The 44,964-nt window shown below is 44.2% G+C and carries 43 protein-coding genes, 1 tRNA gene and 1 pseudogene (1 of these 45 cut by a window edge); 30 read left to right on the top strand and 15 right to left on the bottom strand.

The annotated features are described in order from the left end of the window. Positions 1 to 155: 155 nt before the first annotated feature. From PV763_RS04515 to PV763_RS04500, 4 genes are all read right to left on the bottom strand, one after another. Positions 156 to 686 carry a gamma carbonic anhydrase family protein gene (locus PV763_RS04515; protein ID WP_004730083.1) on the bottom strand — a complete coding sequence of 177 codons (531 nt, stop codon included), beginning with the start codon at positions 684 to 686 and terminating at the stop codon, positions 156 to 158. Between the two features lie 111 nt (positions 687 to 797). Beyond that, a complete protein-coding gene (gene dacC / locus PV763_RS04510) occupies positions 798 to 1,946 on the bottom strand; it encodes a D-alanyl-D-alanine carboxypeptidase PBP5/6 (RefSeq protein ID WP_004279731.1) in 1,149 nt (382 codons plus the stop codon). 128 nt (positions 1,947 to 2,074) lie between these two features. Beyond that, entirely contained in the window at positions 2,075 to 2,455 is a 381-nt protein-coding gene (locus tag PV763_RS04505) for an MCR_0457 family protein (protein WP_005104587.1), read from the bottom strand. A gap of 161 nt (positions 2,456 to 2,616) precedes the next feature. Further along, positions 2,617 to 2,988, bottom strand: a complete 372-nt coding sequence (locus PV763_RS04500; RefSeq protein WP_004279733.1) for an MCR_0457 family protein — start codon at positions 2,986 to 2,988, stop codon at positions 2,617 to 2,619. A 111-nt stretch (positions 2,989 to 3,099) separates the two neighbouring features. Here PV763_RS04500 and surE point away from each other — a divergent pair, with 111 nt between their 5' ends. The 3 genes from surE to PV763_RS04485 all read left to right on the top strand — a co-directional run bounded on the left by surE (position 3,100) and on the right by PV763_RS04485 (position 5,834). Further along, positions 3,100 to 3,888, top strand: a complete 789-nt coding sequence (gene surE, locus PV763_RS04495) for a 5'/3'-nucleotidase SurE (protein ID WP_420937431.1) — start codon at positions 3,100 to 3,102, stop codon at positions 3,886 to 3,888. A 94-nt stretch (positions 3,889 to 3,982) separates the two neighbouring features. After that, positions 3,983 to 4,813: a peptidoglycan DD-metalloendopeptidase family protein gene (locus PV763_RS04490; protein WP_005104583.1), complete on the top strand. Its 831-nt coding sequence runs from the start codon at positions 3,983 to 3,985 to the stop codon at positions 4,811 to 4,813. 91 nt (positions 4,814 to 4,904) lie between these two features. Next, on the top strand, positions 4,905 to 5,834 hold the full coding sequence (locus tag PV763_RS04485; RefSeq protein WP_004279736.1) for a LysR family transcriptional regulator: 930 nt from the start codon (positions 4,905 to 4,907) through the stop codon (positions 5,832 to 5,834). Positions 5,835 to 5,893: 59 nt separating this feature from the next. Here PV763_RS04485 and PV763_RS04480 read toward each other — a convergent pair whose 3' ends face one another. Beyond that, positions 5,894 to 7,105, bottom strand: a complete 1,212-nt coding sequence (locus PV763_RS04480) for an aspartate aminotransferase family protein (RefSeq protein WP_420937430.1) — start codon at positions 7,103 to 7,105, stop codon at positions 5,894 to 5,896. 160 nt (positions 7,106 to 7,265) lie between these two features. On the opposite strand from PV763_RS04480, the gene grxD reads away from it, so the two are divergent. Then, positions 7,266 to 7,607 carry a Grx4 family monothiol glutaredoxin gene (grxD, locus tag PV763_RS04475; protein ID WP_004279738.1) on the top strand — a complete coding sequence of 114 codons (342 nt, stop codon included), beginning with the start codon at positions 7,266 to 7,268 and terminating at the stop codon, positions 7,605 to 7,607. 88 nt (positions 7,608 to 7,695) lie between these two features. On the opposite strand, the gene PV763_RS04470 is transcribed toward grxD, so the two are convergent. Then, a complete protein-coding gene (locus PV763_RS04470; RefSeq protein WP_420937429.1) occupies positions 7,696 to 10,317 on the bottom strand; it encodes a Lon protease family protein in 2,622 nt (873 codons plus the stop codon). A gap of 198 nt (positions 10,318 to 10,515) precedes the next feature. Here PV763_RS04470 and PV763_RS04465 point away from each other — a divergent pair, with 198 nt between their 5' ends. The 4 genes from PV763_RS04465 (at position 10,516) to rpmE (ending at position 14,632) form a co-directional block, all read left to right on the top strand. After that, positions 10,516 to 12,684 (top strand): AmpG family muropeptide MFS transporter, encoded by a 2,169-nt coding sequence (locus tag PV763_RS04465; RefSeq protein ID WP_420937428.1) that lies wholly within the window; start codon positions 10,516 to 10,518, stop codon positions 12,682 to 12,684. A gap of 1 nt (position 12,685) precedes the next feature. Beyond that, the gene (gloA, locus tag PV763_RS04460) at positions 12,686 to 13,087 is read left to right on the top strand and encodes a lactoylglutathione lyase (protein WP_004279741.1); all 402 of its coding nucleotides are present in this window, start codon (positions 12,686 to 12,688) and stop codon (positions 13,085 to 13,087) included. 144 nt (positions 13,088 to 13,231) lie between these two features. Further along, positions 13,232 to 14,212: a bile acid:sodium symporter family protein gene (locus tag PV763_RS04455; RefSeq protein WP_420937427.1), complete on the top strand. Its 981-nt coding sequence runs from the start codon at positions 13,232 to 13,234 to the stop codon at positions 14,210 to 14,212. Between the two features lie 195 nt (positions 14,213 to 14,407). Then, positions 14,408 to 14,632: a 50S ribosomal protein L31 gene (rpmE, locus tag PV763_RS04450; protein ID WP_004279743.1), complete on the top strand. Its 225-nt coding sequence runs from the start codon at positions 14,408 to 14,410 to the stop codon at positions 14,630 to 14,632. A gap of 99 nt (positions 14,633 to 14,731) precedes the next feature. Here rpmE and PV763_RS04445 read toward each other — a convergent pair whose 3' ends face one another. The 3 genes from PV763_RS04445 to epmB are packed head-to-tail and all read right to left on the bottom strand — an operon-like array spanning position 14,732 to position 19,656. After that, positions 14,732 to 16,897, bottom strand: coding sequence for an EAL domain-containing protein (locus PV763_RS04445; RefSeq protein ID WP_420937426.1), 2,166 nt, complete (start codon positions 16,895 to 16,897; stop codon positions 14,732 to 14,734). Beyond that, positions 16,879 to 18,624 (bottom strand): GTPase, encoded by a 1,746-nt coding sequence (locus PV763_RS04440; RefSeq protein ID WP_420937425.1) that lies wholly within the window; start codon positions 18,622 to 18,624, stop codon positions 16,879 to 16,881. Before PV763_RS04440 ends, PV763_RS04445 begins: the two co-directional genes overlap by 19 nt. A gap of 9 nt (positions 18,625 to 18,633) precedes the next feature. Continuing rightward, entirely contained in the window at positions 18,634 to 19,656 is a 1,023-nt protein-coding gene (gene epmB, locus PV763_RS04435; protein ID WP_222112004.1) for an EF-P beta-lysylation protein EpmB, read from the bottom strand. A 382-nt stretch (positions 19,657 to 20,038) separates the two neighbouring features. Between epmB and efp the strand changes: the two genes are divergently transcribed. From efp to PV763_RS04400, 7 genes are all read left to right on the top strand, one after another. Continuing rightward, on the top strand, positions 20,039 to 20,608 hold the full coding sequence (gene efp, locus PV763_RS04430) for an elongation factor P (protein ID WP_004279747.1): 570 nt from the start codon (positions 20,039 to 20,041) through the stop codon (positions 20,606 to 20,608). Positions 20,609 to 20,779: 171 nt separating this feature from the next. Beyond that, a complete protein-coding gene (locus PV763_RS04425; RefSeq protein WP_004730055.1) occupies positions 20,780 to 22,879 on the top strand; it encodes a carbon starvation CstA family protein in 2,100 nt (699 codons plus the stop codon). 7 nt (positions 22,880 to 22,886) lie between these two features. Further along, a complete protein-coding gene (locus PV763_RS04420; protein WP_171054308.1) occupies positions 22,887 to 23,192 on the top strand; it encodes a YbdD/YjiX family protein in 306 nt (101 codons plus the stop codon). 435 nt (positions 23,193 to 23,627) lie between these two features. Then, positions 23,628 to 24,590 carry an AAA family ATPase gene (locus PV763_RS04415; protein WP_420937424.1) on the top strand — a complete coding sequence of 321 codons (963 nt, stop codon included), beginning with the start codon at positions 23,628 to 23,630 and terminating at the stop codon, positions 24,588 to 24,590. A gap of 12 nt (positions 24,591 to 24,602) precedes the next feature. Then, complete coding sequence (locus PV763_RS04410) at positions 24,603 to 25,508, top strand: DUF58 domain-containing protein (RefSeq protein ID WP_420937423.1); 906 nt, start codon at positions 24,603 to 24,605, stop codon at positions 25,506 to 25,508. Positions 25,509 to 25,521: 13 nt separating this feature from the next. Continuing rightward, entirely contained in the window at positions 25,522 to 27,516 is a 1,995-nt protein-coding gene (locus PV763_RS04405; RefSeq protein WP_420937422.1) for a transglutaminaseTgpA domain-containing protein, read from the top strand. 47 nt (positions 27,517 to 27,563) lie between these two features. After that, positions 27,564 to 27,640 (top strand) — tRNA-Val (locus PV763_RS04400). A gap of 793 nt (positions 27,641 to 28,433) precedes the next feature. Here the strand turns inward: PV763_RS04400 and PV763_RS04395 are convergent. Further along, positions 28,434 to 28,676: a hypothetical protein gene (locus PV763_RS04395; RefSeq protein ID WP_420937421.1), complete on the bottom strand. Its 243-nt coding sequence runs from the start codon at positions 28,674 to 28,676 to the stop codon at positions 28,434 to 28,436. 465 nt (positions 28,677 to 29,141) lie between these two features. Here PV763_RS04395 and arsC point away from each other — a divergent pair, with 465 nt between their 5' ends. The 8 genes from arsC (at position 29,142) to PV763_RS04355 (ending at position 35,093) form a co-directional block, all read left to right on the top strand. Further along, entirely contained in the window at positions 29,142 to 29,576 is a 435-nt protein-coding gene (arsC, locus tag PV763_RS04390) for an arsenate reductase (glutaredoxin) (RefSeq protein ID WP_420937420.1), read from the top strand. A gap of 286 nt (positions 29,577 to 29,862) precedes the next feature. Next, positions 29,863 to 30,882 carry a permease gene (locus PV763_RS04385; RefSeq protein ID WP_420937419.1) on the top strand — a complete coding sequence of 340 codons (1,020 nt, stop codon included), beginning with the start codon at positions 29,863 to 29,865 and terminating at the stop codon, positions 30,880 to 30,882. Positions 30,883 to 30,901: 19 nt separating this feature from the next. Continuing rightward, positions 30,902 to 31,141 carry a thioredoxin family protein gene (locus PV763_RS04380; protein ID WP_420937418.1) on the top strand — a complete coding sequence of 80 codons (240 nt, stop codon included), beginning with the start codon at positions 30,902 to 30,904 and terminating at the stop codon, positions 31,139 to 31,141. Positions 31,142 to 31,333: 192 nt separating this feature from the next. After that, a complete protein-coding gene (locus tag PV763_RS04375) occupies positions 31,334 to 31,654 on the top strand; it encodes a metalloregulator ArsR/SmtB family transcription factor (protein WP_005093699.1) in 321 nt (106 codons plus the stop codon). A 6-nt stretch (positions 31,655 to 31,660) separates the two neighbouring features. Further along, positions 31,661 to 32,134: an arsenate reductase ArsC gene (locus tag PV763_RS04370; RefSeq protein WP_074382687.1), complete on the top strand. Its 474-nt coding sequence runs from the start codon at positions 31,661 to 31,663 to the stop codon at positions 32,132 to 32,134. 5 nt (positions 32,135 to 32,139) lie between these two features. Then, complete coding sequence (arsB, locus tag PV763_RS04365; RefSeq protein ID WP_004730035.1) at positions 32,140 to 33,180, top strand: ACR3 family arsenite efflux transporter; 1,041 nt, start codon at positions 32,140 to 32,142, stop codon at positions 33,178 to 33,180. Between the two features lie 4 nt (positions 33,181 to 33,184). Next, a complete protein-coding gene (arsH, locus tag PV763_RS04360) occupies positions 33,185 to 33,889 on the top strand; it encodes an arsenical resistance protein ArsH (protein ID WP_004280163.1) in 705 nt (234 codons plus the stop codon). Between the two features lie 142 nt (positions 33,890 to 34,031). Next, positions 34,032 to 35,093 carry an ArsO family NAD(P)H-dependent flavin-containing monooxygenase gene (locus PV763_RS04355; RefSeq protein WP_420937417.1) on the top strand — a complete coding sequence of 354 codons (1,062 nt, stop codon included), beginning with the start codon at positions 34,032 to 34,034 and terminating at the stop codon, positions 35,091 to 35,093. A gap of 114 nt (positions 35,094 to 35,207) precedes the next feature. Here the strand turns inward: PV763_RS04355 and PV763_RS04350 are convergent, their stop codons facing one another. The 4 genes and pseudogenes from PV763_RS04350 to PV763_RS04335 form a co-directional block, all read right to left on the bottom strand. Then, a complete protein-coding gene (locus PV763_RS04350; RefSeq protein WP_420937416.1) occupies positions 35,208 to 36,191 on the bottom strand; it encodes a potassium channel family protein in 984 nt (327 codons plus the stop codon). A 174-nt stretch (positions 36,192 to 36,365) separates the two neighbouring features. Beyond that, positions 36,366 to 36,512: pseudogene (locus tag PV763_RS04345) on the bottom strand (IS5/IS1182 family transposase); the annotation flags it as partial. 324 nt (positions 36,513 to 36,836) lie between these two features. Next, positions 36,837 to 38,222, bottom strand: a complete 1,386-nt coding sequence (locus PV763_RS04340; protein WP_420937415.1) for an ATP-binding protein — start codon at positions 38,220 to 38,222, stop codon at positions 36,837 to 36,839. Next, positions 38,215 to 38,889, bottom strand: a complete 675-nt coding sequence (locus PV763_RS04335; protein ID WP_420937414.1) for a response regulator — start codon at positions 38,887 to 38,889, stop codon at positions 38,215 to 38,217. Before PV763_RS04335 ends, PV763_RS04340 begins: the two co-directional genes overlap by 8 nt. Before the next feature lie 108 nt (positions 38,890 to 38,997). Between PV763_RS04335 and dsbD the strand changes: the two genes are divergently transcribed. The 4 genes from dsbD to PV763_RS04315 all read left to right on the top strand — a co-directional run bounded on the left by dsbD (position 38,998) and on the right by PV763_RS04315 (position 43,008). Beyond that, positions 38,998 to 40,935, top strand: coding sequence for a protein-disulfide reductase DsbD (dsbD, locus tag PV763_RS04330; protein ID WP_420937413.1), 1,938 nt, complete (start codon positions 38,998 to 39,000; stop codon positions 40,933 to 40,935). Then, positions 40,932 to 41,780 carry a prolipoprotein diacylglyceryl transferase family protein gene (locus PV763_RS04325; RefSeq protein WP_420937412.1) on the top strand — a complete coding sequence of 283 codons (849 nt, stop codon included), beginning with the start codon at positions 40,932 to 40,934 and terminating at the stop codon, positions 41,778 to 41,780. Before dsbD ends, PV763_RS04325 begins: the two co-directional genes overlap by 4 nt. 17 nt (positions 41,781 to 41,797) lie before the next feature. Next, a complete protein-coding gene (dsbG, locus tag PV763_RS04320) occupies positions 41,798 to 42,538 on the top strand; it encodes a thiol:disulfide interchange protein DsbG (RefSeq protein WP_348939813.1) in 741 nt (246 codons plus the stop codon). A gap of 107 nt (positions 42,539 to 42,645) precedes the next feature. Next, positions 42,646 to 43,008 carry a YidH family protein gene (locus PV763_RS04315; RefSeq protein ID WP_004646570.1) on the top strand — a complete coding sequence of 121 codons (363 nt, stop codon included), beginning with the start codon at positions 42,646 to 42,648 and terminating at the stop codon, positions 43,006 to 43,008. On the opposite strand, the gene PV763_RS04310 is transcribed toward PV763_RS04315, so the two are convergent. After that, on the bottom strand, positions 43,005 to 43,325 hold the full coding sequence (locus tag PV763_RS04310; protein WP_004810630.1) for an ArsR/SmtB family transcription factor: 321 nt from the start codon (positions 43,323 to 43,325) through the stop codon (positions 43,005 to 43,007). The genes PV763_RS04315 and PV763_RS04310 overlap by 4 nt on opposite strands. Before the next feature lie 120 nt (positions 43,326 to 43,445). On the opposite strand from PV763_RS04310, the gene PV763_RS04305 reads away from it, so the two are divergent. The 3 genes in view from PV763_RS04305 to PV763_RS04295 are tightly spaced (at most 2 nt apart) and all read left to right on the top strand, a layout consistent with a single transcriptional unit that may run on beyond the window. Continuing rightward, positions 43,446 to 43,862: a YeeE/YedE family protein gene (locus PV763_RS04305; protein WP_016659403.1), complete on the top strand. Its 417-nt coding sequence runs from the start codon at positions 43,446 to 43,448 to the stop codon at positions 43,860 to 43,862. 1 nt (position 43,863) lies between these two features. Then, the gene (locus PV763_RS04300) at positions 43,864 to 44,280 is read left to right on the top strand and encodes a DUF6691 family protein (RefSeq protein ID WP_005404969.1); all 417 of its coding nucleotides are present in this window, start codon (positions 43,864 to 43,866) and stop codon (positions 44,278 to 44,280) included. A 2-nt stretch (positions 44,281 to 44,282) separates the two neighbouring features. Beyond that, positions 44,283 to 44,964 carry the 5' portion of an MBL fold metallo-hydrolase gene (locus tag PV763_RS04295; RefSeq protein ID WP_420937411.1) on the top strand. 191 nt of this gene lie beyond the right edge of the window, so the window shows 682 of its 873 coding nt (coding positions 1-682); the start codon lies at positions 44,283 to 44,285; its stop codon lies off the right edge, out of view.

Raw genomic sequence — 44,964 nt, 5'->3', positions numbered from 1 at the left:
CACTTACCCAAGTTACGCCTTAAATTTGGCTCAATTAGGGGCGCTTTGCATTTCAAATCTTTGTGCAACAAAGCCGACTGAGATTATGATTCACGCACCGCATCGACACGTTCTGAAATTCATTTAACATGAAATCTCTTATGCGAAACTGAGCATTATTTATAGTTATTTGAAACTTTCACATAATTTTGTGCAGAATATGGCAAGAATGCCATTTCTTTTTCAGTGAGCGGACGCGCTTTTTTGGCAGGGCTGCCCACATAGAGCCAACCACTTTCCAAAACTTTGCCCGGTGGAACTAGTGTACCTGCACCAATCATCACATCATCCGGAATGATGACATCATCCAGAATAATGCTGTTAATCCCGATTAATACGCGATTACCAATCGTACAACCATGCAATGTCACATGATGGCCAATCGTGACATCTTCACCAATGATCAAAGGCGAACCATTCGGTTTATCGGCTTTTTTATGACTGACATGCAACATGGCATGATCCTGAACATTCGAGTTTTTACCAATCCGGATCGAATTAACATCACCACGAATCACGGCAAAAGGCCAGACAGAGACATTTTCAGCCAAGACCACATCGCCGACCACGATTCCCATCGGATCGATATAACACGATTCATCAATTTGTGGAGTTGTGTCTAAATAAGAACGAATGTTTTGGCTCATGGTGATCTGCTCATTAAAAGTTTAAGGATCATGTGCATAGTATAAAATAAAAAGCACCCATCTGAATGAGTGCTTTGGTCTTAGTGCTAGACTAAAACAGTCTATTTAAACTTAGAACAAGTTTGAGAAGAATTGTTTAATGTGGTCGAGCATACGTGCGAAGAAACCAGCTTCTTCAACCGCGTTTAAAGCCACCAACGGTTTTTCTGAAATTACTTTACCATCCAGAGTCGCTACGTATTTACCTACGACCTGACCAGGCTGTAAAGGTGCAGTCAGTTTAGGCTGAACCACCAGCTGGGTTTTAATCGCGTTGGCCTGACCTTTCGGCATAGTCACATTAAAGTTTTCAGCAAGACCGATCTGAACTTCATCTTCCTTACCAAACCAGACTTTGGCTTTAGCAAGTACCTGTTTAGCCGGTTGAACATTTTTGGTTTCGAAGTTTGCATAACCCCAAGCCAACAATTCACGTGTTTGTGTCGCACGTTCCTGCATGGTTGGTGCACCAAAAATCACTGAAATCAAACGCGTAGGACCGCGTTTTGATGAGGTAGTCAAACAATAACCAGCTTCATCAGTGTGGCCAGTTTTTAAACCATCTACACTCGGGTCAGTATATAGCAGGGCATTACGGTTACCTTGCTTGATGCCATTAAAGGTAAATTCTTTTTCCGCATAAATCGGATAATATTTAGAACTGTCTTTAATGATGTGTTGTGCCAGCGTTGCCATATCTTTGGCAGTTGAATAATGACCTTCAGCCGGCATACCGGTTGAGTTCACAAAGCTGGTATTGGTCATGCCAATACGTTTAGCTTCCTGGTTCATCATATGTGCAAAGGTACCCTCGTTCCCTGCAATATGTTCAGCCATGGCTTTCGACGCATCATTCCCTGATTGAATAATAATCCCGCGAAGCATTTCAAGTGCAGTTGCCGTACCATTTAAAGGTACATACATACATGATTCCGCGCTACTGCCGCGACACCATGCTGACTCGTTCATGCGCACTTGTTCATCTTCAGTGAGTTCACCGCTCAATAGTTTTTGTTCGATGATGTAACTGGTCATCATCTTGGTCATTGAAGCAGGGGCTAATTTTTCATTTTCATTTTTTGAAGCGAGAAGTTGCCCTGTCTCGTAGTCCATTAGCACGTAGGATTTATTATTCAATTCTGGTGGTGCAGATAGGACAGTTGCTGCAAAGCTAAAACTAGGAACTAATAATAATGCAGCAAGGGCAGTTTTTTGGGTCATTTCTAGTGGGTTCCTATATCTTGATGTAAGCACGAAGAGCCTAGCATTTTAGGACAAAGCTAGGCTGACTTCTATGGGAAACCCGGTCTTATTTCAAAAGTATTGTAAGTTATCGGCAGAAAAGCAGCTTAATTGTTATAGGTGGTTAATTCATTACAAATCACCTGATTTTTTTTCTTGCCGGCTTTCTTGGCATCCGATTGTGCTTCGGCCAGAATATTGCGGAAATCGTTCTGTTTAGCCATCTGGTTTAAGCTTTCAACCGGATTACGCTGGCCCGGCATATACTCAGTCACCAGCTTGGTATAACCCTGATTAAACTGTGACTTGTCTTTGACCATGCTTGGACAGATTTCTGAAAGAACATAAATGGCTGCCAGTTCCTGTTTGGTCACTTGCTGAGTTGGGGTAACATTAATGTTTTCATCGGCTGCAAATGCAGAAGTTCCCAAAAGAGTGGCGGCAGAAATTGCGCAGAATGTTAAAGCTTGGAATATTGGATTTTTCATTGAAAACTCAAAAAATGGATTTAGAACAATAATTTGCCTAGCTTAAACTTATTTTTGAAATTGAAAAGTGGGAAAATGTAGCGAAGCTGTAGAATTATGAATAAATCTGTAAGAGAAAATAAGACGATGTTTACACCGTCTTATTTGAAAATTTAGCTGGCTTAGCCTTGGTAGTTCAGCATTTCTTCACAGACAGTTTTCTGCTCGTCTGAGCTGGTTTGCTTTGCACCCTGACGTGCTTCTTCAAGTAAAGATTTATATTCACTGTCTGCCTGTAGCTTTTGATAGCTCATGCCTTTATCTGAGTAGTCTGCAAGATAAGACTGGATCAATTGTTCAACGGTGCTGTTAAATTTTGGATTTTGACCAATGATTGCCGGGCAAACTTCAGCCATAACCTGTGCTGATGCAATATCTTCTTTTACAATGGTATTGTTTTCTTCAACAGTCAGATCGTTTGCCATGACTGAAGGGGAAATAAATGCTGCCAAGCTTAAAGTGAGAGCGCTAAATAAAGAGAATTTTTTAATCATCTTGAGCCACATATTATAAAGATGGATGTCGAGCAATAAATATATATAATTCCTGCACTAATACAATGAAATGTCCTAGTCAGTCATTTTTTAGCGTAACGAGATTTTTTAGTGAATATTTTAGTTTCAAATGATGATGGGGTGTTTGCATCCGGTATTCAGGCTTTGGCGCAAGCACTAAAGCCTTTGGGGCGAGTGGTGATTGTGGCACCGGAAAGTGAACGCAGTGGCTTTTCTAGTGCCTTAACTTTGGACCGCCCTTTACGCCCAATCCAGATTTCTCCTGATGTCTGGGCGGTTAATGGGACGCCGGCAGATTGCGTTTACTTGGCTATGAACGGGCTATTTGATTTTGAATTTGACCTGGTGGTTAGCGGGATAAATAGCGGCGCAAATCTGGGAGATGATATCTTGTATTCCGGTACAGTCGGGGCGGGCTTTGAAGGTCGTTTAACTAAACATCCTGCGATTGCCGTATCACTGAGTGGGCCGAATGTACGTGGCTATCAGCAGCCTCAGGATTATCAGTTGGCCGCCGAATGGGTGCATGATTTTATTGCTCGTGGTTTGCCTGTTCTGCCTGAGCGACATATTTTTAATATCAATATTCCAGATGTAACTGAATTGCAGGGTGAAAAAGTGACATATCAAAGTCGCCGCCGTCAGTCTAAACCGGTGACGAGTCATATAGATCCGCGTGGTCGTCAGGTATTCTGGATTGGACTCTCAGGAGAAGCAGTCGCAGACCCTAAGCCAGGATTTAACGAAATTGATTCGGACTTCTCTGCGGTCGCCAATTGCTATGTCAGTATTACCCCGATTCAGATGGATGCTACCAATTATGAGAGTCTGCGGAATTTACAAACACAATTGGCAGAAAATGCGTCCTTAGTGTTATAACTTTGTGAAAAACTCGCGATTGCAAGTATATTGCCGTAAAACTTTGCTAATCTTAACGGAATTTTGCAACCGTATAGCATTAGAGAGGAAGATAATGTTCTTGGTGTTACCGAAATGTGTCGTAGCTTCGCCTGCAACCCTGATTAAAACCCTCGTTTTATCGACCGTTGTTATTTCTACAGGAGTAATTACCGGTTGTGCCACCAAACCCCAGGTGAATAATGCAACGCGTTATGCAACAGCTCCTGATTTCTATACGGTGCGTTCAGGAGATACATTGAGTGGGATTGCAGCACGTTATGGACTGAACTATATCAGTGTTGCCGAGATGAATGATATCAGTGCGCCTTACCGGATTTATGTCGGACAATCAATCCGCCTGAAAAGCAATACTGCGCGCCGTAGCACCAGTACTCAGGCTATGACTCAGGCAGCGCCAATCCAGCGTCAAACAATTGCAGTGCCTACACCGGCACCGGTGACACCAGCAACCACAGTACAAACCACACCACGCGTCAATACATCTGCACCGGTTACGCCAGTATCTACGGCTGCAGGTTTACGTTGGGTAAAACCATCGAATGGTGCGATTCTTCAGCAATACAATTTAGCTTCTAATATCAAGGGCACCCGCTATAGTGGCAATGTCGGCGATCCGGTATTTGCAGCAGCAGACGGGCAGGTGGTGTATGCCGCTGATGGCCTGAAAGAATATGGCAATCTGGTGTTGGTGAAGCATATCAATGGCTATATCACCGCTTATGCACATAACAGTAAATTGAATGTGAAAAGTGGCCAAAATGTAACGGCTGGTCAAAAAATTGCAGAAATGGGATCAACTGGTACAAACCGTACCATGCTTGAGTTTCAGGTGCGCTTAGACGGCAAACCTATTAATCCTACTGCAGTTTTACCAAACAATTAAATAAATAATGCAAAGTGTAAATTTCGCCGTATAATACAATAAGTTGCTTTTATCAAATGATGGAGCACCTCATAAGTTTAGAGGGAAATTTATGTTAGATCAACTTCGAGCAATGGGTGTCTTTGCTTGCGTTGTGGAAAAAAACTCGTTCAGCGGTGCTGCCCGTGAATTAGGGATTACGACCAGCGCCGTCAGTCAACAAATTCGCTCATTAGAACACGATATGGAAGTCGTACTTCTAAATCGTTCGACGAGAAAATTAAGTCTGACCGAAGCGGGACAAGCTTTTTTCCATAGCTGTCAAGAAATGTTATCTGCTGCTGAACGCGGTAAAGTCCGGATCAATGAGTTACGTGATGATCTTGTGGGTGAGCTGCGTATCGTTTCTTTGCCAGAATTATGCGCGAATCATGTGATTCCTGCACTTTCTCATTGGATAGCTGCACATCGCGGCTTGGCAGTACATTTAGAAACAAACAATCATGAGGTTGATTTGTTGGATGGGCGGGTTGATATCGCCCTAAGATTTGAACAGAAAAATGATGAGCATAATCTTCAGGTTGTGCCATTGATGCAGATTGAGCAAATTCTGGTGGCGACACCGAGTTATATTAATCAAAGCACCATTATTTCGAAACCTGATGATCTTAAAAATCATGAGGTCTTGCCTTTAACGCATCTTAAAAACCATCAGTATTATCATTTCCAACATGTGAATACTGCAGAAAAAGCCGAGTTTGAACTGAAATCCCGTTTCAGTACCAATAACGGTTTGGTTGCAAAATCGATGTGCTTGCAGGGTAATGGGATTGCCAAGGTTTTATATCTTGATGCTAAAAAGGATTTGCTTAACGGTACTTTAGTTGAAGTTCTGCCTGAATGGAGACTGCCATCGATTACACTGTATGCGGTTATTCCGAAACGTGAACAACAACCGACAAAAATTCTTCGTTGTCTTGATACCCTGAAACAATATTTTAGCCAGATCTCTGGCGGACGTATGTTACAAAACGCATCATAGAGTGCAGAATAATAAAAAAGCCGCTTTAGAGCGGCTTTTTTAATTTTTAGGCTAGGGCTTTATGCCAAATAAGCTTTGATCATTTTCACCAGACGTTCGATCAATTGGTCTGCCTGCTCCTGGGTAATATTCAGGGTAGGCAACAGACGAACAACATTGCCTGCAGTGACATTGATAATCATCTTGTATTCATCGCGTGCAATCGCAACCAGATCACCGCATTCTTTTGGTAATTCAATCCCGATCATCAGACCGAAACCACGTATGATGACATTTTGATCTGCCAGCTTGTTACGCAGTTGGTCAACGATGTAAGCACCTTTTTCAGCAGCATTCGCGACGATATTTTCTTTTTGCATAATATCAAGAATGGTATAGACCACACGCGAACCCAGTGCTGTACCGCTATAGGTAGAACCGTGATTTCCAGCAGTTAATACGCCGACACCACGGCCTTGGGTCATTACCGCACCAATCGGGAAACCGTTTCCTAAGCCTTTGGCTGTGGTCAGTACATCCGGAATAATATTGGTGTGCTGGTAAGCAAAATATTTACCGGTACGGCCATTACCAGTTTGCACTTCGTCCAGCATCATCAGCCAGTTGTGCTGGTTACAGATTTGACGGATTTCTTCTAAATAGCTGAAACCTTGAGGTGTGGTATTCACACCGCCTTCACCCTGAATAGGCTCAATCAAAATCGCCACGATATCCGGGTGATTAATCGCAGCCTCTTCAATTGCTTCGATATCACCAAAAGGTACACGAATAAAACCTTCAACCAGCGGACCAAAGCCTTCTTGCACTTTTTTATTGCCTGTAGCAGACAAGGTGGCCATGGTACGACCATGGAAAGACTGGTCAGCAACAATAATTTTTGGTGAAGCAATGCCTTGCATATGACCGAATTTACGTGCAATTTTGATTGCACCTTCATTGGATTCTGCACCACTGTTCGAGAAGAATACTTCTTCCATGCCTGCAACTTCAGCCAGTTTTTGTGCGGCAGCCGTTTGCCAAGGCACTTCAAATAGATTGCTGGTATGAATCAGGGTCGCTGCCTGTTCAGCAATCGCTTCGGCAATGACTGGATGTGCATGGCCCAAACCACATACGGCAATGCCGGTTAATGCATCTAAATACTCTGTACCATCTTCGGTATAAAGATATGCACCTCGTCCTCGGACAAAGCTGATCGGTTGACGGCCAAAAACAGGCATCAAATGAGACGGTTGATCAGTTTGTACCGGTGCGAGGGTAATATTATTCATGACTAACTCTTAACTGTTAGGTGGAAAGAAAAACTTATATAAGCAAAAACCCGCTCAGATTTAAAGGGTAATTGTAAATAAAATTGGAATTATTGCTTTAGACATACTGTTTTGCCTGGATTTGGGTATAATGCGAGACAGATGAGTTGAGGATTTATCAATGACTGAACAAGCACGCGATACCGAAGCGTTAATTCGTGACCAAATTGCAAAACACGCAGTACTTCTTTACATGAAAGGCACACCGCAATTTCCACAATGTGGTTTTTCTGCACGTGCAGTAGAAGCACTCAGTCAAATTGGTCGTCCGTTTGCTTATGTAAACATTCTGGAAAACCAGGACATTCGCGCGATGTTACCACAAATCGCCAACTGGCCGACATTTCCACAGCTTTGGATCAATGGTGAGTTGATCGGTGGTAGTGATATCATGCTCGACATGTTCCAAAAAGGTGAATTAAAGCCTTTAGTTGAACAGTACAGCCCGGCAGCTGATGCTTAATTTTGTATTAAATTAAGTTCAGATGTGAAAAAGCGCTTCATTGAGAAGCGCTTTTTTTATCTCTATTTTATCTGGAGCAAGGTCAGAGTTAATCCTCTGTCGCTGCATCCGGCTTTTCAACTGTCGAAGCATCAGCTTCAACTTCAGTTTGTGGCTCGACGATTTGCTTCTTGTCTTTTTTTTTCTTCTTCTTTTTCTTCGGCACTTCGACCAGTTCGGCACCATCTTCAATCGCTTGCCAATAATCCAGCTGTGCCATTACTGCGGCATAGATTGAATTTTTGCTATAGCGACCTTTTTTATCCAGCGTCCCGACAGGACGCGCCATCAGGATTTCCAGCGCCTGATCAATGGTATCAATCGCATGAATATGGAACTGACCCTCTTCCACGGCAAGGGTGACATCTTTACGCAGCATCAGATGTTGCATATTTTGACGCGGAATAATCACACCTTGTTTTCCGGTCAGACCTTGTAACTTGCAAGCATCAAAGAAACCTTCAATTTTGGCATTCACACCACCTACCGGCTGTACTTGTCCCAGCTGGTTCATGGAACCGGTAATGGCCCAGGATTGATCAATCGGTAACTGGCTGATGGCAGAAAGTAAGGCAGAAAGTTCCGCTACCGTGGCACTGTCACCATCGACCTGACCATAACTTTGTTCAAAGGCCAGCGCAGCAGAGAAGTGCAGGGTCTGTTCACGGCCGAAATGTGCTTTCAGGAAAGATGACATCAGCAACACACCCTTGGCATGTAAAGAGCCACCAAGTTCTACACTGCGCTCAATATCCAAAATATCACCGCCACCTTGATACACCGAAGCAGTCAGTCGTGAAGGCAGACCAAACTCAACATCAGCATAATGAATCACCGACAGGGCATTGATTTGGCCCAGACGATGACCACGGGTTTCGATCAATTGGGTACCACGGGTCAGATCCTGCCAGTACAGTTCACGTAAATAGCCGAGACGATATTTACGGTGATCCAGTGCGGTATTGATATGTTTTTCCGAGACCATCTTGTCACCGGCCTGGAAGGCATGATGATGTGCTTCACGAATCAGATCGCCCAGCGTCAGGGCGTGTAATGACAATGAACTTTGATCTTCGGCCTGACGGCTGGAATCTGTGAGCAAGGCGGCTAAAGCAGAACGGTCAAAAGGCAGTAATTTATCCGATTGTACATAGTCGGCAATCAGCTGCATATAGGCCTGCTCGTTATCGTCATTACGTTGTAATGTATCGGTAAAATCAGCACGGATTTTAAAGATGCTGCCCAGCTCGGGTTCAAGCTCTAAAATTTCATAATAAATTTCAGGCTCAGCCAGTAAGATGACCTTGATATTCAATGGAATCGAAGCAGGTTCAATCGAAATGCTGCCGGTCAGCGTGATCATATGCTCGAGCGAGGACAGTTTTAAATGCCCCGATTTAAGCGCGCGCTTCAAGCCTTGCCATGCATAGGGTTGTTCCAGCAATTGTTCCGCTTCCAGCATCAGGAAACCGCCATTGGCCTTATGCAATGTCCCTGGACGAATCAGGGTGAAGTCTGTAGTGATCGTGCCATTTTGGGTCAGTTGTTCTACATGTCCCAATAAATTGTAATGCGTTGGAAAATCTTCAAAGATCACCGGTGCGCCACTGTTCGGCTTGTGCGTAATAATCACATTGGCCTGATAACGTGCGGGAACGCGACTGAACAGTGCCGGAGTGAAGTCATCTTCTTCCTGTTCCAGCACAATTTCAACATTATTGATAATGTCTTCAGCATAATACTTCAGATAATGTTCCAGACCTTCCACGTGTTTGAATTTCGCCAGAATCTGTTCGACTCGCGGTAAGACCACCTGCTTGGCGATATCGCGGTTCAGGATCTGTACGCGATCGCGTGCATCATCTTCCAGATCACCCAGATGCAAACCCAGACGTTCCAGTTTCTTGTCCATATAGCGCATGTTGGACGCCAGTTCGGCACGATCTTTGTTGCTTAAGGCATTCAGATCTTCCTGAGACATTTCCTGCAATTTGTCATCAATCAGATGCACAGGGACAAAACAGTGCTCATCATGTCGAGAGATCAGCTTCAGATCCAGTTCTGCGCCTTCCTTGGTCAGTTCGATGAGCGCCTGCTGCTGCTCATCACCAGTTTCCTGGCGAATCATTTCAATGCGGTTGTGATAGGTCTCTGCAGTAAAACGGCGCTCAAGCTGTTTCAGAATGGTTTGCCAGCTTTGATTCAACATGGCTTGGAATTTTGGACCCTGACCCGGAGGCAGTTCCAGTGCAATCGGCTGACGCTGGTTCTGAAAGTTATTGACGTACACCCAGTCATTCGGGGTTTCCATAGTTTTGGCGTGCTGCTGCAGCAAACGCTTCACCATGGTGCGTTTTCCGAGTCCTGCTGTACCGACGGCAAAAATGTTATAACCGGAATAAGGTAGGGCAATCCCGGCCTCAACTGAGGCACGTGCACGATCTTGGCCCAAAAAGTTATTCAGGGGTTTGATCCGTTTGGTTGACGCAGGAATTTTTTCTAGGTTTGGAATATGCGTCAGCTGGGTGGATATTAACCGGGTATGGTCCAGAGTATTTTTAATTTCGCTTTGTTCAAATGCAGAGATAAGTAAATCTGAGCGGATTTTTTGTGGAGTTGTGCTGGTGTTGCTGGCAATAGAGGAATTAATTTGATCGAGTCTCTGGGTCACTGTTGAAAATCCAAAACGAAATATTACGTTGATAAGAGTTAAGGTATACAGATTTACTTGAAAAATTCAAGCCAACATGTCGCTTTTGCCCGAAAATAAAAAACCGGAAATGTGATAAATATATAAATCTTGTTGAAAGATACGCTATTACAGGATTGAATAGCAGCAATTGGTTTTTCTGTGGAAAATAATAAAGCAATGACAACACAAACGACGGGTTGGAAATCCGCCTTTACAGCATTTTTAGATCGACGTGCATTGATCATGCTGTTCTTGGGATTTTCGGCTGGTGTGCCGATTCTTCTGATTTTTTCCAGTCTGTCTTTATGGTTAGGTGAGGCCGGAATCAGCAAAAGTGCAGTAACTTTCTTTAGCTGGGCCGCATTGGGCTATTCGTTTAAATTCGTCTGGGCACCGCTCATTGATGAACTGCCAGTCCCATTTCTGACCAAGGCTCTGGGACGTCGTCGTGCCTGGTTGCTGATTGCGCAGATTCTGATTGTCTGTGCCATTTCCATTATGGCCTTTTCTGATCCGGCTTTGGGTGCAACACATTTACAGCAAATGGCGCTCGGTGCAGTCCTGCTTGGTTTCTCCGCAGCAACGCAGGATATTGTGATCGATGCCTACCGGATTGAGTTGGCGGAAACGCAGATGCAGACCGTATTGGCTTCCACCTATAATGCCGGTTACCGGATCGGCATGATTGTCGCTGGTGCAGGGGCATTGTTTCTTGCTGCATATCTAGGTACTGCCAAAGGCAATTATATTTACGATGCCTGGAAATGGACCTATCTGGCGATGGCTGCTGTCATGCTGGTCGGTATTATCACCACACTGTCCATTCGGGAGCCGCAGGTTGACCGTGTGCGCAAACACTATGTGCGCAATGATTATTTCCGTTTAGTCGCCGTATTTTTTGTGGCGGTAATCAGTTTTGTCTTGAGCTATATCTATTCAGGTAATCTGGTGGCCAGCATCACCGAACAATTCGCCATTCAAGATACCTTTGCCTTGTTCTGTTTTGAGGCCTTACGCTTTATTGGCTCAGGTGCTGTCGCATTTGCGATTGGTGCAAGCTTGGTAAAAATAGGTGCGGTTAACAAGCAGATGGCCTATGAAACCTGGGTCAATCCGGTTGCAGATTTCTTTAAACGTTACGGCTTGAAACTGGCGTTGGTCTTGTTATTGCTGATCGGTTTTTATCGGGTCTCCGATATTATTGCCGGCATCATTTCCAATGTGTTCTATCAGGACCTGAATTTCAGTAAAGAACAGATTGCCGAGGCGGTTAAAGTCTATGGGGTGATTTTCTCTTTAGTCGGTGGATTCCTTGGTGGTCTATTGGCCCAGAAAATGAACATCATGAAATTGATGTTTGTCGGTGCCGTGCTGGCCTGTTCCACCAACCTGATTTTTATCGGACTGGTCAAGTCTGGTGAAAAACTGGCAGCTGTCGAAGTTAAAGCCGGTAATCAGGTTTATCAGGCAGAGACCGATGAAGTTGGTTACTGGAAGCTGGATATATCGAGTGCTGTGCTGGCGCAGAGTAAACAGCTGCAAGTGTCAGCCGCTTATCTTAATACAGATAATACCAATCAAGCGCCTGTGCAGGTCAGTATGCCGTATTTGACTGCAGAACAGGGCAGCACCCAGTTACAGATCCTGCCGATTACCAGTGACAATACACTCACTGTAGCTGAACAGGACAAGACCATTGTGGTGCGTGGCCAGTATGTCGGTGAAGCACTGCAAGAGAATCAAAAGATTGTTTTGCAAATCAATGATCAGAATATTGAGGCAAAACTGGAAAGTGAAGGCGTATTTACTGCCGCGATTCCTGCACAGCAACTGATTCAGTCACCTGCACATATTATCAGTGCAGTTTTGATGCAAGATGATCAGGCACTTCAGCAAACAACGCATGTTTATCAGGTCAATGATCAGCTGAGCAATACCCAGAATCTGGATGTCGATATTCAGCCCTTGGCAGTGGTGGATGGCAACAGTTCAGATACGGTCGAAGTCAGTGGTAAGGTAATTAAACCTTATAGCGACAAGTGGCTTTATTTTGCCATTATTGTCGATAATCTGGCTGCAGGGCTGGCTGGTGCTGCGTTTATTGCATTCTTGTCAAGCTTGACCAGTGTGTCATTTACCGCTGTTCAATATGCGATTTTTAGCTCACTCATGACCCTGACCCCTAAGATTTTAGGCGGATATTCGGGTACTATAGTGACCAATATCGGTTATCCGAATTTCTTCCTGATGACCACTTTAATTGGGATTCCGATCCTGATTCTGGTGGTTTGGGTCGCAAAACTGCTCGGTGAACACCAACAACAATCTGTACAGAAGGATGATTAATATGCGCATGCTGCATACCATGTTACGTGTAGGCAATTTAGAACAATCTCTCAAGTTCTATACTGAAGTACTTGGCATGACTTTGCTTCGTAAGCGTGATTACGAAGAAGGCCGTTTTACCCTGGCTTTTGTCGGTTATGGCGATGAAGAAAATCACACCGTACTGGAATTGACGCATAACTGGGATACAGACAGCTATGAACTGGGCAATGCTTATGGTCATATCGCAATTGCAGTCGATGATGCATACAAGGCGTGTGAAGAGATTAAAGCGCGTGGCGGTAATGTGGTGCGTGAAGCCGGCCCAATGAAAGGTGGCGTGACTGTAATTGCATTTGTTGAAGATCCAGATGGCTACAAGATCGAGCTGATTCAGCAAGACAACAATGCACGTAATAACTAAGTGTGATGTGGCGAGATATATGAAATGCATTCATGTATAGATGAAAATATTACATCAATCTGAGTGCATAGCATGGGCCCGGCATCTGTTAAGATAGCCGGGCATTTTTATATCAAACAATAAAATCTGAGGGATTATAGGGATATGCTTAAGTTCTTGGCATTGGATCGGTTTACGATACTGTTGTTTGTGATGGTTTTGCTGGCCAGTGTGCTGCCAGTTTCGGGGCAGGCGGCTGAAGTCTTTGGCTGGGTAACGACAGGAGCGATTGCCATCCTGTTTTTCCTGCACGGCGCCAAACTGTCTCGTGAAGCCGTGGTGCAAGGCATTATGCACTGGAAATTGCATACTTTGGTTTTTGCGCTAACTTTTGCCCTGTTTCCAATTCTCGGACTTCTGGCCAAGCCGATTTTATTGCCAATGCTCGGACAGGAGCTGTATTGGGGTTTCCTGTTTATGTGTTTCCTGCCATCCACTGTGCAATCCTCGATCGCCTTTACTTCAGTGGCTCATGGCAATGTCGCCGGGGCGGTATGTAGTGCCTCTTTTTCCAATTTGATCGGGATGTTTATTACTCCGCTATTGGTAGCATTTTTTATTCTCGGTCAATCTGATCATGGTTTTGATCCGACTTCCTCGATTATCCAGATTACACTGCTGCTCTTGGTGCCATTTATTTTAGGGCAGATTCTGCGTCCATGGATCTATCCGCAAATGATGAAAATGCCAAAAATCGTCAAGGTCTTCGATCAAGGTTCTATTTTATTGGTGGTGTATGGAGCTTTTAGTAGCGCCGTAGTGGCCGGGTTGTGGAATGAAGTGAGCCTGAGTACCTTATTGTTGTTATTGCTGGCTTGTTCGGTGTTACTCACCATTGTGATGCTATTATCACTTTATATTCCACGCTGGCTGGGCTTTGATCGCGCTGATCAGAAAACGGTGTTCTTCTGTGGCTCCAAGAAAACCCTGGCCAGTGGCGTACCAATGGCGCAAATTTTATTTATTGGCCAGCCGCTGGGCATGATTGTCTTGCCGATCATGATTTTCCATCAGATTCAGTTAATGGTCTGCGGGATTATTGCCAATCTGTGGGCCAAAGAGAGTGGATTGGAAGCTGAAGAATAATTCGCATATTGAATTCGTTTCACGTATAATAATGCCCACTTGTTGTGCTTAGCTCTGACGGTATCCGTCTCGGTGGGCCAAAAGAATGGTCTGTTGTGGTGTTGATCTGCATGAACGATGTTCCTGCTTCCTCATTTGAGAGTGATCAATAGCGATGACAGCTAAACCTTCTTGAATCTAATGGAGTAATCGACGATGCGCGCCGATATTCACCCAAAATATGAAACTTTAGTTGCTACTTGTTCATGTGGTAACGTAATCGAAACTCGTTCAGCTCTTGGTAAAGAAACTCTTTATCTAGACGTATGTTCAGCTTGCCACCCGTTCTACACTGGTAAGCAGAAGAACGTTGACACTGGCGGTCGTATCGACAAGTTCAAACAACGTTTTGCTGGTATGTCACGTTCTGTTAAACGTTAATACCCAAAATAAAAAAAACGGGTGTTCAGCCCGTTTTTTTGTACCTGCAATTCAGAAGATGATCATGCCACTTTCTAAGTTGCAGGTTTGTAGCAGCACTTAATGCTCTTGCACATCAATCAAATGATCAAGTTTTTTCTGGAAATAATTCCCCTGAATAAAGCGGGCATCCACGTTCCAGGCATTCGCGAACAGTGTCATATCATTTAATTCACGGATCAGAATATTGAGTGGCTTGATTTCATTGTAGCTGGTAATTTTTTCCTGTAGTTGCTCAATCTCGGTATCTTTATTGAGCATATTGGTTAAGTTTGAATGTAAGCTGACACCATCCAGTTCAAGTTCGCGCAGTAAATTTTGACTGTACATGGATTGACCAAAATCACGCAGTGCAATCAGTGCGCCATGTTCATACAGCACGCGTAGATATTTTTGTGCATCTTGTTGATTCAGTAAAATATCTTCTTCTGAGAATTGCAAGATTAGCGGATGCTTCACTTTACTGCGAATAATCGTAATCAGCTTGGAAATAAATTCCGGGAAGGTGCGGTCTTTAAATAGTACGGCACGGTTCAAATTGACAATTAAGCTTGCATCAGGATACTGGGTAATAAAGTTGTGTAGCTGTTTACTGGCTTCAACCAGAATCCAGCGATCCAGTTTAATGGACAGTTCATCATCTTCATGAAGTTCTAAAAGGCTAGAAATATCCTGCCATTTATTCTCAAAAATAAAGCCACTGGTCACTTCATAGGTATATAAACGCGTATCTTCTTTATCATAGAGTTGCTGATACTTTAAATGAATCTCACCACGTTCCAGACATTCACTTAAGGCTTTCAAAATAGAAGGTGTAGCGCTAGGAATAGACGTGACTGCTGGACTGACGGCTGCCAATGTTGGGCTGGCAACTGGTGTTTCAGCAACACTGAAATCTATACTTGGCATTTCTACCGCAACCGGACTGCTCAGTGACGCAGGAATATCAAGTTTAAATTCAGGTACAGCTTCTGCTTGAGGTAAAGATGTCGAGAATGCTTGTCCAATCAGCGTATTGCAGTGCATTTCATCCTGCAAACCCTGTTCAAGCATGACATAGCCCAAGCGCAAATTTAGAGGGAATGACTTTTGTCCCACTGTAATGAGTTGCGGTTTGCTTAAGGCATTTAAACTGATCAGTTTGGATTCAAGAATTGCTTTAGAGTCTGCCTGAAACAGACCGACAACGACATCATATTCCAGTTTAAACAGGGGAATATGGGTCTGTTCCTTGAGGAATTCTTTGACTGCATCAAAGTACCCATTAAAAGTGGCCCAGTCAGATTGTAGAACTTCCGGGTCATATGCACTTAAAGAGAAAGTGACTAAGGCATTCACCGGTGCAGACTGCTTGTTCAGTTCACGTTTAAGTGACTGAAAAACACTTGGTTTTCCAGGAGTTTTCTCGGAAAAAACTGTTTGAGATTGAGTATCAATGCTAATTTGTACTGCATCTTCTTCAGCAGTTGAAGGCAAGAATTCCAGTTTTAATGGGTTAGATGCGGACACATGCGGATTCAGAGACTGAATCTCGACTCGACCTAAATCAAATTGACCCTGAGAGATCTTTTTGAAACGGGTTTTAAAATCATTCAAATCTGAAGGCTGGAGCAGATCTAGTAAAGGTAGACCAATGATCTCATCTTCATTTTGCAAGCCAAACAGTTTCAGGTAGTCCGCATTCGCCTGAATGTGAATCCCTTCCTGAATGGTTGCAACAGCACGGTTGCTGTCGTCTACCAAAGATTGTGCCTGAATTTGTGCTGTTTCCAGCTCCGTCATTAAATGTTGCTGAGACTGTGACAAACGGCTAAATGACAATGCTCGAACCAGTCCCACATAAAAGCGTTCCAGGTAGTCAAAATTGAGAATGTCATAGATCCCTTTACGGATATATTGCGCATATTGTTCAGCCTGGTAATCATCCGGTTTAAGCAAAATCATCGGCAGATTAGGCTGCTGCGAAAGGCGCACCAAACTTAAGGCCTGTTCATATTTCAGGTCGTAGGCACGCCCAAAAATAATCAGATCCCAGTTGAAATTTAATTGTTTTTCAAAAGATTGCAGATCATCCAGCAGGACAGCATCTACCTGATAATCATTACTGGTCAGCAGATCACGGATTTGGTTATATCTAATTTGATTATCATCAATAATCAGTAAACGTGTTTCAGTACGTTTTAACTTTTTAGACAATAATGGATTTCTCACTTCAATGCTTCCCATAAATCATGATTTCTGCTTTCATTCATGTGCTGATCGATAAAGTTTTCGATCATCTCTTCTTCCTGATCATTCAATAATTCATAATCAAAACGGATGAAACTCTGCGTAATCAGTTGTGCTTTGGTCAGATAGATTTTGAGTTCTTCCTGACCGAGACGTAAATGAATCGTTTGTTTTTCCCTAAACATCTGGGAGCCAGACACGATGAGACTGGTCGAAACCTGATCAAGTTGCGTCATTTTCACCAAGAGTGCGGGTTGATAATTGACATGATGACGTTCAGTACGTGCATAGGCCGCGCAAGGAAAGAGTTCTTGTGCCAGAATTTCTAGTCCGATTTCTAGGCTCTTATCCGTTGACTGCTTGATCCAGCGAATCACACCGCCACGCCACTGGCTCTGGGTTTTTTCCTGAACCAGAATAAATTCACCGGTTTTTAAATTGGCAGGCGTAACACCGGTCCATTTAATCCGGTAACCATTGACACTGATATCCAGAACTTCAGCGCTATGGATCTGTTTCGTTTCACGATCGAGCGCCTTGATACTGCTAAAGGCACTTGGAATCGTGTTTTCCATCGAGCTGACAAAACTGCTTTCGCTCTGGAAATTATAATTGGCATCGAGTTCCAGGGTTTCGTTGAAGTTTTTACCTTTAGACAGGTAAAAATGCGCCACGCTTAAGCCAAAGCAGATATTGATCTGTGCTGAATATTCATAACGTTCATGACGACGCTCAACATTGTTCGAGAGCAGATTGTAGATATGAAAATGCAGTGCAGGGGTCAGGAACAGTTTTTCATTTCGCGATAGATACTGGGCATTTTTGCTTTGAGTACCCGTTAAATGATCCATCAGGTTCTGTGTGGAAATATAGAAGCTCGGCTGAAACTGTGGCTCTTGATGGGTGTTAAAGATCGGTGGATGGTCTTTGCTGGCATCAACCACATAACGGGACAGCGTGGTTTCCTTCGGCAGGATCTGCACCAGTTTGGCCCAGTCAAAACTGCATACATACAAGCCCTGAATTTCTGCAGGCCGGATCTGATGAGTATTGAAGATATCCAGTAAAATCAGCTGTGCATAGGCATGTGCAATATTCTGGATTTCATGCTGGGTGCCTAATACCTGATTGATATTGCTTTGATAGAAATTATTGTTTATTGCACATTCAAGCAGTTGATGGGCAGCCAGCCATTGTCCCAGACCTGGCGTGCTATACAGCATATGCTGTTGATATAACAGAAGTGTGAGTTGTTGCAGGGCATAATAAATCGACACCATTCGGGCAGTTTGAATGCTTTTCTTTTTACCCAGAGAGAATAGCGAAAACTTCTGATGGGTCAGCTGATGATTACAGCGTTTGACGATGTCAATATAAATTTTGGCAAAATGACTGCGCAGCAGCATGGCCAGTTCAATAATCTGGTCATTACGATCCGATGTGATCAGTCCCTGATTGACAAAATGCTTTTCCAGACTGGTCAGAACATTTTCAAGGGTAGGATGCAAGACCTGAATCAGGTCAAAGCGCAGGGTTTCTGTACATTTCAGCTCGGAAACTTCCAATAGGGCATTAAACAGGGATTTGGATGAATTCCCCAGCTGTAGAATCGAAATGCCCGCAACCCATTCCTGCAAAGCCTTGGCAGTGGTTGGGCAAAAGCTCAACTGCTCTCGTTTAAGTTCCGTCGGTGTCTGAAAAATGTCTGAAGTATGCGTGCTCATCTTTATTATTTAACTCAAAAATGTTGAAACCCCAAAAAGCGGTGTCTTATTCTTCTCGCCCGCTATTTCTCGAACCAGTTTAGGAACCAAATACCCCGGAAGGTTCGCTAAAACTTCTGTATAAATCTCATTAATATGGTCAGGCACCAAATCAAAATGATGCGCACCTTTTACTTTATCAAGTACATGTAAATAATAAGGCATGACCCCGGCATCAAACAAGCGATAGCTTAAATCTACTAAAACCTGAGCAGAATCATTCACCCCGTTTAATAAAACTGCCTGATTCAGAACGGTGATCTGCTGTTGAACCAGTTGGTTTAAACGCTTGCAAGTGAAGTCATCCAGCTCCGATGCATGGTTTGAGTGTACCACCAGAATAATACGTAGCCTACTGTTTTTTAACATGCTAAGTAGCTCTTCGTCGACTCGGTTGGGGATCACAATAGGAACTCGTGAATGTATTCTTAAGAATTTGAGATGTGGTACTGATTCTAGTCGTTCAATCCAGGTTTTTAATTTCCGGTTCGATAAGGTTAATGGATCACCGCCGCTCAGAATTACTTCATTAATATCAGGCTGGCTTTCCAGATATTGCTTGATATTTATCCAGTCTTCGTTTTTAGGCAGATTTTCCTGATAGGGGAAATGTCGGCGGAAACAATAACGGCAATGCACGGCACAGGCACCAGTCAAGGTCAGCAAGAAACGGGATTTATATTTGTGCAGTACGCCGGGTTGCTGATTGGCCTGTTCTTCGCCCAAGGGATCGGTAACAAATCCTGGATGTTCTTCCAGTTCCAGATGATGGGGCAGCACTTGTAAAAGCAATGGGTCTAAAGGGTTTCCGGTCTGCATTTTGCCCACAAAAGCACGTGGTACGCGCAGTTTAAACTGTTCAGAAGCTAAAATGGCGCCTGAGAGAAGCTGTTCAGGTGCGAGTTGCAGCACTTCAAGCAGTTCGCGTGGATCAGTGATCAGGTCGCTGAGCTGTGATTGCCAGTTTTGTTCTTGATATAAATAGTTCGTCATGCCGGAAGATTAACAATAATAAGTGAGAGGACAAAGCCTGATGGGCACAGTTTAACAGTTTGTGCGGAAGCGCAATAATCCACTGCGCTATAAAATAAAGAGTGATTCAGCTATGCTGATCTTCGTGCTCGCCTGATGGTATTTTAACGTTGAGCAAGACATGAATAAACAAAGGATTTTCATGTCTGATTGTAACTTAAACAGCCTGAGTGGGTGAAAGCGGATTTTTTCATTGCGGCAAAGTGTATTGCTCATTTAGAATACGCAACATCAAATGAATGTGCATGTGGCAACTCAATGTTCGTGTCAGACTTGCTAAATGACATCGCAACAGCCCATAGCATCAATAGATTAAAGTTAGTAAGTTTGGAGTGCGCCAGTCATGGCCTATTATTCTACGAATGATTTCAAGTCAGGCCTTAAGGTTATGCTTGATGGCAACCCATGTTCAATCATGGAAAACGAATACGTAAAACCAGGTAAAGGCCAAGCTTTTAACCGCGTAAAATTACGTAACCTTAAATCAGGTAAAGTTCTGGAAAAAACTTTCAAATCAGGCGAGAACCTAGAAGCGGCTGATATCGTTGAAGTAGAAATGGAATACTTGTACAACGATGGCGAAATGTGGAACTTCATGGATCCTGTTACCTTTGAACAGATCGCAGCTGATAAAACAGCAATGAGCGATGCTGCAAAATGGTTAAAAGACGATTCAAATGAAAAATGTACCATCATGTTGTTCAATGGCGTGCCTTTAAACGTGACTCCACCGAACTTCGTCGTACTTAAAATCGTTGAAACTGATCCAGGTGTTCGTGGTGATACTTCTGGCGGTGGCGGTAAGCCAGCGAAACTTGAAACAGGTGCTGTAGTACGTGTTCCATTATTCGTACAGCAAGAAGAAAGCGTTCGTGTAGATACCCGTACTGGTGACTATTTAGAACGTGCATAATGGTTTGAAAATAGACTATTATCGAGAGGGATGATTTAAATCATCCCTTTTTTTATGCCAAAGTCGTAGAGGAAAAGCAAAAGAACAGGCGTAAAGTCGCAAGGGAAAACAGCAGTACCTCGAACAACAACAATCACGCTGATTTGTATGCATCACAATATGAGGGATTGAATGGAAACTTTACAAAAGAAGTCGACGCTGACTTCGAAAATGATTTGGCTTTTGGTAGCCATTGTGGGTGCAGTCTCCTTTGGAGTCCTGGCACTGAGTCGGGGTGAGCATGTCAATGCAGTCTGGCTGGTACTTGCCGCCGCCTGCGTCTATAGCATTGCTTACCGTTTCTACAGTTTGTTTATCGCCACCAAAGTATTTGAGCTGAATGAACGCCGTTTAACGCCTGCGCATCGTCTGGCCGATGGTCTGGACTATGTGCCGACCAATAAAAGCGTTCTGTTTGGCCATCACTTTGCGGCGATTGCCGGTGCAGGTCCTTTAGTCGGTCCAATCCTTGCAGCGCAGATGGGTTATCTGCCGGGCACGATCTGGCTACTGGTCGGCGTGGTGCTTGCCGGTGCAGTCCAGGATTTTCTGGTGCTGTTTATTTCTACCCGTCGTGACGGTCGATCACTCGGTGAAATGGCCAAGCAGGAACTGGGTACTTTTGCCGGTATTATCGTGATGCTTGGTGCCTTGGGTGTGATGATTATCATTCTGGCGGTATTGGCACTGGTGGTGGTGAAAGCGCTAACCAACAGCCCATGGGGTGTGTTCAGTATTGCAGCCACCATTCCGATTGCGATCTTTATGGGCATCTACATGCGTTTTATCCGCCCGGGTAAAATTGCTGAAGTTTCGATTATTGGTTTCGTCTTGATGATGCTGGGCATTATCTACGGTGAAAACATCGCACAACATCCATATTGGGGGCCATTCTTTACACTTTCTGGCACTGAACTGACTTGGGCGCTGATCATTTATGGTTTTATTGCTTCGGTACTGCCAGTCTGGCTATTGCTTGCCCCACGTGATTATCTGTCGACCTTCCTGAAAATTGGCGTGATTGCAGGTTTGGCCGTGGGTATCCTGTTTGCCATGCCTGAAATGAAACTGCCAGCGATTACCAAATTCGTTGATGGTACTGGTCCTGTATTCGCAGGTTCTATGTTTCCATTCCTGTTTATTACTATTGCCTGTGGTGCGATTTCCGGTTTCCATGCCTTGGTTTCTTCAGGGACGACACCGAAACTGGTCAATAACGAACGCGATATCCGTATGATCGGTTATGGCGGCATGTTGATGGAATCTTTTGTAGCGATCATGGCCTTGATCTGTGCTGCAATTCTGGATCCAGGAATTTATTTTGCGATTAACTCACCAGCAGCCTTGCTTGGTACTACTGCAGAAAGTGCAGCAGAAGCAGTGCGAACCCTTGGTTTTGTGGTAACGCCTGAAGCCTTGACTTTACTGGCACAGGAAGTCGGTGAAAATTCGATTCTGTCACGTACTGGTGGTGCGCCAACTTTTGCAATTGGTATGGCACATATCATTACGGAAATTTTCAACAGCCGTGAAATGATGGCATTCTGGTATCACTTTGCGATTCTATTTGAAGCATTATTCATCCTGACTGCTGTTGATGCCGGTACTCGTGCCTGTCGTTTCATGGTTCAGGATACCGTCGGTATCGTGATTCCTGCGGTAAAACAATCTCATAACTTCTTCGGAAACCTGTTGGGTACTGCGGTTGCAGTGGCAGGCTGGGGCTTCTTCGTCTATCAGGGCGTCGTCGATCCATTAGGCGGGATTAACAGTTTATGGCCACTCTTCGGTATTGGTAACCAGATTCTGGCTGCGATGGCGCTCATTCTCGGTACCGTCATTCTGTTCAAGATGAAAAAACAGAAATATGTCTGGGTGACAATTATCCCGACAGTGTTCCTGTTCATCACTTCCATGACAGCAGGCTGGCAAAAGATTTTCCACGAAAATCCAAAGATTGGTTTCCTTGCGCAAGCTGACCGTTTCAACACGGCGATTGCCAATAATGAAATCCTGGCGCCAGCGAAAACTGTGGCAGAAATGCAGACGGTGGCGATGTCAAACCAGATCAATGCTGCACTCTGTGCTTTCTTTATGATTGTGGCCTTTGTGATGTTGTTTGCCGCGATTCGGGTGATCCGTCGTGCCTTGGCCAATCCTGAGCCATCTGTGCATGAAGCAGAAGCGATTTATCGCGATCCTGAAGAGATTCAGCCAGCGAAAGGTCATTAAGGGGAATATTATGAATCTGAAGTTTGCCAAAAGCGGGAAAACGATGATTTATAAAATCATCAAAATGACCGTGATGTCACAAAAGGATTTAATCCTGAATCCGAAAAACTGGTCACGGATTGCGACCTTGTGGCAACGTTTGCAGCAAAGTTTCCGCCTGATGGTTGGTGTCCCTGATTATCAGACCTATGTGGAGCATATGCGCAAGCATCATCCGGATCTGGAAGCTATGGACCCGAAAACATTTTATCGCCATTGTGTGGATTCCCGTTATCCATCTGCGGGTGGTGATATGAAGAAGTGTCCGTGTTAATCATTAATTCATAGCAAGCGCCTTTCGGGGCGCTTTTTTTATCATGCAAAATTAATATGAGAAATAGACGATTCGGTTAAATCTGATGTCATTGACTGAGCTAGCTGAGAAAATTTTTATAAAAATCCAGGAAATCGCTTAAGTCTCTATACCTTTTAAGTATGATTTTTTTCAAATAGATAAATGAGCATATGTCGATATTTTGACATTGGAGCGAAAAGAAAAATGATCTCTACAGGTGTCGGCTATTTTGTTTATTTTTCTGTATCCCCCTATGTTTTCCACCTGATCATTTTGACTCTTCTAGTATTTGAACCCTCGTCATTTTCTAGCGAATATTTTTATCCTGTTACACAGACAGATGATTGATCTTTTGGGAAAATTTAAATTTCAGTGTATGTTAATCTTAGGCCATGTTTTATTAAGGAATTTATTGTGATCTGGGGCATGAAACAAAAGGAAAATAACGACATTGCACACATCAATACAGGGCTTGAACAAAAGATTGCAAGTTGTGCACCCAAGATCCAGCGTTTTTTTGAAGAAGTTAATGCCATTGTGTTGGATAAGCAGGCTCAGACCAAACTGGCACTTTGCTGTCTGATTGCAGGTGGGCATGTCTTATTTGAGGATTTACCCGGGTTGGGTAAAACCACATTAGCCAGCAGTCTGGCACATCTAGCAGGGTTGAAGTTCCAGCGGATTCAATTTACCAATGACATGCTGGCCAGTGATGTTATCGGCATTAATATGTTTAACCAGAAAGAACATCAGTTCGAGTTTAAACAAGGCCCAATTTTTACCCAGATTTTACTGGCAGATGAAATCAACCGTTGTAGTCCCAAAACCCAGAGCGCCTTACTCGAGGCCATGGAAGAGGGCTATGCCACCATTGATGGGGTGCGTTATGCCTTACCGAAACCTTTCTGGGTGATTGCCACACAAAACCCGCTGTTTCAAAGTGGAACCTATGCTTTGCCGGAATCCCAACTGGACCGTTTCCTGATGCGTTTGTCTTTAGGTTATCCATCGCGCCATGCAGAAAAACTGTTATTACAGCAGGAATCTCGTTTTGCCCTGATTGCCAGTCTGGCACATATTTTTACTGAAGATGAAATTCTGGATCTGCAAAATCTGACTCATCAGATATTTATCAGTGAAGCTATTCAGGAATATTTGCTCGATCTCGCAGAAAAAACTCGTAAAAGCCGTCATGGACTTTCTACGCGTGGCCTTCTGGCCTTAAAGCGTGCAGCACAAGCGCATGCCCTGATTCAACAACGCGCTTTTGTCACACCGGATGATGTGCAGGCGGTATTTGTCGCGGTGACTTCGCATCGTCTGGGTTTGAGTGAAGCTGAAACGTTTAATGTGATGCAACAGGTTGCGGTCAGCTAAAGGAGTCCTCTCTTGGATAAAACCTGGCAAAAATGGCTGGCCAAACGCTTTCAATTTTCTCAGCAGAAACAGCTCTCGCAGAAAGATGTGCTGGTATTTATTTATCAGCAGGGCTATCTGTATCTGGTTTTGATCTTCATCACCTTTGTGGCGGGGGTGAACTATGCCAATAACCTGATTTTAGGTTTCTGCTTTTTAATCAGTGCTGTGCTGTGTATCAGTTTTTACCTGACTTTTAAGCAATTGCATGACCTGAGAATCGAGTTGATCGCGGATGATGTGGGGCAGGTCGGTCATAGCGTGAATCTACATCTTTATTTTCAACAACAGCAACTTCGCCCGCGTTATTTGTATATCAAAGCAGGGAATCAGCTAGCGAAAGTTTATCTAAATGCAGTAAAACAGCAATTTATCTTACCATTTTATGCAGAGCAACGTGGCAAGTTTGATTATCCGGTGATTCAGATTTATTCGGTTTATCCCTTTGGTCTGGTTCGGGCCTGGACCTATCTTTATCATCAGCATTCGGCTTGGATCGCGCCTAAAGCTGAAGTTTTTACTGCAGAAAATAAATATCATCTCAACCGATTTGAACCAGATATGGATGAGTTTCGTGAATTGCGCAATTACCAGTCAGGCGATTCCTTGCAGGCGGTGTCCTGGAAGCAGTTTGCGCGTGGGCAAGGCTTGTATGTCAAAGTCTTTGAGCAATATCAGGATGAACACAGTATCGAGATTCATTATGCACATATGCCGAGTCAGTCACATGAAGAAAAACTTGAATTTGTGATGGGTCTGGTCGAGCAATGCGAGCAGCAGCAATGTGCGTATAGTCTGCATTTGCCACAGGCCGAATTGCCTCAGGGCGCAGGTGAAGAACAACTGCGGAAAGCCAAACAATTGTTGGCGCAGGCCTAAGGCGGGTAAATTCATGATCAATGCAAAAATCCGGACCTCAATTGTGCTGACTTTGGGCCTGATTCTCATCGCCCAGATGGCATTTATTTCGGTTCTACTCAGTATTATTTTCGCGATTAGTATTGTGTGTATCTGGATTTTCCTGAAACGTCAGCAGCCATTTCCTAAAATGGGTACTTTCCTGCTGACGGCTTTGGCACTCGGCAGTATTTATTTGAGCCATCATAGTTTTATCGGTGTTGAGGCTGGGGTAGCAGTTTTATCTACTTTTTTATTTGCTAAATCACTGGAAAGTAAAAATAAACGTGACCTGATTATTCTGTTTAATTTTGCCCTGTTTGTTGCTGCCAGCTCATTCCTATATAGCCAATCTTTTGGGATGGCGATCGTGATTGTGCTGTGTTTAATCAGCTGTCTGATTGGCCTGTACCGGATTCAGACCAGTGAGTTTGAACAGGAGCAGATCACTCAGCGCGCAGCATTGCAACAGGATGCCAAGCATGTGGGCAAGTTTATCTTGTACGCCGTTCCATTTTTCATTTTGCTATTTATTTTCTTTCCGCGCTTGCCGCCACTTTGGCATATTCCCATTCCTGAAAATAAGGGTATGACCGGCATGAGTGACAGTATGTCACCTGGGGATATTGCCGAATTATCCCAATCTAGTTCACTGGCTTTCCGGATTATTGGTGATGTCAGCAAGCTTCCGCCGCGCTCAGAACTCTATTGGCGAGCTTTAGTGCTAGATGAATATGATGGGCAACGCTGGACCAGCAGTTTCGTCAATCAGCAGCCTTTAATGCGACAACCGATGGATACTTCACCCGTACCTACAGGCTGGAACTACCAATATTTGGCTGCGGATCCTTCGGTGTTCTGGATCATGGGGTTGGAAAAATCGATACCTGTGGAACGCCGTTATTATAACCGTCAGGATTGGAGCATTGTGCCGAGACGGCTCACGCAACGTGTTGAACCGATTTCGTTACAATGGATCGGGACAGAATATGACCCTCAGACTTTGCCAACGCAATATATCGAGCGAACGAATACCCAAGTGCAGCGCCGGCTTGACCCGCGAGCGCAACAATTAGCACAACGTCTATATGCGCAAAGTGCGGAAGATCCTCGGAGTTATGTACAGAAAGTCTTGAATTGGTATCGACAGAATAACTTTGTTTATACCCTGAAGCCGGGCCAATTGGGGCAAAACCGGATTGATGAATTCCTGTTTAATTCCCGTCAGGGATTTTGTGAACACTATGCCTCGAGTTTTGTGATGCTGATGCGTTATGTCGGGATTCCTGCACGGGTCGTCACCGGCTATCAGGGGGGGGAGTTGGCACCAGATCGCATGACCTGGGAAGTCCGGCAGCTTGATGCGCATGCCTGGACAGAAGTCTGGATTGATCAGAAATGGCAACGCTTTGATCCAACCGCGATGATCGCTCCACAGCGTATAGATGATGGCATGCAAAACCTGCTTTCTCAGGATGCATGGGTATCGGCAAATCAGTCAACCTGGAACTCGCAGCATAATCTATGGATCACCAAACTACGCGTTTGGAGTGATTATGCCAGCTACCAATGGCAAAGTAAGGTGGTGGGTTATAATGCAGAATCACAACAAAACTGGTTATCAAAATTAGGCCTCGGTTCAGTTTATTCGAGTGTCATAATTTTACTGGGCAGTATTGCGCTATTGATTTTGGCCTATATCTTCAGAATTTATCTAAAAGCCCGACAGGCGCAACCTCCATTTGATCGTGCGATTCAACAGCTGAATCAATCTTTAGCTGACGATCTCAAAAAGCTGCCTGCTGAAACTTTTCATCACTGGATGCAGCGTTTATCCCAACAGGTTCAGGTTGAAAACCAGACAGCATTTATTCAAGCCATCCAGATCTTTGAAAAAAATCTTTATTCGGGAACCTCAATAACTGAGCAAGAAGTGAAAAAATTCAAGGATTTGCTTAAAACTTGCGCGAACGTTTTAAAAACTAAATGAAAAGGCTTGTTTTCGGTCGGAAAAATTTATAATATGCCAAGCATTCTAGGTGTATAGCTCAGTTGGTTAGAGCGCTACGTTGACATCGTAGAGGTCTCCAGTTCGAGTCTGGATATACCTACCAAGATTACTTTTTATACAGCTTTCTATAAGGTTGTATAAAGCAAAAAACCTCCTGAATTCAACGATTTAGGAGGTTTTTTTGTTTCTGGTGGTTTGGTATGTTTCTACAAAACTGACGCTAGCTTGTATCACTGTCTAATAATCTAACTCGGTGATACAAGGTGAAGCGCATATTTCGGACCGTATTGTCTGATTGAACAGATACTTTCTTCGCGGCGGTAAAAATCCTTAAGGGGTCTGACAGCAGTGGTGGATTCAGATAATTTTTGAAGGACGCCAGACTTAAACCGCACGTCTCATTTTTATCTTCTAGACAGCAGCTCAAGGCGGTATCCAGTGCCACGTGAGGAAACTGTACCTAGTGACAGCTTGCCGAATCCAACAGCCTGGAGATCTCGGAATATTGCCCTGTAAAGCCCATTTTCCTGAAGACCACCCTGAGATAGTCGAAAGCATTCATGCGTACAGGTAGGGACTTTATAAGGTAACGAACCAGCCAAAGCTGGCTGATCCTGTCCAGAACCAGTGTGCGTGATTTTCTCAGCGGAGCATTGTGATCATACAGATCTCCATAGTCTGGAGATAAAGGTGTCAGGAACAGCACTTCAGATCCAGGGCCTTGAGATATTGAATGCTCAAATCTTCCTTTAACTGTTCCAGTAAGGCATCTAGGCTATGGGGCGTGGAGATTCCGGAAAACAGAATGTTGGAGATCAGTACATTGCCAATGATCTCCTCATCAGAGAAGTACTGTGCCGTATTCCAGTAGCGCCAGATCTTCTGATGAATCAGGCTCACATAACTGGATCGTTGCAGCCATTCCCTTCAATGCTGAGCAACTGTTTGCAGGGCAGATCCAGCTCTAGGTCATATCGTTGATTAAACAGCATGATCTGCTTGCGGTAGCAGTGATACAGCATTTTCTTATGACGAACAGAGCTGGCTTTATTCTCAATAGCATCTTCTACGGTTTGCAGCATCGCAAGATGTTGTTGATGCTGATACGCCTCAAAGAAGGAAGGTAAGAGCAGATGCATCTGAATAAATGTTTATGCCTGCAGAATTTCGTCCTGTATGACTTTTTTACGTTGGTCGCTACGGCGCTCGCTTGCGAACTTAAGGTTTTTTGACATGGGACTTTTATAATTTTTATAACCAGTCTTCATGATAAAAGTAAATTGTGGGTCATAACCGTTTGATCAAAAACCTAGGAATAAACTACAGGATTTGTGTTGGAAAAGTCGCAGTTTTTATAGGGCTAAGTGCAGAATTAAAACGGATTAAATTTCTTAATAATCTGAAAAATAATAGTTTTTACTTAGAAAATCTCTTTGATTTTTAGCCATATTGTATTTTTTTTCTTAAGTTAATTGATGATATGCCCTACTTTTTCAGCACATATCAATCCATTTAAAAGCTTCCTTAGAAAATCTTATATTTTATATTGCGAATATGCGTATATTCATATATAAAACTATGATTCATTGATAAGGGTAAAGCTCATGAATCAAATGCCAAAAGTGCAAATTTATCATAACCCGGCCTGTGGCACCTCACGCAATACGCTGGCTTTAATTCGCAATGCGGGAATTGAGCCTGAAGTGATCGAATATCTAGTTACGCCTCCTTCTCGTGATGAGCTGATTCAACTGATTTCTGATGCAGGTTTATCGGTAAGAGATGCGCTCCGTAAAAATGTCGATCCCTATACCGAGCTGAATCTAGATGATGCCGGCTGGAGCGATGAGAAACTGCTTGATGCCATGCTGCAACATCCGATCCTGATCAACCGCCCGTTGGTGGTTACCGAGCTTGGAACCCGATTATGCCGCCCATCGGAAGTGGTACTGGATATTCTGCCTTCGCCACAATTAAAAGCCTTTGCCAAAGAAGACGGTGAAATCATCGTGGATCAACAGGGCAATCGGGTAAAATAAAGTGTCCCCCCTACGAAAAAGCTTCAACTTGATTGGAGCTTTTTTATCTGAAAAACACATGGACGATGATCCATATCATTTACATACTGAATGAAATAGGTTCTTGAAGGATAAAGGAATTGGATCATCAGCAGGCAGTTTCCCCGTATCAGGTTTTGACAGAGAGTACCATTTTTCAAATCTTACACAGGCTACCGACTGGAAACTGTTGCGCAGGTCAATGGTTCAAAAATCTGCCGATGAGTGCATCGACCTGATCTCATCCCCCTAAAACCAGGAGCTTTAAATGGAAAGCATAATCGCGATTTTTGCCTGGCTGAATGATGTGCTGCTTAAAATGACCTGGCTCTCGGAAGGCGTGCGCTGGCTGGTCGAAAATGTCTTCGGTTTATCGGTGGTGACCCGGCTCGGTGGCAGTATTCACTTCTTTATTTATGATGTTTTTAAGATCTTTATTCTGCTCTCAGTCCTGATCTATAGCCTGTCGTATATCCAGAGTTATTTTCCGCCTGAACGCACCCGGCAGATTCTGGGACGCATGACCGGGATCAAAGCCAATATCATGGGGGCCTTGCTCGGCACCATTACCCCATTTTGTTCCTGTTCTTCCATTCCGCTGTTTATCGGTTTTACCCGTGCCGGACTGCCTGTGGGGGTGACCTTTTCCTTTCTGATTTCATCTCCCTTAGTCGATCTGGCTTCGATTATTTTATTGGCCAGTATTTTTAACTGGAAAATTGCCATGATCTATGTGGTTCTTGGTCTGATTTTGGCAGTTATTGGTGGATCACTCATCAGCTTTTTCAAAATGGAAAAGTATGTCACTGAATTTGTTACGCAAAATAGTACAGCTCAGGGTGATGAAGATTTTAAAATGTCTGCGAAAGAGTGCCGGGAATTTGCCTGGGAACAGGTGGTGGAAATCTTTAGCAAGGTCTGGATGTATGTGTTGATTGGGGTAGGAATTGGTGCGGCAATTCATAACTGGATTCCTGAACAGTGGATTACCGCCTTGCTTGGTCAGGAACACTGGTATTCTGTGCTGATTGCTACAATCGTAGGCATACCGATGTACGCGGATATCTTTGGCACTTTGCCGATTGCAGAAGCTTTGGTGGCGAAAGGCGTGGGGCTAGGGACGGTATTGGCCTTTATGATGGCGGTAACAGCACTTTCCCTGCCATCCCTGATCCTGTTAAAACAGGTGGTGAAAACCCGCTTATTGAGCCTGTTTATAGGGATCGTTTTTGTGGGAATCTTGATTATTGGCTATAGCCTGAATACTTTGGGTAACTGGTTTTTATAAAATGTATGGAGAATAGAAGATGAAAATTAAAGTCTTGGGTACAGGCTGCCGTAAATGTAAGGCCCTGTTGGCTGCAACTGAAGAAGCAGTGAAAAGCACCGGTGTCAAAGCGGACATTGAGTATGTCACGGATATGATGCAGATTGCCGAAACCGGACTGTTAAGCACACCGGGTCTGATGATTGACAGTAAAATCGTATCCAGTGGTAAAGTTCTGGAAGCTCAGGCTATCGCGGAACTGATCGAGAAAAATAAATAACTTCAAAATTAAAGTTGTAGCGAAGAAAACCAGTGGTTCAAGTCGCTGGTTTTTCTATATTGGAAGAAGAGGGAAACTGTTAAATCCAGCGCTTTCTGGCTGTGATATCCTGATCCAGATATAATTTTTCACTTGTACTATTTACTATATATATGGATATGTATATATTTGCATAATAGAAGGGGAGCAGCTATGGACCACGTTCAGTTTTTTAAATGTTTATCTGATGAAACACGTCTCAGTATTGTCCTGCTGATTGCGGAAAATAAAGAGCAATGCGTCTGTGATCTGACCGATAAACTGCAGTTAAGCCAACCAAAAATTTCACGGCATTTGGCCTTGTTGCGGTCTTGCGGTCTGCTCAACGATCGTCGGCAAAGCCAGTGGGTGTACTACAGCCTCAATCCGCAATTACCGGCCTGGTGCTTTGAAATTCTGGACGTACTGAAACGTAGTGACGTTCCGGTTTTATTTGATTCTTCCGCTCTATCGATTCAGAGCCATTGCGAGTAAGTTTTCATGAAATTTTTGTTTTTATGCACGGGGAACAGTTGCCGCAGCATTCTATCTGAAGTGTTGTTCAATAGCCGTGCGCCAGAAGGCTGGGTCGCTTACAGTGCTGGCAGCAAACCTTCCGGTCAGGTGCATCCCTTGACGCTTGAAACCCTGCACAATCTGGGCTTGTCGACTAAAGGCTTATCCAGCAAGACGATTGATGCCTGTGAACAGTATCAGCCAGACGTGGTGATTACCGTCTGTGATGCGGCTGCACAGGAAGCGTGTCCTCTTTATCTTGGCGGAGCGATCAAGGCGCACTGGGGCCTGTCTGATCCGTCACATTTAGAGGTGGATAAAGAAGAAAAAATGCAAGCCTTTATGAACACTGTTGAACATATCAATCGTCGCCTGGATACTTTGTTTAAACTTAACGTAGATGAACTTTCTCGCTCACAATTGATTGCAGCGATTAATCAAATTTCGAATGTTGAGTAAGTCACATGTCTGAAAAACGCATGTCCTTTTTAGATCGCAACCTGACGCTGTGGATTTTTATTGCCATGGCGTTAGGCATCGCAATAGGAAACTTTTTTCCTCAAGCATCGGTTGCTCTGGATCAATTCAGTATTAATTCAGTCAATATTCCAATCGCGATTGGTCTGATTCTGATGATGTATCCACCCCTGGCAAAAGTGGATTATGCGACCTTGCCACAAGTGTTTAAGGATAAAAAGACCCTGACGCTATCTTTAATTCAAAACTGGTTGATTGCTCCGGTACTGATGTTTGCGTTGGCTGTGATTTTTTTGCATAGCTATCCAGAGTATATGACAGGCGTGATCCTGATTGGTTTAGCTCGATGTATCGCCATGGTATTGGTGTGGAATGGTCTGGCCTGTGGTGATAACCAATATGTTGCAGCATTGGTGGCGTTTAACAGTATTTTCCAGATTTTATTCTTCAGTACCTACGCCTGGTTATTCCTGACCTTCCTTCCGCCATATTTTGGTATTGAAGCTCAAGTGATCAATGTTAGCTTCTGGACCATTACCCATGCTGTTCTGGTTTATCTTGGAATTCCGTTCTTATTGGGTTTCTTAACGCGCTTAATTTTGGTGAAACAAAAAGGCGTGGAATGGTATCAAACCAAGTTCATTCCAAAAATCAGCCCGCTGAGTTTAATGGCTTTGCTGTTTACGATTTTGGCGATGTTTAGCTTAAAAGGGGGTGATGTTGTGAGTCTTCCACTGGAAGTTTTACGCATTGCGATTCCTTTAATCATTTACTTTGTGGCCATGTTCTTTATTAGCTTCTTTATGAGTAAATGGATGGGCAATGATTATCCAAAAACTGCTGCAATCTCATTTACTGCTGCTGGAAATAATTTTGAATTATCACTTGCAGTCGCTATTGCAACTTTTGGTATCGCTTCGCCAGTTGCTTTTACCACGATTATTGGGCCATTGGTTGAAGTACCTGTGTTAATTGCTTTAGTGAGTGTTTCACTGTGGCTAAGAAAGAAATATTTTAAAGAGGCTTGATCCGATGAACCTGCCTAACGTAGATCCAAATCTTATTGAACAACCCACCTTTGAAAAAGTCCAAGCCAAAGAGCTAGCTCATCCTCCTCGGATTTTGCTGCTTTATGGTTCTAATCGGGAACGTTCTTACAGTCGCCTTGCAGTTCTTGAAGCCGGTCGAATTCTTGAGTACTTTGGGGCAGAAGTAAAAATCTTCCATCCGAAAGGACTGCCTTTACCGGAAGATGCTGATACTGAACATCCAAAAGTGAAAGAGTTGCATGAACTTTTAGCATGGGCTGAAGGCATGGTGTGGTGTTCACCGGAACGACATGGTTCTATGAGTTCCATCTTTAAATCCCAGATTGACTGGATTCCATTGGCAGGGGGCGCAATTCGTGCCACTCAAGGAAAAACCCTTGCCTTGATGCAAGTCAGTGGGGGATCACAGTCCTTTAACAGCCTAAACCAGATGCGTGTTTTGGGGCGTTGGATGCGGATGATCACGATTCCAAATCAGTCTTCAATTCCAAAAGCATTCCTGGAATTTGAAGAAGATGGACGAATGAAGCCATCGGCATTCTATGACCGGATTGTCGATGTGATGGAAGAACTGTATAAGTTTACTTTACTAACCCGTGGGCAAAGTGCTTATTTGACCAACCGTTATTCGGAACGCAAGGAATCGGCTGAAGAGCTTTCCAAACGGGTAAATCAGCGTAGTTTATAAATTCTAGGTGATCAGAGAGACTGAAAAGTATCTTGAGCAATGGAAGGCTAATTTAAACGCTTGAAAATTTTATGAAATACGCCCAGTCTGATAAGCAGGCTGGGTTTTTATTTGATGACAATAAAGAAGGGGGGGGAATATTTTGGCTCAATTACAAGCTGAAGTTGATGTGATCATCATCGGTGCTGGACAGGCCGGTTTGTCCACAGCTTATTTCTTAAAGCGCAAGAACATTCCGTTTATCATCCTGGATGATCAGCCTCAGCCTGGAGGTGCCTGGCAGCATGCCTGGGAGTCCTTGCGTCTTTTCTCCCCGAATAGCTGGAGTTCGCTGTCAGGCTGGATGATGCCGGCGACCGAACAGACCTATCCGACCCGCAATGAGGTGATCGATTATTTGACCGCCTATGAGCAGCGCTATCACTTTCCTGTAGTTCGTCCGGTGCGTGTGGAACGCGTGGAAAGTAAGGGCCAGTATTTAGAGGTTTATGCCGGGGAACAATCCTGGAAAGCCAAAGCGGTGGTAAGCGCTACAGGGACATGGAGCCAACCATTTATTCCCGAGTATGCCGGCCGTGAGCATTTTCAGGGCGTACAACTGCATTCCGCAGATTATAAAAATGCTGAGTTATTTAAAACCAAGAAAGTCATGGTGGTGGGTGGCGGTAACTCTGGTGCACAAATCTTGGCAGAAGTATCTCAGGTGGCCGAAACGCTTTGGATCACCCAGACACCACCGCAATTTCTGGCAGATGATGTCGATGGCCGTGTCCTGTTCTTAAGGGCGACCGAGCGTTTGAAAGCCCAGCAGCAAGGCAGAAAGATCGAGCAGCCCATTGGTGGTCTGGGCGATATTGTCATGATTGATTCAGTCAAAGAGGCACGTGAGCGAGGCGTTTTACAGAGCAAGCGTCCATTTTCGTCTTTTACCGAACATGGCGTGAGGTGGGAAGATGGCAGCACCGCGCAAGTGGATGCAGTGATCTGGTGTACCGGATTTAAGGCGGCGCTGAATCATCTTAGCAGCCTCGGGATTATCCAGCAGGACCAGACCATCGCAGTGAAGGATGGCCGCTCGGTTCAGCTGCCGAATTTATGGCTGGTCGGTTATGGTGAATGGACCGGTGCTGCTTCGGCAACGCTAGTCGGTGTTTCCCGAACAGCCCGGGCAGTGGCGGAAGACATCGCTGCATTTTTGGCCTGAGATGATTTGATCCTGCTCTAAATGAGCAGATGGAGTGAATAGCATCGGCCTGCAACAAGTATCATATCCTGTGGGCTGATGCTGGTGATGATACGCTTGTATTGCCGTTCGAATTTAATCAGGTAACTTATGCCCACAGTGCGGACAAAAGAAATATTTATTTTTTTCCTGCTCGAGTTGTTCTTTCTTGCGCTCATGAATAAGTTCTAACAGAATATCCTGCATTTGCTCTGTGCTTAGCCCGACTTCTTTACGTAAAGTTTCAATTTTTTCTTGATCTTCAATCAAGTCAATTTCTGCGTCATCGAGCAGTTCACGAAATCTTAATTCCAGCTTGTGCTTGCGTTGTCTCAGCTCATTTGCCAGACCATTTGCCAGAATACCGGCGGGAAGTGCAGCCAGACCCACCCCTAAAATGGTAATTAAAGCCCCCAGAAAGCGGCCTAAGGGGGTGATTGGTGTCACATCGCCATAGCCGACTGTGGTCAGCGTCACCACTGCCCACCACATGGACGCAGGGATGGAGCTAAAGACTTCCGGTTGCGCCTTGTTTTCAACCACATATACCCCAGCCGCCGCGATGATGATCATGATCAGCAGGATAAAAATAACCGCCTGAAATGAGCCCTTTTCGCGCTTGATCACCCGCAATAAAATTTGCAGGGAGACAAAATAACGGGTCAATTTGAGTAATCTGAATAATCGAAGGATTCGCAGGTAGCGTAAATCGAGATGTACAAAGAAATTAATATAGGCTGGGAGAATCGCCAACAGGTCAATGATGGCACCGCCACTGCGGATCCATAACCATCGGTTTTTCCATGCACCTTCAAAGGAGTCTTTTTCGGCAATGGCCCAAAATCTTAATAAATATTCCAGGGTAAAAATAAAAATCGAGAATAATTCAAAGGCATCAAACAGCAGCTGATAGGATTGATAGAGGTCATTGATCGATTCAAGTAAAATAGCAGCAGTATTCCCAATAATCAATATAATCAGAAATATATTGATGATACGACTTAAGATGCTTTCGTGTTCTTCATTATGCAAATTGTCATAAATAAATCTGCGAAGCTTATACCAGGCCTTGAATTCCATAACAGTGCATTACGGTGCGATAAGATGCTTTGAGTTTAGCGCAAGCCTGGGCATCAAAAGGAAATTTTTAAAAAATTAATCAGAACTGTGGGGCGGTGATTATCCTGGATTTTTAGGGCTAAAGCGAGTGTGCACGACTCTAAAATACCCAAAGCGTTCTTGTAAATCTCGCTACAGAATACTTGAACGATACCGATACAATACTGCTTCAACAAATAGTCTGTTGTCTTTGGCAGTTACTCAAACAGTACTTGCTCGTCTGGGTAACAGATCCTTAATCTGTTCCCACTGATCATCTCTTAATGCATAGCGTTTAGTCATGAAAAAATAATGAGGACAGATTAGATTTTCTCAAGCTAATTGATGATAGGCCCTAGTTGCATCAAGTGATCTTTTACCTCTGGCGTTTTTGTTTTCATAGAGGGGTTTTATTATTTTTATACTTGTCTCTATGCTAAAAATTAAAACTGTGTTGTGATCGCCTGATCAGAACATTGGGAATACATCGAGGGTTTTTGTTGGAAAAAGTGTGTTTTTAAAAAATAAGAAAGAATGATTTAAAATAGTAAGTGTTAGATAGTTTCTTGAAAATTCGATATTTTTATCAATAGAAATCTCTTTGGTTTTTAGCCATATTGTATTTTTTTATGTCCAAGCTTGCAGGTCACGCTTAGACACGCCGTACTTGATTTCAATGCGGAGCCCATAGGGTCGAAGGGCATTGAAAGAGAGCTGGTAGCCATACTGTTTTAACAGGTTAGCGGTCAATGCCAGTCCCAGACCATGGCCATGCTGCTGAGCAGATTTGCGCCAGAAGCGTTGTCCTAAATGTTGGATATCCTCGGCTGTAAGTTGTTGTCCATCATCTTCAATTACCAGGTAATCAGACTGCATGGAAATCCAGATATGGGCAGCTTGTGCATGTAGCAGTGCATTTTCAAGCAGATTTTTCAGTACCGTATACAGCACAAATTCAGGTAGCTGAATTTCGCCTAGACTTTCCCAGTCTACCTGTATTTTTTCATTCATTTCTGGATAGCGTGTACTTAAGTCTGCAAGCACCTTCTCAAGCGTGGGGCGAAGCCAGATGGCTTCAGGCATTGCTTGGATACTGTTTTCTGATTGGGTCAGCAATAAAAGCTGCTCGAGTAACAGCGTATAACGCCGGATACTCTCATTGGCCTGCTGCAAATTGTGCTGAATGGATTCAGGCAGGTGCTGCTGCTGACCGATCAGCTGGGCCAGTTGTACATGGGTTTTAATTGCGGTCAGGGGACTGCGTAATTCATGTGCAGCATAGGCACTAAAGGCTTTCTCCTGTTGCAGACTGTCATTGAGTTTCTGAATCAACTGTGTGGAATTGTTGACAAAAGGCTGTACTTCCTGAGGAATGCTTGCAGGCTTGAGCTGCATTAAAAAATCTGCCGCCTCTGAATAGCTAAGGTTTTTCTGGTTCAGGTATTGACTGAGCTGATCCAAAGGCCGGAACTGTCTGCGGATAATAAAGATGATCAGGGCAATACAGATCAACAATGAGAAGATCAAGGGAACCAGTACGGACTGCAGGATCTGCTGTAGTAAGGTATCCCTCAACAACATGCGTTCTGCCGCCACCACCTGAATATCACCACGACGCAGGACATAACTGCGCCATTCCGTATCACCCTGCTGCCAGGTGCTGAATCCTTCTGGTCGCTGGCTTAAATTTTTGGGGGCACCGCGTGTTTTGGCAATCACCTGATTGCCTACCGAGATGTCAGAGCTAAAAAGAGAAACTTCACAGGCAATTAGCTGGTTTGCATCATCATTCTTGGCTAATTTGGATAAGGTTGCATCCCCCAGACTATCCAGCGGTAACTGCTGAATCAGCCGGGCAACCATTTGCGCAGATGCCGATAAGCGTTGATCCAGCGTGTCTTGTAAGCGTTGTTTCAGGTCAATATACAGCCATGAAAATACCGCACTCCACAGCACAATAAACACGGCCAAAAGACTCATGACCAAACGCCATTTCAAGCTGTGACTAAACATGACGATGCTCAAACGGTTTGAAAATATATCCCACACCGCGAACGGTCTGAATCAAGTCTGGATGCAGTTTTTGTCTCAGGTGATAAATGTGTACATTCAGGGCATTGCTCTCGATAGCGTCCTGAAAACCATAGAGCTTGTCAATAAGCTGTTCATTTTTCAGGATCTGGTTGGGGTGGCTCATCAGGGTTTCCAGCAGGCTGAATTCACGGCGAGATAAATTTACGGTCTGGTCTTGATAGGTCACAGTCTGGGTATCCCGGTTCAGAACCAGTTCATCAAATTGCAGTGTATTCGAGGCAAAGCCGCGGTGGCGACGGGTGAGGGCATGAATCCGGGCAATCAGTTCATCCAGTTCAAAGGGTTTGGTCAGGTAGTCATCGGCACCGGCATTCAGGGCCTGAACACACTGATCGGTCCGTAGCCGCGCCGTCAATACCAGTACCGGGAGATCAATCTGGTCGCATCGCCAGCTATGCAGCAGCTCCAGGCCATCCTGATCCGGCAGGCCTAAATCCAGTAAACACAAATCGACTGCACTATGCCGAATAAAATAATCTGCAGCACGTGCGTGACTGACATGCTCCACTGAAATATTCAGATAGTTCAGAGCAGCACAAATGCTCTGTGCGATATAGGGATCATCCTCAACCAATACAATAAACATAGAACATCCTGATCAAACTGCCATTATTTTATAAATGATTTGGGCTGTTAATGTTGCCTTAATTTTAGTTTTTCAATAATACAGTCCTAACAGGAGGAGAGCAGCTGGATGTTGAAGTGGATATTGGGTGCCGTGATTGGTGGTGGAATCATGACGGGAACTGCACATGCCGACTTTTTACCACCAGATCAGGCATTTCAGTTTCAGGTGGTTTCTACAAGTCAGGATCAGGCAGAGCTTAGCTGGAAAATCGCAGATGGTTATTATCTGTATCATGACCAGCTTAAAGTGTCTTCTCAGCAGACCCCAGTCAAGTTGGCATTGCCCAAACCTGAAGACAAAGATGATCCCAATTTCGGTTTGACTCAGGTGCATTATGGGCAAGTCAAAACCAATATGAATGTCCAGCCCAACCAGCAGTTTGCGGTGCAGTGGCAGGGCTGTGCAGAAAGCGGTTTATGTTATCCGGTGCAACGCACCACAGTAAAAACTGATGCAGATGGTTTATTTCCAGCGCAAAACCTGAGCAAAACACCAAAACTGCTGGCCAGCACTGCACAGCCAGAAGCAAATGACAAGATTCTGACCGCCCAGAAAGATAAACTAGAGGCTATAGGGAAAATTCCAAGTGCAGATCAAGCACTGACTGAAGAAAAGGTGGAGAAAGTGCAAGTCGCTGCAGTTTCCGACCCTGTGGTGCAGCCTGAGACGGGATTAGCAGAGAAAAACGACCAGCTCATTGCAGACCCTAAAAATCAAACTTCGTCAGCAGGCATGAATAGCCAGTGGAACAATGACCAGTATTTTTTAAGTTTGCTGTCGGAACAAGGTCTGTTAATTAATGCACTGATTTTTCTCGGGCTTGGCATTCTGCTGGCATTTTTACCGTGTTCTTTACCTTTAATTCCAATTTTAACGGGAATTCTGGTCCAGCAGCACCGGGGCTACCGTGCTGCACTGATTGCACTGGTCTTTGTTTTCGGTATGGCACTGGTGTATGCGATCATGGGACTTGCTGTGGCACAGCTCGGTTACAGTTTTCAGCGCTGGTTTCAAAGTCCCGTATTCATCAGTATTTTTAGCATTCTGTTTGTTTTGTTCGCGCTCAATCTGTTTGGAACATTTCAGCTGTCCTTACCCCAAGGAATGTTACAGCGGCTGGATCAATGGCAGCAAAAGCAGAAGGGCGGCACGCTGATTGGTGCTGGTTTCATGGGGATGATCGCCGCACTGATTGTAGGGCCATGTATGAGTGCACCGTTGGCCGGTGCCTTAATCTATGTGTCTCAGCTCAATCAGCCGATACTGGGCGCCAGTTATCTGTTTGTCTTAGGCCTTGGGCTGGGCTTGCCGCTATTTATTGCTGCCGTATTTGGGTCCCATCTTTTACCCAAACCTGGCATCTGGATGGATCGCCTGAAGTTCAGTTTTGGTTTTGTCATGCTGGCTCTGGCCTTGTATTTCGCCCGGCCCCTATTGCCCGGCATTTTATACCTGAGCCTTTTGGGGGTGGTACTGATCACCTGTTCAGGCTACTTCTTGTTCAAGATGCTGCCCCATGTGCATCGGTCTGTATCGAAAATAGTCCTGATGCTGCTCAGTGGTTTACTGGTCTATGCAGGAGGCATACAGCTCTATCATGTCTGGAGTCAGGTACAGGTGGCCCATGTAGAATCACGGCTTGAATGGCAGAAGGTCAGTACAGCCGCAAAATTACAACAGGTTTTAGCCAAACATCCTGCACAGCCGGTGGTGATTGATGTCTATGCAGACTGGTGTGTGGCCTGTCAACCGATTGAAAAGGAAGTGATTCCACGTAGTGATGTCCAGGCGGCTTTACAAAATGTGGTTCGTATCAAATTAGACCTGACCCACTATCATCCAAGTCAGGATGAGCTGCTAAAAGAATGGCAAATCCTCGGTCCACCCACTTTCATATTTTTAAATGCAGCGCATCAGGAGCAGCGTGAGTTGCGCTTGACCGGAAGCTTTAGTGCGGCACATTTACTAGGCACATTGCAGCAACTACAAGGGGAGCAACCATGATGATTTCCAGTGATGCGCTGCATCTGGGACCTTTGATGTTGCCCTGGACACTTATTATTGTTGCCACTGGCTTGATGCTGTTATCTGCCCTCCTGTTTGGATTAGCCAGAAAGTATTCATGGTCTAAACAGCTGCTTGGACAAAGTCAGGATTTGCTCTGGAGCAGTTTTTTGCTAGGGATGCTGGGTGCACGTCTTGTTTTCGTTCTGCTCAATGCCGAGCTGTATTTTGCAGCACCCATCGACATACTGAAAATCCAGGACAAAGGTTTTCATTTATGGGGCGGGGTGCTGATTGGTACTTTGTGGTATGTCATTCGAAACAGACAGCTGCAGACCCGATTCAAAGCCATCTTGTTGCTCATATTGGTACTCTGGATCGGGCTTGGACTCGCGTTCAAATCCAGTCTAAAAACTGAAGCAGCGTTTCCTGATCTAGCCTTTGCTGGACTAGAACAGGAGCGTCTGGGTACAGACAAGATTCCACTCAGCCAATTCATTGGCCAGCCCACGGTAATTAATTTGTGGGCGAGCTGGTGTCCGCCGTGTCATCGCGAAATGCCGGTGTTGGCCAAAGCAGCCAAGCAATATCCTCAAGTGAATTTTGTCATGCTGAATCAGGGTGAGGAGGTAGCCACCGTAAATGCCTATTTAAGAAAACATCAGTTTCAATTTAAACATGTCCTGCTGGACCCATATGGTGAACTGCCACAGCAGATGAATAGTTTTGGCCTGCCAACGACGCTGTTTTTTAATGCTCAAGGCCAGCTGGTCGAGCGGCATATGGGGGAACTCAGTCCGGCTATGTTGCAGCAATATTTAAACAGAATTTCAGATCAACCTTAAAAACGGAAGGACTTAGTATGAACAAAATTTACCGGGTGTTTGGTGCAGGCATGTTCCTGATCATGAGCATGCATACGCAGGCAAATATTAAGCAGAATATTGAAAAACAGGGTTTTGTGTTTGTAAAACAGATTCCAGCACCTCAAGGAATGACTGGCTGGGTGGGGCATGAAGACCAGTACTCCAATACGCTATTTATCTCCAACGATGATAAATATTATATCAAGGGCGAACTGTTTGATGCGCAAGGGAAAAGCCTTTCCAATGAGCAGATTGAAAAGCATATGAAAAAAGCGGTATTGGACGATGTCTGGAAAACCCTGGAAAAATCGACCTGGATTCAGGATGGCAAGCCAGATGCACCACGGGTGGTCTATGTCTTTTCCGATCCCAATTGTCCATATTGCTATAAATTCTGGCAATCGGCTCGGCCTTGGGTCGAATCAGGCAAGGTACAGCTGCGTCATATTCAGGTCGGTGTGATCCGTGAAGAAAGCCGTGGTCAGGTGGCAACATTGTTAATGTCGAAAAATCCAGCAGCAGTTTTTAATGATATAAACAAGAATAAAGGCAAAAAGCAGCTCAAGAAAATGGCAAAGATTCCTGCAGAAATTGCTGCAAAAATTGATGCCAATCAGGCCTTGATGGGGAAATACGGCTTTTTCTCCACACCGTCGATGGCCTGGAAAAACAATCAGGGTGAATTTAAATCTACTCAAGGCCTGGCGATGGATGTCAAGGAAATTTTTGAACAATAATATTTTAACTGCATGATAGAAAAGTAATTTTTACTTAAAACATCTATACATGATAGGGAGACAGATTAACATTGGTGGATAGGTTAAGCATGAAGAGCAGATAAGAAATGTCAAATTTGGATGATCCACGGGTACTGCTTGCTTTGGAACGAACCGCTCTGGCGTGGAACCGGAGTGGTTTGGCATTAATTGCTTTTGGTTTTGTGATTGAAAAATCCAACCTGCTAGTGCAACTGGTGGACCCAGACACTTATGCACAGAAAATAGCTTATTCACAATGGCTGGGAATTGCGGTGATTGTATTTGGTATGTTGGTGAATTTCGCCTCAATCCTGCAATATCGACGGGGTTTGACATCACTGCGACCGCCGGAATTTATTGAAGGTTATTACACCCAGTATCCCGTATGGCTAAATCTGTTTACTGCTTTTAGCGGACTGCTTCTGATCATTTCTTTTTGGCTGCACTAAGAAGAGGGCTGGGCGCAATACAGCTCGTACAGCTTTTGCATCAGGCTCAAGACCTTGGGATCACTCAGACGATAGAAAATCTGTTTGCCCTCACGTCGGGTGCCAACCATGTCGGCCTTACGCAGTACAGTCAGCTGTTGTGAAAGTGTAGGTTGATGAATATCGGTAGATTCTTCAATTTCCTGAACATTCATTTCCCCGTCGACTAAGATACATAAGATTTTCAGACGATCAGGATTGGCTAAAACTTTTAGGCATTGGCTGACGAAATCGACCTGTGAAAAATCAATTTTGGCATTTGCAGCAATCATATCCATAAATGTCCTCACAACTTTTGATGTAGCCCGTGCAGTTTACATAATTTACCATAAAACTGCTTGATTATTATTTTTTATTATATAATATAAAAAAGTATATTGTATAGGGATTAATTCATCATGCATGACTTCCTCATCGCATTTATTGGCGGCTTAATGCTCGGGCTTTCCGTAGTTGGTTATCTTTACGTCAATGGCCGTATTGCAGGAATCAGTGGTTTGATTGGGCAGGTATTAAACTCAAAAACCATGTTTAAAACGCCTGCAATCTGGTTTTTATTAGGCTTGATCCTCACACCGTTTATTTATGGTCTGTTTGTACAACCTGAAATCGAATTGAATGCCAGCCCACTGATGATGATTGTGGCAGGTCTGCTAGTGGGCTTTGGGACACGCTTAGGTTCGGGCTGTACCAGTGGTCACGGAATTTGTGGCATCAGTCGCCTGTCTAAGCGTTCTATCATCGCGACCATGACTTTCATGTTTGCAGGTTTTGTCGCTGTTTATATTATCCGTCATATCACAGGAGCATTCTAAAATGAAAAATGTGTTTGCCTTTTTATTTGGTGCGCTGTTCTCTGTGGGATTGATGGTATCGGGCATGTCCAATCCGGAAAAAGTACTCGATTTCCTGGATCTGTTTGGCGATTGGGATGCCAGTCTGGCCTTTGTCATGATGGGCGCGATTGCGGTAGCCTTTATTCCCTTCCAGAAAGCATTACGTACGGCGCAACCGAAAACAGTATTTAATGAACCTATTGATTTACCTAAAAATAATCAGATAGATAAAAAACTGATCACGGGTGCGGTTTTATTTGGTGCAGGTTGGGGCATTGCCGGCATCTGTCCGGCGCCAAGTTTCACCTTGATCGGTTTGGGCCACTATCAAGTGCTCTATTTTATTGTAGCAATGCTGGTGGGTGTATGGATTCACCGTAAATGGTCAGGAGCTTAACGATGTCAAACTTACCTATAGTAAAAGATTTTTTTCACGAAGATACCAATACCTTCAGTTATGTTGTACGTGATCCGGCGACCAAAGCCTGCGCCATTATTGATAGCGTTCTGGATTATGATCCGGCATCAGCAAGTACCTCAACTATTCATGCCGATAAAATTATTGCTTATATTAAAGAGCAGGGTTTAACGGTCGAGTGGATTCTGGAAACCCATGTCCATGCTGATCATCTGACTGCAGCGCAATATCTCAAAGCTGAGTTAGGTGGCAAGATTGCCATGAGCCAGAAAATTGGTATTGTTCAGGAAACTTTTGGCGCGATTTATCATCTGGATATTAAACAATGGAATGCCCAGCAGCTCTTTGATTATTTATTTGAAGATCATGAGTCGTTCCAAATCGGAACATTGAAAGCCTATAACATTCCAACACCGGGACATACTCCCGCTTGCCTGAGTTATGTGATTGGTGATGCGGTTTTTGTGGGTGATACCCTGTTTATGCCAGATTATGGTACAGCACGTTGTGACTTTCCGCGTGGCAGTGCAGAACAGCTTTATGATTCGGTACAAAGCCTGTTTCAGTTGCCAGAAGATACCCGGGTTTTTTTATGTCATGACTATTTGCCTGAAACACGTGAATCCTATGTGTGTGAATCTGATATACAGACACAAAAGACAC

The sequence above is a fragment of the Acinetobacter sp. AS5 genome (genome assembly GCF_048957595.1).
Classification (GTDB): Bacteria; Pseudomonadota; Gammaproteobacteria; order Pseudomonadales; family Moraxellaceae; genus Acinetobacter.
The sequence above is the reverse complement of the archived record's forward strand: the minus strand, read 5'-3'. Positions and strand labels throughout refer to the sequence as shown.

Excerpts from the sequence above, each read along its gene's own strand:
- PV763_RS04515 (WP_004730083.1), bottom strand. The coding sequence starts at position 686 with ATGAGCCAAAACATTCGTTCTTATTTAGACACAACTCCACAAATTGAT.
- dacC (WP_004279731.1), bottom strand. The coding sequence starts at position 1,946 with ATGACCCAAAAAACTGCCCTTGCTGCATTATTATTAGTTCCTAGTTTT.
- PV763_RS04505 (WP_005104587.1), bottom strand. The coding sequence starts at position 2,455 with ATGAAAAATCCAATATTCCAAGCTTTAACATTCTGCGCAATTTCTGCC.
- PV763_RS04500 (WP_004279733.1), bottom strand. The coding sequence starts at position 2,988 with ATGATTAAAAAATTCTCTTTATTTAGCGCTCTCACTTTAAGCTTGGCA.
- PV763_RS04490 (WP_005104583.1), top strand. The coding sequence starts at position 3,983 with ATGTTCTTGGTGTTACCGAAATGTGTCGTAGCTTCGCCTGCAACCCTG.
- PV763_RS04485 (WP_004279736.1), top strand. The coding sequence starts at position 4,905 with ATGTTAGATCAACTTCGAGCAATGGGTGTCTTTGCTTGCGTTGTGGAA.
- PV763_RS04480 (WP_420937430.1), bottom strand. The coding sequence starts at position 7,105 with ATGAATAATATTACCCTCGCACCGGTACAAACTGATCAACCGTCTCAT.
- grxD (WP_004279738.1), top strand. The coding sequence starts at position 7,266 with ATGACTGAACAAGCACGCGATACCGAAGCGTTAATTCGTGACCAAATT.
- PV763_RS04465 (WP_420937428.1), top strand. The coding sequence starts at position 10,516 with ATGACAACACAAACGACGGGTTGGAAATCCGCCTTTACAGCATTTTTA.
- gloA (WP_004279741.1), top strand. The coding sequence starts at position 12,686 with ATGCGCATGCTGCATACCATGTTACGTGTAGGCAATTTAGAACAATCT.
- PV763_RS04455 (WP_420937427.1), top strand. The coding sequence starts at position 13,232 with ATGCTTAAGTTCTTGGCATTGGATCGGTTTACGATACTGTTGTTTGTG.
- rpmE (WP_004279743.1), top strand. The coding sequence starts at position 14,408 with ATGCGCGCCGATATTCACCCAAAATATGAAACTTTAGTTGCTACTTGT.
- PV763_RS04445 (WP_420937426.1), bottom strand. The coding sequence starts at position 16,897 with ATGGGAAGCATTGAAGTGAGAAATCCATTATTGTCTAAAAAGTTAAAA.
- PV763_RS04440 (WP_420937425.1), bottom strand. The coding sequence starts at position 18,624 with ATGAGCACGCATACTTCAGACATTTTTCAGACACCGACGGAACTTAAA.
- epmB (WP_222112004.1), bottom strand. The coding sequence starts at position 19,656 with ATGACGAACTATTTATATCAAGAACAAAACTGGCAATCACAGCTCAGC.
- efp (WP_004279747.1), top strand. The coding sequence starts at position 20,039 with ATGGCCTATTATTCTACGAATGATTTCAAGTCAGGCCTTAAGGTTATG.
- PV763_RS04425 (WP_004730055.1), top strand. The coding sequence starts at position 20,780 with ATGGAAACTTTACAAAAGAAGTCGACGCTGACTTCGAAAATGATTTGG.
- PV763_RS04405 (WP_420937422.1), top strand. The coding sequence starts at position 25,522 with ATGATCAATGCAAAAATCCGGACCTCAATTGTGCTGACTTTGGGCCTG.
- PV763_RS04395 (WP_420937421.1), bottom strand. The coding sequence starts at position 28,676 with ATGCATCTGCTCTTACCTTCCTTCTTTGAGGCGTATCAGCATCAACAA.
- arsC (WP_420937420.1), top strand. The coding sequence starts at position 29,142 with ATGAATCAAATGCCAAAAGTGCAAATTTATCATAACCCGGCCTGTGGC.
- PV763_RS04385 (WP_420937419.1), top strand. The coding sequence starts at position 29,863 with ATGGAAAGCATAATCGCGATTTTTGCCTGGCTGAATGATGTGCTGCTT.
- PV763_RS04380 (WP_420937418.1), top strand. The coding sequence starts at position 30,902 with ATGAAAATTAAAGTCTTGGGTACAGGCTGCCGTAAATGTAAGGCCCTG.
- PV763_RS04375 (WP_005093699.1), top strand. The coding sequence starts at position 31,334 with ATGGACCACGTTCAGTTTTTTAAATGTTTATCTGATGAAACACGTCTC.
- PV763_RS04370 (WP_074382687.1), top strand. The coding sequence starts at position 31,661 with ATGAAATTTTTGTTTTTATGCACGGGGAACAGTTGCCGCAGCATTCTA.
- arsB (WP_004730035.1), top strand. The coding sequence starts at position 32,140 with ATGTCTGAAAAACGCATGTCCTTTTTAGATCGCAACCTGACGCTGTGG.
- arsH (WP_004280163.1), top strand. The coding sequence starts at position 33,185 with ATGAACCTGCCTAACGTAGATCCAAATCTTATTGAACAACCCACCTTT.
- PV763_RS04350 (WP_420937416.1), bottom strand. The coding sequence starts at position 36,191 with ATGGAATTCAAGGCCTGGTATAAGCTTCGCAGATTTATTTATGACAAT.
- PV763_RS04340 (WP_420937415.1), bottom strand. The coding sequence starts at position 38,222 with ATGTTTAGTCACAGCTTGAAATGGCGTTTGGTCATGAGTCTTTTGGCC.
- PV763_RS04335 (WP_420937414.1), bottom strand. The coding sequence starts at position 38,889 with ATGTTTATTGTATTGGTTGAGGATGATCCCTATATCGCACAGAGCATT.
- dsbD (WP_420937413.1), top strand. The coding sequence starts at position 38,998 with ATGTTGAAGTGGATATTGGGTGCCGTGATTGGTGGTGGAATCATGACG.
- PV763_RS04325 (WP_420937412.1), top strand. The coding sequence starts at position 40,932 with ATGATGATTTCCAGTGATGCGCTGCATCTGGGACCTTTGATGTTGCCC.
- dsbG (WP_348939813.1), top strand. The coding sequence starts at position 41,798 with ATGAACAAAATTTACCGGGTGTTTGGTGCAGGCATGTTCCTGATCATG.
- PV763_RS04315 (WP_004646570.1), top strand. The coding sequence starts at position 42,646 with ATGTCAAATTTGGATGATCCACGGGTACTGCTTGCTTTGGAACGAACC.
- PV763_RS04310 (WP_004810630.1), bottom strand. The coding sequence starts at position 43,325 with ATGGATATGATTGCTGCAAATGCCAAAATTGATTTTTCACAGGTCGAT.
- PV763_RS04305 (WP_016659403.1), top strand. The coding sequence starts at position 43,446 with ATGCATGACTTCCTCATCGCATTTATTGGCGGCTTAATGCTCGGGCTT.
- PV763_RS04300 (WP_005404969.1), top strand. The coding sequence starts at position 43,864 with ATGAAAAATGTGTTTGCCTTTTTATTTGGTGCGCTGTTCTCTGTGGGA.